Genomic DNA, 45,329 nt, shown 5'->3' with positions numbered 1-45,329 from the left:
CGTCGGTGAGCCGTTATCTAGGCCCCCAAACCCAACCTGTCAAACACTTTCTTCCAACAAAATCTGAAAATCCGACGGGCCGCCCCGCGGGAAAACCCCCGGGAAACCGGGCATTTAGGCCACAGGGGCAATCTTCTGTCCCCGTCGCCGACGTTCCGGCACCTTTCCTGTCGGCAAGCGCGCCCGCGATGTAGTTTATTGTGCCCTTGTGACGAACCGCGTCCCTCCCGGACCGCCCCCCAGCATCACGACGGCCCTTGTCCACGCTCGTTACCGGACCCGACTGGATCATTCCGACCAAGCTCGCCCCGCCCCACCAGCTCGTCGATCTGGTGGACCGTGCCGGGCTGGTGGGCCGCCTGGAGGAGGGGCGGTCGGCCCGGCTCCAGCTCGTCGTCGGGGCCGCCGGAAGCGGCAAGACAACTCTGCTGGGCCAATGGCAGCGTCAGCTCGCCCGCGCCGGCATCCCCTGCGGCTGGCTCTCCCTGGACGAGGACGACGGCGACCCCACCCATCTCATCTCCTATATCGTGCTGAGTCTGGCCCGCGCCGGCGTGCCGCTGGGCCAGCTCGCGCGGCTGGCCCAGCAGGGGCTGGTGGACATGCCGTGCAAGGCGGCGCTCAGCGCCCTGGTGAATCAGATCGCCGGGCATGGCGGGCCCGTCGTGCTGATCCTGGATGATTTCCACCGGGCCGAATCGCGGGAGGTCGGCGCCCTGCTGGGCGGCCTGCTGCCCTTCCTGCCGGCCAACCTGTCCCTGGTCATCAGCGGCCGTGACCGGCCGAAGCTGCCGCTGGCCGGACTGAAGGCCATGGGGCAGGTGCGGGAGCTGACGGCCGGCGACCTGCGCTTCTCCGCCCAGGAGGCGCGGCATGTTCTGCATGACCTGCTGCCGGACGCCGACATCTCCGCCCTGACGAAGCGGACGGAGGGCTGGGCCGTGGCCATCCAGCTCGCCCGCATCTGGCTGGAGGCGGGCAGCGGCCGCGCCCGCCTGCTGGACCGCTTCTGCGGCAGCACCCGCGACGTGGCCGACTATCTGGCGGAGCAGGTGCTGGCCGACCTGCCGGAGGATCTGCGCCAGTTCCTGATGCAGACCTCCATCCTGGAGCGGGTCAACGCCGATCTGGCCGAGGCCGTCACCGGCCGCGGCGGCGCCCGCGCCCGTCTGGCCCGTCTCTCCCGCCTGGACAGCCTGCTGGTGCCGCTGGACGGCGAGAGCAGCGGCGGCTGGCTGCGCTACCACCACCTGCTCCAGGACTATCTGCGCGACGTGCTGGCCCGGGACCATGCGGCCTTGCTGCCGGACCTGCATGCCCGCGCCTCGCGCTGGTTCGAGGCGCGCGGCTTTCTGACCGAGGCCGTCCGCCACGCCCGTCTGGGCGGCGATCTGGCGAGCGCCGCCCGGCTGGTCGAATCGGCGGGCGGCTGGTCGCTGATCCTGTCGGGCGGCATCGGCCTGTTGCGCAACCTGTTGCAGAACTTCCCCGCCGAGAGCTTCCTGCGTCACCCGCGGCTGGGAATCAGCCGGGTCTACCTGCACATCAAGGACGGCGAACTGGCCCAGGCCCGCCGGCTGCTGCACCGCATCCCCGGCGCCGACCGGCCGCTGGAGCTGATCCAGGAGCAGCCCGCCTTCGCCCGCGACGCCCTGATCATCGGCAGCCTGCTGGCCGGCTACGAGGATGCCGCCCCCACGGCCGACGGGCTGGTCGCCCTGCGCCGGGTCATCGACGGGATGCCCGAGGACGACCAGATCGGCAGCGGCGCCCTGCGCACGGTGGAGGCGGTACAGCTTCTGCATCTGGGCGATCTTGCCGGGGTTGAACGGGCCGGCCGGCGGGCGCTGCGCCACATGAGTGCGGCCAACTCCGTCCTCGGGCTCGCCTACTGCCTGTTCCACCTGGGCCAGAGCGCCCTGTACCGCGGCCTGCGGCGGGAGGCGGAGGCGACCTACCGCGAGGCCATGGCCATCGCCGCCGACAATTTCGGCGCCGACAGCGGCCTGAAGGCCGTGGCCGCCGTGCTGCTGGCGGAGGTGCTGCACGAGGCCGGGCGCGGCGACGAGGCCCGGGCGCTGATCGGCCCCGCCCTGGCCCAGATCGAGACGGCGGACGGCTGGCTGGACATCTATGCGTCGGGCTACCGGGTGGCCGCGGCCCTCCAGCTCGCCCAGGGCGAGCACGACGGGGCCCTGGCCGTGCTCGCCCGCGGAGAGCGCACGGCCGCCGAACGGGGGCTGGCGCGGCTGGGCCGGCTGATCGCCTGCGAGCGCGCCCGCGTGCTGACCGCCATGGGGGAGACGGCCTGGGCCCGCGACGCCCTGGCACCGCTCCTGGCGGAACTGCCGCTGATGCGCGCCTCCCCGGCGGCCTGGCGGGAGCACCACGCCTTCCTGACGGTCCAGGCCCGGCTGCTGCTGGCGGAGGGGCACCCGTGCGCGGCGCTGGAGGCGGCCGGCGAGGCCGCGGAGCGGGCGCGGGAGGCCGGCATGACGGTCCACCGGATCCAGGCGCTCATCCTGCGGGCCGAAGCCGCCGCCCGGCTGGCGCTGGAAAGCGGCGGATCGCCCGCCGCCGATCCGGTGGGAGATCTGGCCCAGGCTCTTACCCTGGCGGCCCCGGAAGGGCTGCGGCAGGTCTTTCTGGAGCGTGGCGAACGGCTGGCGCCGCTGCTGCGGGACTGCCTGCGCCGCAGCCGGGAGATCGGGCTGGACAGTCTGGCCCGCGCCTTCGCGGAGGAACTGGAGCGCACCCTGGCGCGGCCCCGCGACGAAGCCGACACGCTGAGCCCGCGCGAACGGGCCGTGGTCATCGAGCTGTGCCGGGGCGCCTCCAACAAGGAGATCGCCCGGGCCCTCGCCATGACCGAGAACACGGTGAAGTTCCACCTGAAGAACATCTTCGGAAAGCTGGGCGTGGACCGGCGGGCCGCCGCCATCATCACCGCCCGCCGCCTGCTCGGCCTGACCTGACAGCCCCCTTCCGATCTCGCGGAAAAGCTCCCCGCCCGAGGATGCCGGAACCCCCGGCGCGGCCGGGAGCGGCCGCCCTTCGCCACCACCTACCCGGACGGGTAGGGTGGGGTCGGGGCCGCCCCGCCCGACCCCACCCGAATACGGTCCGAATCCACCCGCCGGCCTTTTTGACAAGTCGGTGACGGTCCCGAAGACTTCGATCCATGGTCGCCAGGAATCGCGGCCACGGTTCCAGGTAATCCGGCCCCCGCGGCCGGCGGGAGGGCAGATGCGCATCGGCGTCGATGTCGGCGGAACCAATACGGACGCAGTCCTGATGGACGGGCGCCGGGTGGTCGCCACCTACAAGTCACCCACGACGGCCGATGTCGGCAGCGGCATCGTCGCCGCCATCCGCGCCGTGCTGGACGCTTCCGGCCTGGGGCCGGAGAGCATCAAGGCGGTGATGATCGGGACGACCCATTTCACCAACGCCTTCGTCGAGCGCAAGCGGCTGCTGCCCGTCGGCATCATCCGGATCGCCCTGCCGGCCGGCAAGGGCCTGCCGCCCCTGATGGACTGGCCCGAGGACCTGAAGGCCGGCGTCGGCGGCGATGTCGCCCTGGTCGGCGGCGGCCGTGAGTTCGACGGCCGCCCGATCGCGCCCCTGGACGAGGCGGCGGTGGCCGAGGCCGCCCGGCGCTTCCGGGCGAAGGGGCTGACGGCGGTCGCCATCAGCTCGATCTTCGCCCCCGTCAGCCCGGACATGGAGGAGCGCGCCGCTGCCATCGTGCGCGAGCAGCATCCCGATGCGCTCATCACCCTGTCCGGCAGCATCGGCCGGATCGGCATGCTGGAACGCGAGAACGCCACCATCATGAATGCCAGCCTGGCCGAGATGGCGCGGCATGTGGTGGCGTCCTTCCATGCCGCCCTGGCCGAGCTGAAGCTGGACTGCCCGTTCTTCGTCAGCCAGAACGACGGCACCCTGATGAATGCGGAGACGGTGGCGCGCTTCCCCGTCCTCACCTTCGCGTCGGGCCCCACCAACAGCATGCGCGGCGCCGCCTACCTGTCGGGCCTGACGGACGCGCTGGTCATCGACATCGGCGGCACGACCAGCGATGTCGGCATGCTGGTCAAGGGCTTCCCCCGCGAATCCTCGGTCGCCGTGGACATCGGCGGCGTCCGCACGAATTTCCGGATGCCGGACATCCTCTCCATCGGCCTGGGCGGCGGCAGCCACGTCCGCCCGGAGCAGGGGCCGGTGGATGGCTCGGGAGAGGTCAGCGTCCGGGTCGGGCCGGACAGTGTCGGCTACCGCCTGCCGCAGGAGGCCCGCGTCTTCGGCGGCGAGGTCCTGACCACCTCCGACATCGCGGTCGCGGCCGGCCTTGCCCGCATGGGCGATCCGTCGCGCGTCGCCGGGCTGGACCGCAGGCTGGTCACGGCGGCCCAGGCCGAGATCCGGCGCCTGCTGTCCGGCGCCATCGACCGCATGAAGACCAGCGCCACCGACCTGCCGGTCGTGCTGGTCGGCGGCGGCGCCATCCTGGTGGACGGGACGCTGCCCGGGGCCGCCCGGATCGTGCGGCCGGAGAACGGCGGCGTCGCCAACGCCATCGGCGCCGCCATCGCGCAGATCGGGGGCGAGGTCGACCGGGTCTACTCCTACCAGGAGCTGGGGCGCGAGGCGGCCATCGCCAAGGCCAAGGAGGAAGCTGCGGCCATCGCCATCCGCGCCGGGGCCGCCCCCGGCAGCATCGACATCCGTGACCTGGAGGAGGTGCCGCTGGCCTACCTGCCGGGCGGGGCCGTGCGCATCCGCGCCAAGGCCGTCGGCGACATGGCCGGCATCTGAAGGAAGGGCAGAGCCATGACGATCGAGCTGAGCATCCCCGCCCTTCACGACATCGCCCGCGGCGCCGCCTTCCTGGGCACCGGCGGCGGCGGCGACCCCTATATCGGACGGCTGCTGGCGCAGCACGCGCTGGAGCGGCACGGGGCGCCGCCCGTGGTGGCGCTCCAGGACCTGCCGGACGACGCCAATCTCTACACCATCGCCATCATGGGGGCGCCCACGGTGATGGTGGAGAAGCTGGTCGGCGGCGACGAGGTCGGGCTGGCGGTGAAGGCGCTGGAGCAGCACACCGGCCGGCCCGCCACCGCCATCCTGCCGGTGGAGATGGGCGGCATCAATTCGCTGCTGCCGGTCAAGCTGGCGGCCGAGCGGGGCCTGCCCGTCGTGGACGCCGACGGGATGGGCCGCGCCTTCCCCGAACTCCAGATGGTCACCTTCAACGTCATGGGCATCCCGGCGACGCCCATGGTGCTGGCCAACGAACACGGCGAGTACAACGTCATCAGCGCCCGCGACGCCAAGTCGGCCGAGGACATGGCCCGGCTGATGGTGATCCACATGGGCGGCGGCGTGGCGCTGTCCTGCTATCCCATGAGCGGGGCGGAGGCGAAGCGGGCCGCCATCCCCGGCACCCTGTCGCTGGCGCTGGGCATCGGGCAGGCCATCGCGGCCGGGCGGCGCGCCGGCGACCCGTTCGAGGCGCTGCTGGGCTACCTGCGCGGCACCGACTACTACCGGCACTGCGCGGTGCTGTTCGACGGCAAGATCGTGGATCTGGTGCGGGAGACGACCCGCGGCTTCTCCATCGGCCGGTGCAGCATCGCCGCCGACGGCGCCGCCGGCGCGGACATGGAGATCCTCTTCCAGAACGAGAACCTGGTGGCGCGGCGTGGCGGCCGGACGGTGGCCATCGTGCCCGACCTCGTCACCATCCTCGACCGTGAGACGGCGGAACCGATCACGACCGAGTCGCTGAAGTACGGGCAGCGGGTCCGGGTGATCGGGGCGAGCGTGCCCCCGATCATGCGCTCGCCCGCCGCCCTGGCCTGCTTCGGACCCCGCAGCTTCGGGATCGAAGAGGATTTCCAACCAATAGAAGACCTCATCTGAGGCGAAGCGGAGGCTCCATTGCGCACGTCCCCACAGCTCACGTCCCGCCTGCTCACGACGACCACCCTGACGGCACTTCTCGCCGGGCTGACAGCGGCACCCGCCGCGGCCCAGTCCGGCCTTGCCATCGAGGAGATCGTCGTCACCGCCCAGAAGCGCGAGGAGCGGTTGCAGGACGTGCCCGTCTCGGTGACCGCCTTCTCCGCCGACGCGATCGAGGATGCGGGCGTGCGCACGCCGCAGGACTTCATCGCGCTGACGCCGAACATCGGGATCGTGCAGAGCTTCACGGTCGGCAACAGCTTCGTCACGGTCCGCGGCATCTCCCAGATCAACAACAGCGATCCCTCGGTCGCCGTCGTGGTGGACGGGGTGCCGCAGGCGAACCAGAAGCAGCTCACCCAGCAGCTCTTCGACATCGAGCGGATCGAGGTGTTGAAGGGCCCGCAGGGCGCGCTCTACGGCCGCAACTCCATCGGCGGCGCCATCAACATCATCACCCGGCAGCCCGGCAACGACTTCGAGGGCTACACCGAGGCGGGCTATGCCGAGGGTAACACCCGTACCCTGTCGGCCGCGGCCGGCGGGGCGATCGTCGCCGACAAGCTGTTCTTCCGGGCCGCCGGCTCCTATGCCGACAGTGACGGCCAGATCACGAACGGGTTCCTGGACGAGAAGGCCGACTTCTACGAGGACAAGACGGGCCGCGCCCAGTTGCGCTGGATCGCCAGCGACAGCGTCACGGTCGATCTGCGCGGCTCGATCTCCAACACCGAGGGCGGCGCCGTCCTCTACAGCCAGTTCCCGACCCTGGGCTTCTCCAACAACGAGAACGTCAAGCCGGACGAGAACCTGCTGGGCCGCAGCGAGCGCGACATGGGCGATCTCAGCCTGAAGCTCGACTGGGACTTCGGCGCGGCGACGCTGACCTCGATCAGCGCCTACAGCAAGGTCAAGGAGAACTACCGCGGCGACCTGGACTTCTCCCGCGTGCAGTCGATCGGCCAGGGCCAGGACCTGGAGGTCGAGATGTGGAGCCAGGAACTGCGCCTGACCTCGCCCGACGACCAGCCGCTGCGCTGGATCGGCGGCGCCTACATCCTGCAGACCGACCGTGACCTGCGGACCACGGTCTTCCTGGACACCAACAGCACGCTCGCCGGCCTGCAACCGCTGTTCATCTTCGGCGACGAATCCAACGACAACCTGGCCTATGCCTTCTTCGGCCAGGCCTCCTACGACGTGACCGACCGCTTCGAACTGTCCGGCGCGCTGCGCTACGACAGCGACGAGCGCGAGCAGACCGACCTGCTGCGCAACAACGCGGTGCGTTCCAAGACCTTCAGCGAGTGGCAGCCCAAGGTCACGGCCAAGTACGAATGGACGCCGTCGCTGATGACCTACGCCACCTTCTCGACCGGGTTCCGCTCCGGCGGGTACAACGCGCCCACGGTCAACCCCAGCATCTTCCAGAAGGAAGTCAGCACGAACTACGAGGTGGGGTTCAAGTCGCAGCTCCTGGACAACCGCCTGGTCCTGAACGGTGCCGCCTTCCACACGAAGCTGGACGATGCACAGATCTTCCGGGTCGATCTGACGGCCGGTGCCCAGATCATCGACAACGTCAAGGATGCCGAGCTGACGGGCTTCGAGCTTGAGTTCCAGGCCCGGCTGGCAGAGGGCTGGGACGCCTTCGGCGGCGTCGGCGTGACCGACAGCGAGATCAAGGATTTCGACGGGACCCGCGCCTACCGCGGCAACCAGCTCCCGAACAACACCAAGGCGAAGATCAACGGCGGAACGCAGTACAGCTTCCCCATCACCGACGCGCTGTCCGGTCTGCTGCGCGCCGACATCGAGTATCGCGGCAAGCAGTACTTCCACGCCGACAACATCGACTACCGCGATCCGGTGACCCTGGTGAACCTGCGCGCCGGGCTGGAGACCGAGCGCTGGTCGCTGACGGCCTATGTGAAGAACCTGACCAACAAGCAGTTCTTCACGGAATATGCCGACGGCTTCTGGTCCGGCTCGGCCACCGGCCAGGATCTGGGCCAGCTCTCCCCGCCGCGGCAGGTCGGCGTGACCGGCCGCGTCCGGTTCTGAGGCCGCGCTGGAACCCGGACAAGCGCACCCGTCCCGGCGGCTGTCATGGCCGCCGGGCCCCTTTTCCGCTTCCGCAAGGACACATGATGCGCGTCGCGACCGATGTCGGCGGGACCTTCACCGATCTGGTGCTGTGCCGGGAGGACGCTCACGGCGCCATCACCGGCGTCTCCACGGTGAAGGTCGATACCACGCCTCCGGACTTCGAACGGGGGGTGCTGGAGGCCATGCGCACGGCCGACGTGGCGATGGACGGGCTGGGCCTGTTCGTCCACGGCACGACGGTGGTCATCAACGCCCTGACCGAGCGCAAGGGCGTCGTCACCGGGCTGATCACGACGGAGGGCTTCCGCGACGTGCTGGAGATCGGGCGGTCGAACCGGCCCGACCTGTTCAACTTCGCCTTCCGCAAGCCGGTGCCGTTCGTGCCGCGGCACCTGCGCCGGGAAGTCCCCGAGCGGCTGGACGTGAAGGGCCGGGTCGTGCGGGAGCTGGACCTGTCCGGGCTGCCCGCCATCCTGGACGACTTCCGCGCCGCGGGCGTGGAGGCCGTCGCGGTCTGCCTGCTGCACGCCTACCGCAACCCGGCGCACGAAGCCGCGGTGGCGGCGGAGATCGCGCGGCTGTGGCCGGAGGTGACCGTCACCGCGTCGCACGCCGTCACGCGGGAATGGCGCGAGTACGAGCGGACCAGCACGGCCGTGCTGTCCGCCTATGTGAAGCCCGCCGCCGGCCGCTACCTGGACAGGCTGCGGCAGCGGCTGGAGGATGACGGCTTCCGCGGCCGCGCCTATGTGATGCAGTCGAACGGCGGCATCGCCACCCTGGCCGCGGCCCGCGCCAATCCCATCGCCATGGTCGAGTCCGGCCCGGTCGGCGGCATGCTGGCCGCGGCGGCGCTCGGCCGCCTGATCGGGGAGCCCGACGTCATCGCGCTGGACATCGGCGGGACGACGGCGAAATGCACCCTGATCCAGGGCGGCGAGCCGCGCATCACCACCGACTACTGGATCGAGCAGACGCCCCGGACCCCCGGCTACGCCATCAAGACGCCGGTCATCGACATCGTGGAGATCGGCAACGGCGGCGGCAGCATCGCCTGGGTCGATGCCGGCGGTGCGCTGCATGTCGGGCCGAAGAGCGCCGGCTCCAGCCCCGGCCCCGTCGCCTATGGCCGCGGCGGCACCGAGCCGACGACGACAGACGCCAACCTGCTGACCGGCCGGATCAATCCCGGGCGCTTCGCCGGCGGGGCCATCGTCCCCGACCTGCCGGCCGTGGAGGCCGCCTTCACCCGCGTCGGCGCGGCCTTCGGTGCCGATGCGGTCGCCACGGCCCGCGGCGTCATCCGCATCGCCAACGCCAACATGGTGAACGCGCTGAAGCTGGTCTCGCTGAACCGTGGCCACGACCCGCGCGACTTCGCCCTGGTCGCCTTCGGCGGCGGCGGCGCCATGCACGCGGCCCAGCTTGCGGCCGAGCTTGCCATTCCCCGCGTCGTGATCCCGGTCCATGCCGCCGTCTTCTCGGCCCTGGGCATGCTGATGTCGGACCTGCGGCGGGACTACATCCGCACCCGCATCCTGCGCCTGGACACCGCCCCGCCCGCCGAGCTGGAGACCCTGTTCGACGAGCTGGCGGCGGAGGCCGGCGCGGATTTCGGGGACGACGGGTTCGCCCCGGAGACGGTGCTGCTGACCTGCCATGTGGATGCCCGCTACCTGGGGCAGGAGCATACGGTGAAGGTGCCGGTGCCCGCCGGCCCGCTGGACGCGGCCGCCATCGCCGATCTGGTCGAGGCGTTCCACGCCGCGCACCGCCGGGCCTACACCTTCGCGCTGGACGCACCGGTGGAGGTCGTGAACGCGCATCTGGTCGGCGTCGGCCAGATCGCCAAGCTGGCCCTGCCGCCCCGCGCCGTCACCGGCCGCGCGGTGGAGACGGCCCGCACCGGCACCCGCCGGGTGGATTACGACGTGGACGGCATCCACGATGCCGCCGTCTACGACCGCGATGCGCTGGAGCCGGGGATGACCCTGGCCGGTCCGGCGCTGGTGGAGGAAGGCGCCACCGTCGCCGTCGTCCCCCCCGGCTGGAGCGTCAGCGTGGACGCTTACGGCAATCTCATCCTCGACCGCCGGGCCGGCGGCGCCCCGGAAAGGTGACCCCATGCAGCCCGCGGACAGCTTCACCCGTGAGGTGATCAAGAACGCCCTCGTCGCCATCGGCGACGAGATGTTCACGGCGCTCAAGCGCACCAGCATGAGCCCGATCATCTACGAGACGCTCGACTATGCCATCGGCATCACCGACGCCGCCGGCCGCCTGATCGCCCAGGGCAACGGCGTGCCTCTGTTCATCGGCACCCTGGATGCCGCCGTGCGCTCCGTGCAGGAGAAGTTCGCCGGCCCCGGCCGCATCAGTCCCGGCGACGTCTTCATCACCAACGACCCCTATGGCGGCGGCGGCACGCACCTGTCCGACGTGACGCTGGTGCGCCCCATCTTCCATGAGGGCACGCTGCTGGCCTGGGCCGCCAACAAGGCGCACTGGACGGAGGTCGGCGGCAAGGACGCCGGCAGCTTCAGCCCGAACACGACGGAGATCTACCAGGAGGGCTTGCAGTTCCCCGCCGTCCGCCTGTTCGACCAGGGCCGCATCAACGAGGCGCTGGTGGACATGATCCGCGCCAATGTGCGCCTGCCGGACATGACCCTGGGCGACATGTGGGCCGGGGCCGCCGCGCTTCAGCTTGGCGAGCGGCGCTTCCTGGATCTGGTGGCCAAGTACGGCACGGCCGGCGTGGCCGACGCGGTGGAGCACCTGCTGGACCATGGCGAGGCGATGATCCGGCAGGAGCTGGCGCGGCTGCCCAAGGGCACCTTCACGGCGGAGGACATGGTCGACGATGACGGGCTGGGCAACGGCCCCTTCCCGGTCCGCGTCGCCATCACCATCACCGACAGCGAGTTCATCGCCGACTTCACGGGCAGCGCCGCCCAGGCGCCAGGCCCCATCAACAACACCCGCGCCGGCCTGCTGTCGGCCGTGCGCGCCGTGTTCAAGGCCCTGACCAACCCGGCGATCCCGGCGACCGAGGGCGTGTTCCGGCCGCTGAAGGTGATCTGCCCCGACGGCACCGTGATGACGGCCAGCCGCCCGGCCCCCGTCTCCATCTACTACGAAACGATGATCTCGGCCGCCGATGTGATGTGGAAGGCGCTCGCCCCGCACATGCCCGACCGGCTGCCGGCGGGGCATTACGGGTCGGTCTGCGCCACCGTGATCGCCGGCCGGCACCCCGACAGCGGCGATTTCTTCCTGCTGGTGGAGCCCCTGGCCGGCGGCTGGGGGGCCGCCTGCGACGGTGACGGCCAGCAGGGCCAATTCTGCGTCGGCAACGGGGAGACCTACAACATCCCGGTGGAGGTGACGGAGGCCCGCTACGGCGTGCGCGTCGAGCGCTTCGGCTTCCACACCGAGGATGGCGGCGCCGGCCGCTTCCGCGGCGGCAAGGGGTTGCAGCTCGAATACCGGGTGCTGGGCGACGGCGCCTTCATGTCCACGACCTTCGGCCGCTACCGGCACCGCCCCTGGGCCATGCAGGGCGGCCAGGAGGGCTCGCCCAACTTCGCCGAAGTGGTAAGGGGCGACGGTGAGGTCGTCCGCTTCAGCAAGACGGCACGCCTGCCGCTGGCAAAGGGCGATCTGGTGCGGCTGGTCACCGGCACCGGCGGTGGCTGGGGCGACCCGCGGGAGCGGGACCCGGCGCGCGTCGCGGCGGACCTGCGCGACGGCTATCTGACGCCCGCCCAGGCGGCGCGGGATTATGGCCATGCCAGCGGCCAGACCGGCGGCCAGTGAGGAGAGACGGACATGCGGACCTTCGCCATCGCCGACCCGGTGGACGGGGCGCTGACGCGGGAGCTGGGAGTGCTGGACCTGCCCGGCGGCGGGCGCCTGCGCATCGGCACGGCCCTGCTGCCGGCCGGAGCGCGGATTCCCGACACGGGCGCCTCCCTGCACGCCGGGCATGAGCTGTCCGTCATCCTGTCCGGCCGGGCGGAGACGGAAAGCGGCGGCGAGGCCGCCGTCATCGGCGGCGGCATGGTCAGCGTCATCCCGGCGGGGGAGCCTCATGTCGCCGTCGTGCAGGAGGAGATGCGGCTTGTCTATTTCATGCTGGAACCGGCAAGCTGAGACGCCATGGACCAGCGGGCGGACATCGTCGTCATCGGGGCCGGGATCGCCGGGCTGTCGGCCGCAGCCTTTCTGGCGCCGCGGCGGCGCGTCCTGGTGCTGGAGGCGGAGGCGCAGCCCGGCTACCACGCCTCCGGGCGCACCGCAGCCCTGTTCGCCGAAGCCTACGGCAACGCCCCCGTCCGGGCCCTGACCCGCGCCAGCCGGCCCTTCTTCGAGGCACCCCCGGCGGGGTTCTGCGACCAGCCCCTGCTGCATCCGCGCGGCACCCTGTTCATCGCCACGCACGACCAGGCGGAGAGCCTGGCCGCCACCGCCGCGGAGATCGGCCCCACCCTGCGCCACCTTGACCCCGCCCAGGCGGTGGCGCTGGTGCCGCGGCTGCGGCGCGAGCGGCTGCTGGGCGCACTGCACGATCCGACCGCCGCCGACATCGACGCGCACGCCCTGATGCAGGGCTTCGTCCGCATGATCCGGGAGGCCGGCGGCGCCGTCCTGACCGGCCGCGCGGCCGACGCGATCGAGCGCACGCCGGACGGCTGGCGCATCCGGACGGGCGGGGAGACGGTCGCGGCCGACCTCCTGGTCGATGCCGCCGGCGCCTGGGGCGACCGTGTCGCCACCCTGGCCGGCATCGCCCCCGTGGGGCTGGAGCCGAAGCGGCGCACCGCCTTCCTGTTCGATCCGCCGGCCGGGCTGGACACCGCCGGCTGGCCGATGGTGATGGACGTGGACGAGAGCTTCTACGTGAAGCCGGAGAGCGGCCGCCTGCTCGGCTCCCCTGCGGACGAAAGCCCGTCCGATCCCTGCGACGCCCAGCCGGACGATTATGACATCGCCGTCGCCGCCGAGCGCATCCAGGAGGCGCTGGACCTGGAGTTCCGGACGCTGAAGGCGAAGTGGGCGGGGCTGCGCACCTTCGCGCCCGACCGCACCCCCGTCGCGGGCTTCGACCCGGGGGAGGACCGCTTCTTCTGGCTGGTCGGACAGGGCGGCTACGGGATGCAGACCGCCCCGGCGCTGGGACGGCTGGCCGCCGGGCTGATCCTGGACGGCACCCTGCCGCAGGACTGCCGGGACGAGGGCGTCACGGCCGCGGACCTCGCCCCCGGACGCTTCGGGGGACGCTGATGGCCGGAACCGGGGAGGGGCCGATGCCACGGGACATGACGGGCAGGCCGCGGATCGTCTGGGACAACCATGCCTGCATGCCGCTACGCAGGGATGCCAGCTTCCTGCCACAGCTCCAGCGCCTGCGCGAGAGCGGCTTCACCATGGTCAGCCTGAATGTCGGGATGGACCAGACCCCGGCGACCGAGATCATGGAGACGGCGGCCTTCTTCCGCGACTGGATCGAGGCACGCCCGGACGAGTACTGCCTGGCCGGCAGCACCGAGGACGTGGTGGACGCCGCCGCCACTGGCCGGCTGGGCGTCGCCTTCGACATCGAAGGGGCGGGCTCGCTCGCCGTCCGCCCGGAATTCGCGGAGATCTACCGCTCCCTGGGCGTGCGCTGGATCAGTCTGGTCTACAACCGGACCACGGGCATCGGCGGCGGCTGCCATGACGACGATCCCGGCCTGACCGCGGCCGGCGCCCGTGCCGTGCAGGCCATCCAGGAGGCCGGCATGGTCGTCTGCCTGAGCCATACCGGCTGGCGCACCGCGCGCGACGTGCTGGAGCGCGCCGACCGGCCGGTGATCTTCTCCCACTCCAACCCGCACGCGCTGAAGGCGCACGGGCGCAACATCGGCGACGATCTGATCCGGGCCTGTGCCGCCACGGGCGGGGTGGTCGGCATCAACGGCGTGGACCTGTTCCTGGGCGGGGAGCCGACGCCGGAGCGGATCGCCGCCCATGTCGCCTATGTCGCCGATCTGGTCGGGCCGCAGCATGTCGGTCTGGCCCTGGACTACGCGTTCGACCAGGAGGAGCTGCGCGCCTGGCTGCACCGGCACCGGGACCGCTGGTCGCCCGAGCTTGGCTACCGGCCGGACATCGCCATCGCACCGCCCGAAAGCCTGGGCGGCATCGTCGAGGCGCTGACCCGGCTGGGCTTCGCAGCGCCCGAGCTGGACATGGTCCTGGGCGGCAACTGGCTGCGCGTGGCCCGGCGCTGCTGGAACGCCTGAGCCCGTCGGGCGCAACCGCTCCACCTGACCCGTGCCGTCCGACCGCACCGCGCGCGGTATCGGCCCCGTGACCTTTTCCGCGACCTGCTGTCCCTGCCCCGACGGGGCGCGTTGCCGCGCTGGATCGCCCGGCGGCATCCGTGTATCGATGGCGCCGTTCCAGGTGCCCGGATGCCTTCGGGAGAATCGGGAAGGCAGTGGAAGTCTGCCACGCGCCCAGCGCTGTGAAGGGGACCTTCCGGACGGATGCCACTGGCCCCGCGGGCCGGGAAGGTGTCCGGAAGGGCTGAGCCTGAGTCAGAAGACCGGCCTGGAACGTCCTGGGAAGCCGCCGTGGACGGGCGGTGACCCATGCTTGCCCATGCAGGGGAAACCATGGAAGCCAACCCGTATCAGGCCGACGCAGACTTCACCGCCGCCGAGCGCGACAGCGTCTACAAGTGCATCTTCAAGCGGCGCGACGTGCGCGGCCAGTTCCTGCCCGATCCGATCCCGGACGAGGTGCTGGGGCGCATCCTGAAGGCCGCCCACCATGCGCCGTCCGTCGGCTTCATGCAGCCCTGGGACTTCATCGTCGTGCGCGACCCGGACGTGAAGCTGAAGGTGCGCGACGCCTTCCAGACCGCGAACGCCGAAGCGGCCGACATGTTCGAGGGCGACCGGCAGGAGACCTACCGCCGGCTGAAGCTGGAGGGCATCGTCGAGGCGCCGGTGGGCATCTGCGTCACCTGCGACCGCGAGCGCACCGGCCCGGTCGTGGTCGGCCGCACGCACCAGCGCGAGATGGACCTCTACAGCGCCGTCTGCGCCGTGCAGAATCTCTGGCTGGCCGCGCGGGCGGAGAATGTCGGCGTGGGCTGGGTCAGCATCCTGCGCCATGCCGACCTGCGTGAGGCGTTGGGCATCCCGGCCTCGATCCAGACCATCGCCTATCTCTGCGTCGGCTATGTCTCGCACTTCTTCCAGAACCCGGAGCTGGAAGCGGCGGGCTGGCTGCCCCGCACGCCGCTGCGCGACGTGGTCTGGTTCGACCGCTGGCACGGCCGCACGGGCGAGGAAGCGCTCCTGAAGCAGCTCGGGTGATCCGGCGCCGGTGCCGCCTTAGCGGGCGGCACCGTCCACCAGCCAGGGGTACCGCCTACAGAAAAAGGAAGCCCAGGGAGATGACGACGCCCGAGAGCAGCAGGATGACGAGGCAGTAGCCCATCACATCCTTGGCCCGCAGCCCCGCGATGGCCAGGGCCGGCAGGGCCCAGAAGGGCTGGATCATGTTGGTCCAGGCATCGCCCCAGGCGACCGCCATGGCCGTGCGCGGCACGTCCGCCTGAAGCTCCAGGGCGGCGGGCAGCATCACCTGGGACTGCACCGCCCACTGGCCGCCGCCCGACGGGATCAGGATGTTCAGCAGCCCCGCGCTCCAGAAGGTGAAGAGCGGCAGGGTCTGGGCCGTCGAGATCGAGACGAACCAGGCCGAGAGATCGCGCGCCAGCCCCGATCCCACCATCATGCCCATGATCCCGGCATAGAAGGGGAACTGGATGATGATGCCGGCAGCGCCCTTCACCGCTTCCTCCAGGCTGCGCAGGAAGCGGTAGGGCGTGCCGTGCAGGAGGATTCCCAGCATCAGGAATCCGAAATTGACGATGTTGAGGTTCAGGCCGCCGCCCTGGCCCCAGACATGGACGGCGAGATAGGCAAGACCGAGTCCCCCGATCGCCAGTGCCAGCAGCCGGCTGTGCTCCAGATGCTCGGCCGGCCGCTCCGCCACGGCCCCGGTCGCGGGCGTCGGGTCGGTCAGCCTGTCCGGGTCCACGAAGACCGGGCGTGCCCCATGCCCCAGCATCAGCCGGTTGGCGAGGGGGATCAGCACGAACAGGGCCAGGACGATGGTCAGGTTGAAGCCGGCGAAGATCGTCTCGCTGGTCGGCACGACGCCGATCATCTTCTCCGTGAAATGGCCAGGTGTGGCGATGACCAGGGGCACCGACCCCGAAAGGCCGCCGTGCCAGACGACGAAGCCGCTGTAGGCGGAAGCGATCAGCAGCGGGTAATCGACCCGCACCCGGCGGGCGAGCTGGCGGGCGAACAGGGCCCCGATCACCAGCCCGAACCCCCAGTTCACCCAGCTTGCGACCAGGGAGACGACCGTGACCAGCACGACCGCCTGACCCGGGCTCCGCGCCAGCGTGGCCAGCGCCCCGAGCAGGCGGGCGAAGACGGGCGTGCTGGCGAGCACGAAGCCGGTGACCAGCACCAGAAGCATCTGCATGCTGAATTCCAGCAACTGCCAGAAGCCCTTGCCCCAGTGCTCCACCATCGCCAGGGGGGACTGGCCCTCGACGGCGATGCCCAGGACGAACACCAGAATCGTCAGCAGCAGCACCAGGACATAGGGATCGGGAAGGAAGCGTTCGGTCAGGCGGGTCGAGGCCAGCGTCAACGGTCGGAACATGCTTTCTCCTCAGTGATGGCCAGCGGCGGCGGGAAATCCCGCCCGTGGCCATCCTTCTACCAGCAGTGACGCCCGGTTCTACCCGTAATGACGCCCGGCCGGTCGCTTCGTTCCCGCCATCGCGGCGATGCGCCCCCGGCACCGGGCGATACCCCGTTTGCACGGCGCCTCCGATCTGGTCATATCGGCACTTCCGTTCCGCCTTCCCGGACAGATCCGATGCGCCGTGCCCTGCCCCTGCTGCTGCTCCTCTCCCTGCTGACGACGGGATGCGCGGCGCTGCCGGAGCGGGGACCGACGCAACCGTCAACCATGGACATGGAGGCGGTGTTCGACGCGGCCCGGACGGACGCGGCGCAGCTCACCCGGTTCCTCACGGCCCTGCCGAAGGGGGCCGACCTGCACAGCCATCTGAGCGGTGCGGTCTATGCCGAGAGCTTCGTCACCTGGGCGCAGCAGGACGGGCTGTGCTTCGACCGCGCGGCCCGCGCCATCCTGCCGCCGCCCTGCCGCCCGGCCGACGGGGTGCCGGCGGTGGCGGATCACGCCAAGGCGCCCGGCGGCCATGGCGAGATGCTGAACGCGCTGTCGATCCGCGGCACCGGCACCGGCATGGTGGACGGGCGCGACCAGTTCTTCTCCACCTTCGGCCGGTTCGGTGCCGTCTCCGCCGTCCGCACGGGTGACATGCTGGCGGAGGTGGCCCGCATCGCGGCGGACGAGCACATCCTGCATCTGGAGGAGATGCTGTCCCTGCGCTCGGCCGACCTGCGCGCCCTGGCCGCCACCCTGCGCTGGTCGGACGATCTGGACGCCCAGCTCTCCGCCGTGCGCGGCCCGGCCCTGGACGCGGCGGTCACGGCGGCCCGGGCCGATCTGGACCGGCACGAGGCGCGCCAGCGGGCGGTGCTGGGCTGCGGCCCGGACGGGAGCGGGCCGGCCGCCTGCGCCGTCGGCATCCGCTACATCCTCCAGGCGAACCGGAGCGGCACCCCGGCCGAGGTCTTCGTCCAGGCGGTGTTCGCCGCGACCCTGGCGGGGGCCGATCCCCGCGTGGTCGGGCTCAACCTCGTGGCGCCGGAGGACGGGCCGTCGGCCCTGCGCGACTTCGACGCGCAGATGCGGGTGCTGGGCTTCGTCACGGCCCGTTTCCCGCACCTGAACCTCGCCCTGCACGCCGGTGAGCTGACCCCGGTGCTGGCGCCGCCGGCCGCCCTGCGCGACCACATCACGAAATCCGTCGCCGTGGCCGGGGCAGACCGGATCGGCCATGGCGCCGCCATCGCCTATGAGACGGACGCCGCCGCGACATTGGACCGGATGGCGCGGGAGCGCATCCCGGTCGAGGTGCTGCTGACCAGCAACGAGCAGATCCTGCACCTGGACCGCGACACCCACCCGTTCCGGCTCTACCGCGCCCATGGCGTACCGCTGGTGCTCGCCACCGACGACCAGGGCGTCTCCCGCTCGACGCTGGCGCTGGAGTACGTGAAGGCCGTGCGCTGGTTCGGGCTGGACTACGCGACCGTGAAGCGGCTGTCGCGGGACAGCCTGCGCTACAGCTTCCTGCCCGGCGACGACCTCTGGGCCGATGCGGAGACGACCCGGATCGTCCCCGCCTGCGCGGGCGACGGTCCCGGCATCCCCTCCCCCGGCCCGGCCTGCGCCGGGTTCCTGGCCGGCAGCGAGAAAGCCCGGACCCAGTGGCGGCTGGAGGCGGCGCTTGCCGCCTTCGAGGCAGCCGAGCTGGCCCGTCACAGATAGGGTATCCGCCGCCGGGCGGAGTCGGGGCATGACGCCGGGCGGGAACGCCCGCAGCGTCATCGCGCTTGGGCGCCTCGCGCAGACTGCCCCTTCCGAAAGGGCGGGGATGCGCCGGACAGGCGCCCCGCAGCCTATGTATTCACGCACATGATATGCCCGCCTTCCTATGACGGTCGGGTGAATAAATCACCCACGCAATCAACCGCTAAACAAATCATACTGCTTTATAGTGGGTAAGTTGTTGCAAGTTTTCAACACGCGCCAGATCTTGGCGCCCTTTCTCTTTCGCGACATTCCGAATCCGAAGTTCCCGATGCTAGCTCGCGGGAATGGCCTGCCCGGCATCGCCTGCGCTGACGGGGGGCGGCAACCGTCACCCGGCGCGGCCGGGTGGCCCGCGACAACGAACGGCAGGCCGCAACGGCCGCCGGAACAGGGAACCGGGAATGAGCAGACTGACAGGGAACCATCGGGCGCGCCGGGTGCCCGGAACGCTCCGTGCCTCCATGCTGGCCGGGGCCGCACTGGGAACGCTGGCGACCGTCCTTCCGGCCGCGGCGCAGACCCCGCAGGGTCAGGTCGAGGAGATCATCGTCACCGGCTCGCGCATCCGCCAGGGCAACCTGACCAGCACGAGCCCGGTGACGGTCATCGGCAGCGAGGAGTTCGACTTCCAGGGCACGACGCGGGTCGAGGACCTGGTCAACAACCTGCCGCAGGCCTTCGCCGACCAGGGCGGCAACGTCTCCAACGGGTCCACCGGCACGGCGACGGTGGACCTGCGCAACCTGGGCCCGACCCGCACCCTGGTGCTGGTGGACGGCAAGCGGCTGCCCGCCGGCACGCCGGGCGGCACGGACGCCAGTTCCGCCCCCGACCTGAACCAGATCCCGGCCGCCCTGGTGGAGCGGGTCGAGGTGGTGACGGGTGGCGCCTCCGCGGTCTACGGCTCCGACGCGGTGGCCGGTGTCGTCAACTTCATCATGCAGGACGATTTCGAGGGCGCCCGGGTGGACGCCCAGTACAGCTTCTTCCAGCACAAGAACGACAACCGTCTGGCCGATGTCGTCCGTGCCGCCAACTACGAGCTGCCCAAGGACGATGTCACGGACGGCTTCACCCGCGACATCACCGGCGTGCTGGGCATGAACTCGGCCAACGGCAAGGGCAACATCACGATCTACGCCGGCTACCGCGAGATCGACCCCGTCGTGCAGTCCAAGCGCGACTACAGCTCCTGCGCCCTGGGCACCAACGACGACGGCTCCGGCTATGTCTGCGCCGGGTCCGCCACCACCTATCCCGGCTACTTCGTCGTCGGCGGCGACCAGGAGCTGACGCTCGATCAGGCCACCGGCGGCTTCCGCCCGTTCGACCTGTCGACCGACCTCTACAATTTCGGGCCGCTGAACTACTACCAGCGTCCGGACGAACGCTATACGGCGGGCGCCTTCGGCCGCTACGAGTTCAATGAGACGGTCGAGGTCTATTCCACCTTCATGTTCCATGACGACCGGACGGTGGCCCAGATCGCGCCCAGCGGCCTGTTCGTCGGCAGCTTCACCACCCCCTGTTCGAACCCCTTCCTGTCGCCGCAGCAGGCGGCGACCCTCTGCACCGCGCAGGGGCTCGGCCCCGACGACACGGCCGAACTGCTGATCGGCCGGCGCAATGTCGAGGGCGGCGGGCGCCAGGACGATCTGCGCCACACCTCCTACCGCTTCGTCGGCGGCTTCCGCGGCGACTTCACGGAGGGGTGGAGCTATGACGCCTCCTACCAGTACGGCACGGTGGTGTTCGCCGAGAACTATCTGAACGACTTCTCCATCGCCCGCAGCCAGCGGGCCCTGGATGTCGTGACCGACCCCGAGACCGGCCAGCCCGCCTGCCGCTCCTTCGTGGACGGCACGGACCCGGCCTGCCGGCCGTACAACCTGTTCCAGATCGGCGGCGTCACGCAGGAGGCCCTGGACTATCTCCAGACCCCCGGCTTCCAGGAAGGCGAGACGGTGCAGGAGGTGCTGACCGCTTCGGTCTCCGGCGATCTGGGCCAGTACGGGGTCCGGAGCCCGCTGGCGACGGACGGCATCGCCATCGCCCTGGGGGCGGAGTACCGGCGCGAGGAGCTGGAGCTGCGCACCGATGCCGCCTTCACCACCGGCGATCTGGCCGGCCAGGGCGGCCCCACGATCAGCGTGGACGGCGCCTTCGACGTGCGCGAGCTGTTCGGGGAGCTGCGCATCCCGCTGGTCCAGGACAAGCCTTTCGTGGAGCAGCTCAGCCTGGACCTGGGCTATCGCTGGTCCGACTACAGCACCTCGGGCACGACCAACACCTACAAGGTGGCGGGCGACTGGTCGCCGACGGCGGACATCCGCCTGCGCGCCAGCTACAACCGGGCCGTCCGGGCGCCCAATGTGCGCGAGCTGTTCGCGGCACAGGGCGTCGGCCTGTTCGACCTGTCCGAGGACCCCTGCTCCGGCGCCACGCCGACCTTCACCCTGGAGCAGTGCGCGAACACCGGCGTGACGCCGGAGCAGTACGGCCGCATCCTCAACAACCCGGCCGGGCAGTTCAACCAGCTTGCCGGCGGCAACACGGAACTGGACCCGGAGAAGTCCGACACCATCGCGCTGGGGGCCGTCTTCACGCCCGGCTTCCTGGCGAACTTCAGCGTCGCCCTGGACTATTTCCGCATCAAGCTGGAGGACCAGATCGGCACGGTGCCGCCGACCCTGGCGCTGGACCAGTGCGGCCGAACGGGCGATCCGTATTTCTGCGGCTTCATCCAGCGCGGCGCGGGCGGCAGCCTGTGGACCGACCCCGAGGGCTACATCGAGGCGTTCAACCTGAACCTCGGCACGCTGGAGACCTCCGGCATCGACCTCGAAGTGGCCTACCGGATGGATCTGGCCGACCTGGGCCTGCCCGACCGGGGTGGCCTGTCCTTCACCTTCATCGGCACCTGGCTCGACAAATTCGAGAGCAAGCCGGTGCCGGTGCTGGATGTCGAGTACGACTGCGCCGGCTATTACGGCCCGACCTGCGAGGTGCCCCTGCCGGAGTGGCGCCACAAGGCGCGCGTCACCTGGTCGGCGCCGTTCGGGCTGGACGTGTCGCTGAGCTGGCGGCACATCGCCAAGGTCAACCTGGACCTCTCGTCCGACGATCCCGATCTGAGCGGCAACTTCGCCGCGATCGACGAGACGCTGGACAGCCAGGACTACTTCGATCTGGCGGCCAACTGGGAGTTCTACGAGGGCTTCACCCTCAATGCCGGCGTCAACAACCTGTTCGACAACGACCCGCCGGTCAGCTCCGAGGTCGGCACCGGCTTCGGCAACGGCAACACCTATCCCCAGGTCTACGACGCCCTGGGACGTTATGTCTTCGTCGGCCTGACGGCGCAGTTCTGACGCCGCAGGCCGGTCCCGACTGACGCGAAGCACCGGGAGCGGGACGCCCCCCGTCCCCGCTCCCGGCCCCACGCGGGCTTTCCGACGACAGTTCTCCGACGGGAGTGACCATGCGCCCTGTCCGCATCGCCGCCCTCCTCCTCCCCCTGCTGACGTCCGCGGGGGCCGCCGCGGACACGCTGGAGCGTGTCATGGCCTGCCGCACGGTCACGGCCCCCGCCGCGCGGCTGGCCTGCTTCGACGCCGCCACTGCGGCCGCGGCACCCCCAGCCACCGCGGCTCCGCCCGCGGTCGGATCGGAGCAGCTCATCCTGACCCCACCCGAGGGCGCGCCCGACCGGCTGCGCGCCGTCATCACCGACCTGCGCCGCGACCAGGACGGGCGCTGGCTGTTCACCCTGGACAACGGCCAGGTCTGGCTGCAACGGGAGGACGACCCGCTGCGCATCGGCATCGGCGAGACGGTGACCGTCAGGCCGGGGGCGTTCGGGTCCTACAGCATGGTGCCGGACAGCCGCCCGACCCGGATCAAGGTGCGGCGGGTGCAGTAGCGCCCTGACCATCCCCGGTCCAGAAATCCAGGGTCACGGAAAAGCGGGCGCCGCCGCCCGGGGCATGGCCGGCCTCCAGCCGGTGACCGAGCGCATCGCAGAGCCGGCGGCTGATGGCAAGACCCAGCCCCTGCCCGCTTTCCGGGCGGGTCCCGTGCTGATAGTCGGTCACCAGATGCGGCAGGGTCGCGGGGTCGATCCCGGGGCCGGTGTCCAGGACGTCGATGCGCAGGCGACCGCCGCGGCGGCGGCAGCCGAGCAGTACCCGGCCCGCCGGCGTGAACCGGATCGCATTGGACAGCAGATTGTCCAGGATGCGCTCCAGCAGCCGCGGATCCGACAGCACCGCGGAGCGGACGGGAACGACGACCAGATCCAGCCCCCGGGCCGCCGCGGCGACACGGTGCCGCTCCGCCACCCGGAGCAGCAGGTGCCCCAGGTCCACCGCCACCGCCTCGACCCGCCCCGCGCTGGCCCGGCCGAGGTCCAGGAACGTGGCACACAGGTCCCGTGCCGACGCCAGCGCCGCCTGCATTCCGTCCAGCGGCTCCCGGAAGCGCGGGTCGCCGCCGGCGCGCATGTCGAGCACGCCGGCCAGCAGGGTCAGAGCGTTCAGCGGCTGTTGCAGGTCGTGCGCGGAGGCTGCCAGCAGCCATTCCCGGAATCGGAGATCGGCGAGCGGGACCGCAGGGGACGCCTGCACCTCCCGCTCCACGGCGATGTAGCCACGGCTGCCGTCGGGATGCGTCAGCGGGGCTGCGATGATCTCGCAGAGATAGGGCTCGCCACCGCGGCGGTAGTTGAGCACCGTCGCCCGGGCCGGCCGGCCGGCCCGCAGCGCCTCATTGAAACCGGCGAAGGCCCGCGGGTCGGTTCCTGGGCCCTTCAGGATGACGGGCGTGCGCCCGACGGCATCACCGGCGTCGTAACCGGTCAGGCGGGAGAAGGCGGGATTGACATAGAGGATCGTCGGCCCCGGCGGGTCCAGCATCGCATCGGTGACCAGAACCGCCTCGTCCAGAGCCTCCCACAGGGGCTGGACCAGGGCCGCGGGCAGCGGTGACGGTGCAGTCGACTCGGGGGTCACGGATTCGGGCCTCCGGGGGGAATGCCGGCCAACCGGACAGCCGGCGTGGCCGGCCGGGAAGACCAGGGAAGAACCGGGAAAAGGTCCGAACCCCGGCCGATGAAAGAACCGCCTCTTCCAATCACAGGGAAACCGGAATGTCCGGCAAGGAAATGGACAATACCTTGGGCCACGGTCGCTGTCACATCGACAAAATCGGGACCGCGCCGCACGGGCGGGCGGCACACTGTCCCACCGGGACTTTCAGCGGGTCACGGAGGCACCTCTTGGGAGCGCCATGGACGTCGCCTCAGGTTGCAGACCATCCGACCGGTCGGGAATTGATCCACGACAACGCGGTCGAATTTCCGTGGCCATAGGCTATCGCCCTGATTTAACTGAAATCCTCCCCCCCCTTCACCGCAGCGCAGGTCCCCCCGATGCGCATCGCCCCCCTTCTCGCCATCCTGTCGGTCGCCGCCCTTGCCGGTGGCGGTTACATTTACTGGAGCAGTAACCACGCGTCCCGCGTACCGGACGGCTTCGCCAGTTCGAACGGCCGCATCGAGGTCGAACGCATCGACATCACGGCCAAATATGCCGGCCGCGTGGCCGAGATCCTGGTCCGCGAAGGCGACGACGTGCCCAAGGGCGCCGTTGTCGCCCGGCTGGACGACAATGAAACCCGCGCCCGCCTGCTGGCCGCCCGCGCCTCCGTGCGCCGGGCCGAGGAGGCCGTCGTCAAGGCCCAGGCGGAACAGAGGATCCGCGAGGCCGAATTCGACCTGTCCAAGGTGGAACTCCGCCGGGCCGTGGAACTGGAGCGCCGCTCCGCCGGTCCGGTGATGGACGTGGACCGTCGCAAGGCCGCGAACGCCGTGGCCGAGGCCACGGTGAAGGGCGCCCAGGCCACCGTTGCAGACGCCGAGGCCGCCAAGCAGGCCGCGGAGGCCGAGGTGGCACAGATCGAGGCCGTGCTGGCGGAACTGACCCTGGCCGCCCCCGTCGCCGGCCGCGTCGAATACAAGCTTGTGCAGCCGGGCGAGGTGGTGCCGGCCGGCGGCCGGCTGGCAACGCTGCTAGACCTGACGGACGTCTTCATGACCGTCTTCCTGCCGACGCGGCAGGCCGGGCAGCTCGCGCTCGGGTCGGAGGCACGGATCGTTCTGGACGCGCTGCCCGATTACGTCTTCCCCGCCACCGTCACCTTCGTCGCCGCGGAGGCGCAGTTCACCCCGAAATCCGTCGAAACGGCGGAGGAGCGGGAGAAGCTGATGTACCGGGTCAAGCTGTCCGGCGACCCGGCCCTGCTGGCGACCTTCCGCCGCTATGTCCGGGCCGGACTGACGGGGCAGGCCTATGTCCGCCTTGATCCGACCGCCGCCTGGCCGGAGTCCCTGGCGCCGAGGCTCCCCGATGCCCTCCACTGACCCGGCGGTCGTCGTCACCGGGGTCGGGCACCGCTACGGTGCCAAGGCCGCCCTGATCGACGTCTCCCTGACCGTTCCCGCCGGCGGCACCGTCGCGGTGATCGGTCCCGACGGGGTGGGCAAATCCACCCTTCTCGGCCTGATCGCCGGCGTGAAGAAGCTGCAGACCGGCCGCGTGCAGGTGCTGGGCGGCGACATGGCCTCATCCGCGCACCGCAACAGCGCCGCCCCCCGCATCGCCTACATGCCGCAGGGCCTGGGCCGGAACCTCTACCCCACGCTGTCGGTGGCGGAGAACATCGACTTCTTCGGCCGGCTGTTCGGCCTGTCGGCCGAGGAGCGGCGCCAGCGCGTCGGCCGGCTGCTGCGGGCGACGGGCCTGGACCCCTTCCCCGACCGGCCGGCCGGCAAGCTGTCGGGCGGCATGAAACAGAAGCTCTCGCTCTGCTGCTCGCTGGTCCACGATCCGGACCTGCTGATCCTGGACGAGCCGACGACGGGCGTCGATCCGCTGTCGCGCCGCCAGTTCTGGTCCCTGATCGCCTCCATCCGCGCCGACCGGCCGGGCATGACGGTGATCGTCGCCACCGCCTACATGGAAGAGGCGGCGCTGTTCGACCGGCTGGTCGCCATGGATGCCGGTCGCATCCTGGCGGCCGGCACGACGGCGGAAGTCCTGGCCGGGGTCGGGGCTGCGACACCGGAAGAGGCCTACCGCGCCCTGCTGGACCCCGCGGGCGGAAGCCATCCGGCCCTGGTCATGCCGCCCCGGCGGGAGGTCGAGGGTCCCCCCGCCATCCGGGCCGAGAACCTGACCCGCCGGTTCGGGAGCTTCACGGCCGTGGACCGGGTCAGCTTCAGCATCGGCCGGGGCGAAATCTTCGGCTTCCTGGGCTCCAACGGCTGCGGCAAGACCACCACCATGAAGATGCTGGCCGGATTGCTGCCGGCCAGTTCCGGATCGGCCGAACTGCTGGGCCGCCCGGTCACCGCGGGCGGCATCGAGACGCGGCTGCGCGTCGGCTACATGTCGCAGGCCTTCTCCCTCTACGAGGAGCTGTCGGTCCGCGACAACCTGATGCTGCATGCCCGCCTGTACCGTATCCCGGAAGCCGAGGTGGCGGCCCGGACCGAGCGGGCGCTTGACGGGTTCGGCCTGCGCGACGCAGCCGACACGGAACCCGCATCGCTGCCGCTGGGCATCCGCCAGCGGTTGCAGCTCGCCGCCGCCTGCCTGCACGATCCCGAAGTCCTGATCCTGGACGAACCGACCTCGGGCGTGGACCCCGCCGCCCGCGACATGTTCTGGCAGCTTCTGGGCGGGCTGTCGCGCGAGCGGGCGGTGACGATCTTCGTTTCCACCCACTTCATGAACGAGGCAGAGCGCTGCGACCGCATCTCGCTGATGCATGCCGGCCGGGTGCTGGCCGTCGGCACGCCGGCGGAGCTGGCCCGGGGCCATGCCGGTCTTGAGGACGCCTTCATCGCCCAGCTCGAAGCGGCGGGCGGCGGCGATCCCGGCGCAGCGGCGGCCCCCGCCGATACACCCCAGGGCGCTGGCGCTGATACCGGGACGGGTTCCGGGGCCGGCCGGAGACAGGCGGAGGCGAACCCGGAATCGCTCATCGTCTCGGCCGGCCGTGTCTGGGCCTTCGCCCGGCGCGAGATGGTGGAGGTGCTACGCGACCGCATCCGTCTGGCCTTCGCGCTGCTGGGGCCGCTGCTGCTGCTGGTCACCTTGGGCTATGGCATCAGCTTCGACGTGGAGGACCTGTCCTACGCCGTGTTCGACCGCGACCAGAGCCTGGAAAGCCGGCGTCTGGTGGAAGAATTTGCGGGCTCGCGCTATTTTTCCGAGCGATCACCGATCCGGAGCGACGCGGAGATCGACCGCCGCCTGCGCTCGGGCGAACTGAAACTGGTCGTGTCGATCCCGCCGGGATTCGGGCGCGACCTGCTGAGCGGACACGGTCCTGAACTGGCGGTCTTCCTGGACGGGGCGATGCCGTTCCGGGCAGAGACGGCGCGTGGCTATGTCCAGGGCATCGCGCTGCAATACGCCAACAGGCTGCTGTCCACGGAGGCGTCCGTACCAGCCCAGAGCCTCCCGGCGCCGAAGGTCGAACCCCGCTTCCGCTACAACCAGGATTTCCGCAGTGCCGCCGCCATCCTGCCCGGCTGCATCATGGTGCTGATGATCCTGATCCCGTCCATGCTGACGGCGGTCGGCGTCGTGCGGGAGCGGGAGATCGGGTCGATCAACAACCTTTACGCTTCACCCGCCAGCGTGGGCGAGTTCCTGCTGGGCAAGCAGATTCCCTACATCGTCATCGGCTTCACCAGCTTCCTGACCCTGGTCCTGCTGGCGGATCTGCTGTTCGACGTGCCGGTGCGGGGCTCGCTGCCGGCGCTGCTGCTGGGGGGGCTGCTCTATGTCGGGGCGGCAACGGGGCTGGGGCTTGTCGTCTCCACCTTCGCCCGGACCCAGGTCGCGGCCATGGCGGCCGCAGCGATCCTGACCACGGTGCCGTCCATCAACTTCTCGGGCTTCCTCTATCCCGCCGCCACCGTCGAGGGGGCGGGGCACTGGATCGGCCTGGGATTCCCGGCCCTCTGGTTCCAGAACGTCAGCCTGGGGACCTTCGCCAAGATCCGGCCGTTCGAGGCGTTCCACCTGGACTTCCTCGTGCTGTTCGGGTTCTGCGCGGGCTTCCTGATCGTGGCCAGCCTGATGCTGGCGAAGCAGGAGCGCTGAACCATGCGGCAATGGCTGAAGAACGTCTTCCGCCTGGGCGCCAAGGAACTGGCCAGCTTCATGGCCGACAAGGTGCTGCTGGGCCTGATCATCTATTGCTTCACCCTCTCCATCTACGAGGTGGCGACGGGGGTGGAGACGGGGGTGAAGAACGCCACCGTCGCCATCGTCGACAACGACCATTCCATCCTGTCGAGCCGTATCGCCCAGGGCCTGCTGCCGCCGGAGTTCGGCCGCACGGTCCTGATGGACCGGTCGCAGGTGGACGCGGCGATGGATGCCGGGGAGGTCACCTTCTCCCTGGATCTGCCGTCACGGCTGGAGGCCGACCTGCTGCGCCGGCACGAACCGATCGTGCAGCTCAACATCGACGCCACCGCCATGACCCAGGCGGGCCTGGGCTCCGTCTATGTGCAGTCGATCATCCAGCGGGAGACGGCGGCCCTGCTGACGCCGGCGCTGGAGACCGCCCAACCCATCACGCTGGTCACCCGGGCGCTGTTCAATCCGAACCTGGAGTCGATGTGGTTCCAGTCGGTGATGGAGGTGATCCGGAGCGTGACGATCCTGTCCATCCTGCTGGTGGGGGCCGCCGTGATCCGCGAGCGGGAGCACGGTACGATCGAGCACCTGCTGGTGATGCCGGTCACCGCCAGCGAGATCGCGGCGGCGAAGATCTGGGCCAACGGTCTGGTCATCCTGCTGGCCGTCGGGCTGTCCCTCCTGCTGGTGGTGCAGATAATGCTGGACGTGCCGATCCACGGGTCCATTCCACTCTTCCTGGGCGGGACGGCCCTCTATCTGTTCGCCACCACCTCGCTGGGCATCCTGCTGGCGACCGTCACCCGGTCGATGCCGCAGTTCGGTCTGCTGGCAATCCCCGTGTTCCTGGTCCTTGATCTGCTGTCCGGCTCGACCACCCCGGTGGAGAGCATGCCGGACGGGCTTCAGACCGTGCTCCAGGCCTCTCCCACAGTCCACTTCGTGAAGCTGGCGCAGTCGATCCTGTTCCGTGGCGCCGGGGTCGAAACCGTGTGGCCGCAGATGCTGCTGCTCGCGGGGCTCGGCTTCGTCTTCCTGATGGTCGCCCTGTCCCAGTTCCGCAGCATGCTGGCACGCAGCCAGTAGCGGTCCCTCAGCCGCGCCGGGCGGCCCGTTCGATATCCGCGGGGTCCCAGATGGCCCCGCGGCGGCGACGGGGCCTGCGCCCCTGGCGTCGGGTGCCGTCGCCCGGGGCGGCGGCCGTCCCCCCGTCCGCCTCCTCCGGCGGGCCGGCCGGTTCGCTCTCCTGGTCCAGCAGGGAGCCGTCCACGCTCCGCCCCTCCGCAAGCGCCTTCGCAAGCCCGACGATGGCATGGCGCACGCCGGCGGGAATGCGACGGCTGGCCGACAGCAGGTTCAGGCTTTCGCGGTCCAGGGCGGTGTCGCGGGTTCCGATCGGCGTCGCCCCCAGACCTTCGAGCAGATCGGCCGGGGTAGTGTCCAACGCATTGGCAAGCTTGAGAAGAGTTGGAACCGCCACCCGGTTGGACCCGCGCTCATACTTCTGGACCTGTTGAAAGGTCAGCCCTACCCTTCGGCCCAATTCCTGTTGGGTCATCCCCAAGAGACCGCGCCGGGCCCGTACCCTCTCCCCTAGGGCGGCGGAAACGGCCGCGTCTTCTTCGCTCTGCCGCGGCCCGCGCCGCCCGCGGTTTCCCTTTTCCACCATGGTCTCACCACTGGTCGGCTATTGTTGGGAAAGTATATAACGCGAAAAGCCTCCGAAGAAAACACGCGTGTATTCGAGTCCGGATTCGCCGGCTGCGCGAAACCGGAGGGGGCCGGCGCGGAAGGCGACCGCGGGCCATGCTCCGGTTCGGGCGCATTACCCCGTTGAAATTAATGCCTTGGCGGCGGCGCCCGCCGGGACGAATCCCGCCCTGCCCCGTTGAACCTCGCAAGCAGAGTAGAAAAAGCACCCGCCGGGCACCGGACCGGCCGGGCCGCAAGGGAGGACCAGGCATGCCAGACGGGAGTCGGCCGCGGCGGGGACCGTGCAGGTCCGCACCACCCCCTGGTGACCGGGGCCACCGGATAGGAGGCCGCCGATGACGGCAACCACACCCGGTAGCCTGACCGGGGCCGAAAGCCGGAACCGGGTCGGGGGCGAAACCGTCGGCCGCCTGGAACAGCGCCGCCGCCGCGCGGCCCTGCTGTTCCTGCTGCCGACCGTCGTGGCACTGCTGCTGGTCGCGGGCTGGCCGCTGCTGCGCACGGTCTATCTGGGCTTCACCGATGCCCGCCTGGGCGGCACGGAAGAAGCGGCTTTCATCGGTTTCACCAATTTCGGCTACCTGCTGACCGATCCGGCCTGGTGGCAGGCCACCTGGGTCACGCTGAAATTCGCCTCCGCCTCGGTGGTGCTGGAGACACTGCTGGGCATGGTCATCGCCCTGGTGCTCAATGCACACTTGCCGGGTCGCGGCCTGATGCGGGCCGCCGTGCTGGTGCCCTGGGCCATTCCGACCGTCATCAGCGCCCAGATGTGGGGCTGGATGTACCACGACCTCTACGGCGTGGTGAACACGCTGCTGGTCGGGATCGGGATCCTCGACGCCCCGGTGGCCTGGATGGCCGATCCCGACACGGCGCTCTGGGCCATGGTGGCGGTGGATGTCTGGAAGACGACGCCCTTCATGGCGTTGCTGATCCTGGCGGCGTTGCAGACCCTGCCGACCGAGATCTACGAGGCCGCACGGGTGGACGGGGTACATCCGGTGCGGGTCTTCTTCCGGGTGACGCTGCCGCTGATCCGGCCGGCCCTGATGGTCGCCATCATCTTCCGCGCCCTGGACGCCCTGCGCATGTTTGATCTGGCCTATGTGCTGGCCGGCGGCAATCCCGCCACGGCGACGCTGTCCGTCTATGCCCGGCAGAATCTGGTGGACTTCCAGGACGTGGGCTATGGCTCGGCCGCATCCACCCTGCTGGTGCTGCTGATCCTGCTGATCACCATCATCCTGTTGACGGTCGGCCGCGTGCGGCTGGCCGCCGACACCCGCTGAGGGGGACCGGCCATGCGCGTGAAACGGCAGATCGGACAGGTCCTCTTCTACGTCCTCGTGGCGGTCCTGCTCGTCTACACCCTGTTCCCGTTCTACTGGGCCATCGTCTCGTCCCTGCGCAGCGGGCAGGCCCTGTTCAGCACGGACCTGATCCCCACGGACCCGGTCTGGGAGAACTACGCCGCCGTCTTCCGCGAGCAGCCCTTCGCCCGCAACATCCTGAACTCGGTGATCGTGGCCGTTTCGGTGGTGACGCTGTCGCTGCTGCTGTCGCTGACGGCCGCCTATTCGCTGGGCCGGGTGCGCTTCCGCGGCCGCGGCTTCCTGCTGATGGTGGTGCTGGCCGTCAGCATGTTCCCCCAGGTCGCCGTGCTGTCGGGTCTGTTCGAGCTGATCCGGATCATGGGTCTCTACAACTCCCTGACCAGCCTGATCCTGTCCTATCTGATCTTCACCCTGCCCTTCACGGTCTGGGTGCTGACGACCTTCATGCGGGAACTGCCCAAGGAGCTGGAGGAGGCCGCCCTGGTGGACGGCGCCAGCCCGTGGGTCATCCTGACCCGCGTGTTCCTGCCCCTGATGTGGCCGGCCATGGTGACCACGGGGCTGCTGGCCTTCATCGCCGCCTGGAACGAGTTCCTGTTCGCCCTGACCTTCACCCTGTCGAACGAGATGCGGACCGTCCCCGTGGCGATCGCGCTGATCACCGGGGCCAGCCAGTACGAGCTGCCCTGGGGCCGGGTGATGGCGGCGAGCGTCATCGTCACCGTGCCGCTGATCGTGCTGGTGCTGATCTTCCAGCGCCGGATCGTCGCCGGCCTCACGGCCGGCGCGGTCAAGGGCTGACCCCGCTTCGGCGGCCCGGGAAACGGACAAGGGAACGAGCAAGAGGGAGGATGCCATGGCTGCGGTCGAACTCCGCGACGTGGAGAAGCGGTTCGGCAAGGTCCAAGTGATCCGCGGTGTCGATCTGTCGATCGAGAGCGGTGAGTTCATCGTCTTCGTCGGCCCGTCGGGCTGCGGGAAGTCCACCCTGCTGCGGCTGGTGGCGGGCCTGGAGGAACCGACGGGCGGCGAGGTCATGATCGGGGGCAAGGTCGTGAACCACCGGCCGCCATCGGACCGGGGCATCGCCATGGTGTTCCAGTCCTATGCGCTCTACCCGCATATGACCGCCTACGAGAACCTGGCCTTCGGGCTGAAGCTGGCGCGCACCGGCAAGGGGGAGATCGACGCGGCGGTGAAGGAAGCGGCGCGCCTGCTCCAGATCGAACCGCTGCTCGACCGCAAGCCGCGCGAGCTGTCCGGCGGGCAGCGCCAGCGCGTCGCCATCGGCCGGGCGCTGGTCCGGCACCCCCAGGTGTTCCTGTTCGACGAGCCGCTGTCGAACCTGGACGCCGCGCTGCGGGTGCAGACCCGGCTGGAGATCGCCCGGCTGCACAAGGAACTGAAAGCGACGATGATCTATGTGACGCACGACCAGGTCGAGGCGATGACCCTGGCCGACCGCATCGTCGTGCTGAATGCCGGCCGGGTCGAACAGGTGGGCTCGCCGCTGGACCTGTACGAGCGTCCGGCCAACCGTTTCGTCGCCGGGTTCATCGGCTCGCCCTCCATGAACTTCCTGAAGGTCGCGCTGGCCGGATTGCAGCCCGACGGCATCGCCGTCACCCTGCCCGGCGGGGCCACGGCGGTCATCCCCGTGATCCCGGAAGGGATGGAGACTCCCGGCGCCGACCTCACCCTCGGCGTCCGGCCCGAGCATCTGACGCTGGGAGAGCCGGAGGCCGGCGTGCCGTCCGCCAGTGTTCCGGGCAGGGCCGTGCTGGTGGAACAGCTCGGCGAGAGCGGGATCGTGCATGTCCGCCTTGCCGATGGCAGCACGCTCGCCGTGCGCCAGCCGGGCACGGTGATGATCGGGCTGGACAGCCCGGTCCAGGTGGTGCTGCCCTTGCACCGGCTGCACCTGTTCGATGCCGACGGGGCTGCCTTCCGCCGCCAGCGTGACCCGGCACCGCATCGGGCGGAAGCGGCGCCGGGGTCCACCGCCAGCTCCGCCGCCTGACCACTCCCTGTCCGCGGGCTTCTGGGGCGATGTTTCTTCGACCGGTCGCTCCGACGGCCGACACCGAGGATCCTGCGCACATGGACAGCCTGACACCGCCCAAGACCGTTGCGACGGTGCCGGGATCGGACGAGGCCGCGGAAATGGTCCGCCGGGCCGGACGCGCCCGCTGGGCCGTCTTCCTGGTCTTCTTCGTCAACGGCTTCGTCTTCGCCAACTGGGTCCCGCGGGTCGCGGAGGTGCGGACGGCGCTGGGCGCCTCCGAAGGGGAGATGGGGCTGGCGCTGCTGGGAATCGCCGCCGGCGCCGTCGTCGCCATGCCGCTGGCGGGCTGGGCCGCCGGGCGCTGGGGCACGCGGCCGCTCTGCCTGGGGGCGACCGCCCTGCTGGGACTGGTTCTGCCGCTCGCCGGGCTGGCGACCAGCCTGCCGACCCTGGCGGCGGCGCTGGTCCTGTTCGGTGCGGTCAGCGGCACGCTGGACGTCGCCATGAACGTACAAGGGGCGGAGGTGGAGCGCCGCCTGGGCCGGCCGGTCTTCGCCGGTTTCCACGGCGGCTTCAGCCTGGGCGGGTTGGCCGGTGCCGGGACGGCCGCGCTCCTGGCCGGGTCGGGCGCGGACCCGGCGACGCAGTTCCTGCTGATCGGTCCGGCCGCCAGCCTCGTCGGCGTGCTGGCCGCCGGGCGGATGCTGCGGCGGGCCGCGGCCGGCGGCCATGCCGGCTTCCACCTGACGGCCCTGCGCGGACTGGGCGGGCTGTCGGCCATCGCCCTGATCTGCCTGCTGGCCGAGGGGGCGGTGGCGGACTGGAGTGCCATCCTGCTGGCAGACTGGCGTGCTGCCGGGCCGGAGGCGGCGGGGGCCGCCTTCGCCCTGTTCTCCGCCACCATGGCCGCGGGACGGCTGACGGGAGATCGCCTGATCGCCCGGGCCGGGGCGCGGGCCGTGCTGACGGGCGGCGGATTGCTGGCCGCCGGCGGTCTGGCGCTGGCCGTCGCCGTGCCGTCCGCGACGGCCACGGTGCTGGGCTTCGGCATCGTCGGCGCCGGCCTGTCCTGCATCTTTCCGTTGACGCTGCTGCTGGCGGCCCGGGCGGCCGGCGCCTCCGCCGGGCTGGCCATCGCCGCGGTCTCGACCGTGGGCTACGGCGCCTTTCTGGGCGGCCCGCCGAGCCTGGGCTTTCTGGCGGAGGCGGTCACCCTGCCCTGGGCCCTGGCGGCCGTGGCGGTGCTGCTGGCGCTGGTCCCGCTGCTGGGCGCCCGCCTGCCCCGGCACGCAACAACCTGAGTCCCCGGCCGTTCCATGACGGCGGGCGGGCGGAGCCCGGCTCCGCCGGAACCACGAACCGTCACGGGAGGAAACGGACCATGGGACTGAAGAGCCTGATCCTGGCGGCCGCCGCGACCGCGGCGCTGGCCACGGCGAAAGCGGCGGTGGCGGCGACCGTCACCATTTCCTGCGGCGCGCTGGGGGCGGAGCTGCAACTCTGCCAGCAGGGGGCCGAGGCCTGGGCGGAGAAGACCGGCAACCAGGTCAAGGTCGTCTCCACGCCCAGCTCCGCCACCGAGCGGCTGGCGCTCTACCAGCAGATGCTGGCGGCCCGCTCGGGCGACATCGACGTCTATCAGATCGACGTGATCTGGCCCGGCGTGCTGGCGCAGCATTTCGAGGATCTGTCCGGCGCCGTCGACAAGGCGACGCTGGCGAAGCACTTCCCCAGCATCGTCGAGAACAACACGGTGGGCGGCAAGCTGGTCGGCATGCCCTGGTTCACCGATGTGGGTCTGCTCTACTACCGCACGGACCTCTTGGAGAAGTACGGCCGACCGGTGCCGACCACCTGGGCGGAGCTGGAGGAAACGGCCCGGGTGATCGTCGAGGGCGAGCAGAAGGACGGCAACCCGCGGCTCCAGGGTTTCGTCTTCCAGGGCAAGGCCTATGAGGGCCTGACCTGCAACGCGCTGGAGTGGATCGACAGCCACGGCGGCGGCGGCATCGTCTCCGGCGACGGCGAGATCACGGTCGCCAACCCGCAGGCGGTCGAGGCCATCCGGCAGGCCGCCGGCTGGATCGGCACGGTCACCCCGCAGGGGTCCCTGAACTACGGCGAGGAGGAGGCCCGCAGCGTCTTCCAGTCGGGCGACGCCGTGTTCATGCGCAACTGGCCCTATGCCTGGTCGCTGGCCCAGGGCCCGGACAGCCCCGTCAAGGACAAGGTCGCCGTCGCCGCCCTGCCGAAGGGCGACGACCAGGGCAAGCACTCCGGCACGCTGGGCGGCTGGCAGCTCGCAGTGTCGCGCTACTCGGCGAACAAGGAGGCGGCGATGGATCTCGTGCGCTATCTGGCGGGCGAAGAGGAGCAGAAGCGCCGCGCCATGGAGGGGTCGTTCCTGCCCACCATCCAGTCGCTCTACCAGGACGAGGAGACGCTGAAGGCGGTGCCGATCATGCGCGAGCTGGTCGACTCGCTGAAGAACGCCGTGGCCCGGCCGGCGACCGTGACCGGGGACCGCTACAACCAGGTCTCCACCGAGTTCTTCACGGCGGTCCACTCCGTCCTGACCGGCCAGCGACAGGCGGACGCGGCGATGGAGGACCTGCAACGCCGCCTGGACCGGCTGAGCCGGGGCGGACGCTGGTAAGTCGGCTCCCTGCGGACCCGCGGCCCGGGTCCGCAGCCCCGGGGGCGAAGGCCGGGCCGCGAGAAAGGAGATGCCCGGCCCGCCCGGATTGGCTATCTAGACCGGCAGGAAATCAGCTTCGCATCGGTTTGGAGCCAAGGATGGGTTTGCTTGCCAAGTACCCGGGCCGGGCCTGGGCGGTCGCGCCGGCCGTGCTGGTCGCGGCCTTCGCCGGGACGGCGACGGCGCAGAGCCTGGATGCCTGCCGTCAGATGCAGGACCCGCAGGCGCGTCTCGCCTGCTATGACCGGCTGGGTCCGGCGACGGCGCTGCCACCGACCGACAGTCCTCACGTCGGTGGCTCCCGCCCCGTCGCCCCGTCAGCCGGAACCCATGCAGCGCCGCCGGTCGTTACGACGCCGGAACAGAAATTCGGTGCCGAGAACGTGCGCCAGCCGGCCGCCGCCGCCGCGCCGCGGCCGCAGGAGATCGAGGCGCTGACCGCCCAGGTCGCGTCGGTGCGTCAGGCCGGCATGGGCCGCATCGCGGTGACCCTCTCCAACGGCCAGGTCTGGCGCCAGACTGAGACGGTGCGCCTGGATCTTTCCGCAGGCGATACGGTCACGATCGAGCGCGGGGCGCTGGGCAGCTACAACCTGCTGACCGGCCGCACCTCCCGCCTCTACAAGGTGGAGCGCACGCAGTAGCGGAACACCGGACGCCGGCCTCGACTCCGCCGGAAGCGTCCCAGGAACAGTCTCGCGCGACATCATGAAAAGGGCGGTCGGCCATGGGGCCGGCCGCCCTTTTTCGTGCCCGCCCCGCGCGTGCCCCCCCTGCGCGGACCCGAAGACCGCCCTCCTCCGGCACAAAAGGAAAGGGGCGGCGACATCGCTGCCGCCGCCCCCGTGATCCGCGGGGTCGCCCCCTGGATCCGCCTTCCGGATCAGAAGGTGACCTTCACACCGGCGTAGAAGAACCGGCCGATCGCATCGTAGGTACCGGACGCCGTCTCGGTGCCGGTCTCGTTGCCCGGCAGGTTCGAGAGGATCGGAGCCGGCTTCTTGTCGAAGACGTTGTCCGCACCGGCGTACAGCTCGAAGTTCTCCGTCGCCGCGTAGCGGATCTGGACGTCGTGGTAGAACCAGTTGCCGACGCCGACATTGCCCGGCCACTCCATGGACGCCAGGAACTGGTTGTCCAGGTAGGAGTTGCCGATCCAGGTCGTGGTCCAGGCCACCGACAGGTTGTCCAGACCGTAGATCAGGTTCAGGGCAGCCTTGTCGCGGGGCGTCCCGATCTCACCGTTGAAGCTGTCCTTCTCCGCACCCTCCAGCGGGATCACGTAGCCCTTGAAGACGTGCGTGTAGGCCAGACGGGAGTTGAGCTGACCGGCGAGGCCGATATCCTCGAGGTCCAGGCGGTGATTCAGCGTGATATCCAGACCGCTGGTGGCCAGGCTGCCGGCGTTGGCGATCGGCTGATCGACCTCGTCGATCGCGCCGGCGCTGTTGACGCCGAAGGCCTGATAACGGCGGATCAGCTTGCAGTATTCCTGATCGTTCGTCCGGTAGCACTGGTCGAGGATGAACTGGCGCGGAATGGCCGTGATCGCATCCTCGATCTTCACGTTGAAGTAATCGACTGTCATCGAGAAGGCGGACAGCGCCTCGATGGTCGGGGTGATCACCGCACCGATGGTCCAGGACTTGCCCTTTTCCTCGGAGAGGTCGGGGTTGCCCAGGTCGAAGCCGCTGATGCCCTGCACGTCAGACTGGGTGAAGGTCACCTTGCCGTTCGTCGCGATGTTGGACAGCACGCCCGGATCGCGGCGGCAGTTCTCGCCGATCACGCCGCCACCGGTGGCACCGATGCCATCGCAGGGATCGATCAGGCCGGTCGGGTAGTTCTGGCTCGGCGGCGAATACAGCTCGCTGATGTTCGGGGCGCGGACCGACTGGGCGCGGATCACGCGGAAGCGGATGTCGTCGATCGGCTGCCACTCGCCACCGACGTTCCAGCTCGTCGTCGTGCCGACGGTGGAGTAGTCGGAGAAGCGGACCGCGCCACGCAGGTTGAGCTGCTTGGCGAAGGGCAGGTCGGCCAGGATCGGCACGTTCGTCTCGGCATAGCCTTCGAACACGTCGAAGTCGCCGCGGGTGGCCGGGATGGCGTTACCGGCGTTCAGGCCCGACTGCTGCAAGGCGTCGAACTCGGAGCGGCTCCGCTCGGCGCGGTACTCGGTGCCGAGAGCCACGCCCAGCGCACCGGCCGGCAGATCGACGACATCGCCGGTGACGTTCAGGCCGGCAATGGTCTGCTGCGTGAAGGTGGAGAGCATGCCCGGCGCGGCGATGTACTTGGCCGCCTCGGGGCTGATGGAGCCGAAGCCGAACAGATTGATCGGATGGCAACCCTGGGCGCGGGCATCGGCGTCGCGGCAGATCAGCTCGGTGCGGTTGCCGTTGCTGTTGACGTCATTGACGTCAACGACGGCATCCAGCGCCTGGCGGAAGCTCTGCACGTTGACCTGGCCGTTGGAGACCTGGCTCTCGCTGGTCTTGCCGTAGCCGAGGTAGGTCTCGTAGCGCCAACCCTCGACCATCGGAATGTCGCCGTCGGCACCGACCAGGAAACGGTAGGTGTCGCGGTCGGCGGTGTTGCCGCGGTTGCCGACCTCGCGCAGGCGGCGGGTGAAGACCAGATCCTTCAGGCCGTCGCCGTTGGTGTCGGTCGCCGCGTCGTAGAGCGCGGTCGGCACCAGCGGGTTGCGCGACCCGTCGGCATTCTGGATGTTCCAGACGGTGGCCGGGAAGATGTCGTCGGACGCCAGACCGAACGGCTCCATCTCCGTCTTCGTCTGGGTGCCGGCGTAGGTGCCTTCCATGAAGAAGCGAAGGTTGTCGTTCACCTCATAGTCGCCCTGCGTGGCGAAGAGGTAACGCTCCGTCGGGATGGCGATGGTGCGGTAGTCGGACCGGTTGAAACCGTCGGCCGCGCGGGTCGCGGTGCCGTTGGTCGAGAACCCGGAGATCAGGTTGTTGTTCTTGTCGTAGGTGAAGCTGCGTCCGCCGGCGGTGAAGCGGCCCTGCGGTGCGTAGCTGGAGTAGTACGGGCGGGAGGGGGTGAAGGCGTGGCTCGGGTCGCCGTCCAGGGCGCCCAGCGAGCTCTGGTCCACCGCGGCGAAGTCGCGGTTGCGCGAGAACACCGCACCCTGGTTGCTGTAGCCCAGGAAGCCGACGATGTTGCCGCGGTTGTCGCCGAAGTTGCCGCCCATCATCAGGCTGACGTCCTTCTCGATGCCATCCCCTTCCTCGGAGATGCCATAGCGGGCGTCGGCCTCGATGCCTTCGAAGTCCTGCTTGTAGATGATGTTCACGACACCGGCGACGGCGTCGGAGCCGTAGACGGCCGAAGCGCCGCCCGTCAGCACTTCGACGCGGTCGATGAACTGGGTCGGGATGGTGTTCAGGTCGACGGCGGCGCTGCCCGGGATGCCGGAGACGAAGCGACGGCCGTTGACCAGGACCAGGGTGCGGTCGACGCCCAGATTGCGCAGGTCGATCGTGGCGGCGCCGGCGCTGGAAGTCTGGAAGTTGGAGTTCGTGCGCGAGATCGACGGGGCGCCGAAGGTCGGGTTCTTCAGGAGCACGTCCTGGAGGGTGGCCGACGCAGCGATGTCGATGTCCTCACCGCCGACGACCTGGAGCGGGGACGGGGAGTTCAGGTTGCTGCTGGCGATGCGGGAACCGGTGATGACGATTTCTTCGACCTGGCCCTGCTGGGCGGCGGCCGGCATGGCGGTAACGAGGACGCCGATCGCAGCGCCGGCCATCAGGCCGCGCCTGATCGCAGTTTCTCTGAGGTCCATGAGTGCCATTTCCCTTCGTTCTCTGGAGCAAACCAACGGGCGGCGGAACGGGCCGCGCTGCCATGACGGTGGGCGCACCGTTCGACCAGCCTCCGCGCACCACCGGGGGCAGATGGCTAGCAAGCGTGGGGAAATGCTCCAACCTTCGGAGTGTCGCGGCTTCACTATTTCGTAACATGTGTGGCACGAAGGGCTCAGTTTTCCGGCAATGTAGACGAGTTATTGCCTTATCGAGAGCCGCAATCGACCGGTTGTTTCTTGCTATCATATGTATGTATCGAAAAGATATTCTGCTTCGTGGGTCCATTTACGCCAGCCACCCGGGCCCGGTTCGCTTCCTCGTGGCGGGCCGGGTTCCTGATGCCCTTATCACCAGCGACTCCCGTCCCGACCGGTGCCGCGCCTGCCGTTTCGCACTTGCGGTAAGCTCGACACCCTTTGTATTCTTCCGGATATAGCGGTTCGGAAGATGCGGTGGCCGTGGCCCCGCAACCGGACCAGCCGGGCAGACGGCGGAACAGGGTGACGCGATGCAAGGACCGGGCAGGACCGCGACGACGCTGAGGACCGGGGAAGTGGCCGTGGAGGCCCCGGCGGCGACGGATGCCACGCTCTACTTCATCGGCCGCATCCACACCCCCTGGACCCGCCCGGAGGAGTGTCCCCGGCAGGGCCGGGACGACGGCCCGGTCTGCCGTATCGAGGTGTTCGAGCCCTGGGTCGCCGCCCTGGACGGGCTGGAGCGGTATGGCGAGATCGAGGTGCTGTACTGGCTGGACCGCTCGGCACGCACCCTGGTCCGCCAGAGCCCGCGCGACGACGGCCAGACCCGCGGCACCTTCGCCCTGCGCTCCCCGCTGCGCCCGAACCCGATCGGCACGCAGATCGTGACTCTGCTGCGGATCGAAGGGCCGGTGCTGCATGTGCGCGGTCTGGACTGCGTGGACGGCACGCCGCTGCTGGATCTGAAGCCCGACCGCCGGATCTTCACCCCCCTCGCCCCGCCCACGCCCGGCGACGCGCCCGGCGGCGGGGTCCCGCCCCGTTCCTGACCGCTGGCCGGGGCGGATGGGCCGGCCCCGGCGCAGTCCTGCCCGCTGGAGACGCCGCCGCCATGCCGATCCCCGTCCGTCCCCGTCTTGCGCTTCTGCTCGCCACCACCGTTCTGACGGCCACCGCGCTGACGGCCGCCCCTCCCGCGGGCGCGCAGGACCGTCAGACACAGGACAGGAACCGGGGATCGGCGGCCTTCGAACTGGGTGAGATCGTCATCGTCGGCCGGCGCAGCGAGCGGCTCGCCATCGGCGGCACCAGCCTGTCCGACGCCGCCATCTACCGCTTCAACCGGCCGACCCTGGACGAAGCGGCGAGTCTCGTGCCCGGCGTCACCGCGTCCAACTCCGGCGGCTCGCGCAACGAACGCCTGATCTCCGTGCGCGGCTTCGACCGCTTCCAGGTGCCGCTCTCGATCGATGGCATCCGGGTCTATCTGCCGGCGGACAACCGCCTGGATTTCGGGCGCTTCCTGACGGCCGACGTGGCCGAGGTGCAGATCGCCAAGGGTTACGCCTCGGTGCTGGACGGGCCGGGCGGGATGGGCGGGGCCATCAATCTGGTGACGCGCCGGCCGACCGAGGAGATCGAGCTGGAGGCGAGCGCCACCGTCACGCTCGACCGCGACACCGACTTCGCCGGCAAGACCCTGTTCGGGCTGGCCGGCACCCGCCAGCAGGGCTGGTACGCCCAGGTCTCCGCCGCCCGCAACGACCGCGACCACTATACCCTGCCCAAGGATTTCACGCCGACCGCGACGGAGGATGGCGGTCGCCGCAACCGCTCGGAGACGGAGGACTGGCGGGTCAACGCCAAGGTCGGGCTGACCCCGAACGACACCGACGAGTACAGCCTGAGCTACACCCGCCAGGAGGGATCGAAGAACGCGCCGCTGCACGTCACCGACCCCGCCTCCATCCAGCGCTACTGGCGCTGGCCGTACTGGGACCTGGACAGCCTGTACTTCCTCTCCAGCACCCGGATCGGGACCGGAACGACCCTGAAGACGCGGGCCTATTACAACGGGTTCGACAACCTGTTGCAGGCCTTCGACGATGCCGCCCAGACGCGGCAGACGCTGGGGCGTGCGTTCGACAGCTACTATGACGACGAGGCCTACGGCGGATCGCTGGAACTGACGCTGCCGGTCGCCGACCGCGACACCCTGGCCGCCGCCGTCCATTACCGCCGCGACCGGCACGGCGAATGGCAGACCAGCTTCAGCCCGTCGCGCTTCACCGAGCCGGAGCAGGTCTCGACGGAGGAGACCTGGTCTGTCGCGCTGGAGAACCGCCTGTCCCTGACCCCGACCCTGCTGCTGACGGCGGGCCTCGGCTACGACTGGCGCGACCTGAAGCGGGCGGAGGACTGGGCGGGCGGGGCGACCGGCAGCCCCGTGATCTATCCGACCCGCGACAGCGACGCCTGGAACTGGCAGGCCGCGCTGTCGCAGTCGCTGGGCGACGACGCCGAACTCCATGCCCGTCTGTCGTCGCGCACCCGTTTCCCCACCCTGTTCGAGCGCTTCAGCTCCCGCTTCGGCGGTGCCACCTCGAACCCGGACCTGAAGCCCGAGCGGGCCACCAACATCGATCTCGGCGGCTCCTGGACGACGGGGGCGCTCTCCGTCGAGGCGGCAGTCTTCTACAACGACGTGGACGACTACGTCGTCTCCGTCCCCTTCATCTACAACGGCCAGTCCGTCACCCAGAGCCGCAATGTCGGCTCGGGCGAGTTCTACGGGGCGGAACTGTCGCTGGCGGTGGAACTGGCGCAGACGCTGACCGTGGGCGGAAATTACGCGCTGGTGAAGCGCCACATCGACGATCCGACCAACGCCGCCCTGAAACCCACCGGGGTGCCGACGCACACCGTCTTCCTCTATGCCGACTGGACGCCGCTGCCCGATCTCCGGCTGACGCCGACGGTCGAGGTGGCGGGCGAGCGCTGGACCGCCACGACCGACGGGCGGCTCTACTACCGCACGGGCGCCCATACCCTGGTCGGGCTGCGGGCCGACTACAGCCTGACCGACACGGTGGAGGTCGGCGCCGGCGTGCGCAACCTGTTCGACCGCAGCTACCAGCTCACGGACGGTTTCCCGGAGGCCGGTCGCTCCTTCTATCTCAGCGCCCGGGCCCGGCTGTGACCGCCGGTTCCGCCGCTCCCCTGCCCTTCCCCTGCCTCTGCCCCTTCCCCTGCCCTTCCCCGTCCGATCCGGAGGTCCCGTGATGCGCCGCTTCCTCCTGCGCTGCGCCCTGACCCTGCTCATCGCCATCGGACCGGCCGCCGGGACGGCGCTCGCGGCCGGTCCGCGGAGCTTCCAGGACGATACCGGCCGGACGGTGCCGGTGCCCGACCGGGTGGATCGGGTCTTCGTCGCCGGCGGCCCGGCGGCGATCCTGCTCTACACCCTGGCGCCGGAGCGGATGCTGGGCTGGCCACGGGAGAATGCCGAGGAGGTCAAGGCGGCCCTGGCCGCCCCCTATGCCACCCTGCCGGCCACGGGCCAGTTGACCGGCCGCGCGGCCACCGCCAGCCCGGAGGCGGTGGTGGCGCTGGCCCCGGATCTGATCCTCGATTCCGGGTCCACCGGCGCCACCTATGCCGATCTGGCCGAGCGGGTGCAGCGCCAGACCGGCATTCCCTATGTCGTCCTGACGGGGGACTTCGCGGCGACGCCGGCCACCTACCGCCGGCTGGGCACGCTGCTGGGCCTGGAGGCGCGCGCCGGAAATCTTGCCGGCTGGGCCGAGGCCATGATCGCGGAGATCGACCGCCGGCTGGCCGCCCTGCCGCCGGAGCGGCGGGTGCGGGTCTATTACGGCCGCGGGCCCGACGGGCTGGAGACGGGGCTCGCCGGGTCGATCAACACGGAGGTGCTGGAACGGGTGGGGGCGGTGAACGTGGCCGTCTCCGCCGGGGCCGGCGGGCTGGCCCAGGTGTCGCTGGAGCAGGTGCTGGCCTGGGACCCGGACGCCATCGTCACCACGGACGCCCGCTTCTACGATCTGGCCCGGCACGATCCGCGCTGGGCCGGGCTGCGGGCGGTGCGCGAGGGCCGGGTGCATCTGGCCCCCCGGCTGCCCTTTCCCTGGGTGGATTTCCCGCCGGGCGTGAACCGGCTGATCGGGGCGCGCTGGCTGGTCTCCGTGCTCTACCCCGAGCTCTTCCCGGAAGACATCCGTCCGGTCGTCCGCGACTTCTTCGAGCGCTTCTACCATCGCAGCCTGAGCGATGACGAACTGGCCACGCTGCTGACCCCGCCCGGCGGTGACGGGGCGGGGCGGTGACGGCCGAGACCCGGCCGACGGTGTCCCCGCCCCTGCCCTGGCGGCGCTGGCTGCCCGCGGTCGCCGTATGCGGGGCAGTGCTGCTGGCCTTCGCCGTCGGCCAGTACCCGGTGGGGCCGGGCGAGCTTCTGGCCGCACTGCGGGCGCGCCTGACGGGCGGGGAGAGCGGCCTTTCTCCCGCCGTGGAGACGGTGATCTGGCAGATACGGTTGCCGCGGGTGGTGGCCGCCCTGGCCGTGGGGGCCGCCCTGGCCGCCGCCGGCGGGGCATACCAGTCGCTGTTCCGCAATCCCCTGGTCAGCCCGGACCTGCTGGGTGTGTCCGCCGGGGCCAGCCTGGGCGCCATCCTGGGCATCGTGCTGGCGCAGCCGGTGCTGGTCATCCAGGCGCTGGCCTTCGCCGGCGGGCTGGCCGCCGTGGCGCTGGTCTATCTGATCGGGTCCGCGCTGCGCGGGCACGATCCCGTGCTGCAACTGGTGCTGACGGGGATCGCCGTCGGAGCCATGCTGAGCGCCGCCATCAGCCTGCTGAAGGTGCTGGCCGATCCCTACGACCAGCTTCCTGCCATCACCTACTGGCTGCTTGGCAGCCTGGCAGCGGTCGGGCCTGATGACATGCTGGCATTACTGCCTGCCTGCCTGCTGGGACTGCTGCCGCTGTGGCTGTTCCGCTGGCGGATGAACCTGCTGACCCTGGGGGAAGAGGAAGCGAAGGCGCTGGGCCTGGAGACGCGGCGGCTGCGCCTGCTGTTCATCGCCGGGGCGACGCTGATGACGGCCGCCAGCGTCGCCGTCGCCGGACTGGTCGGCTGGGTCGGGCTGCTGGTGCCGCATGTGGCCCGGATGCTGGTGGGGCCGGACTTCACGCGGCTGCTGCCGGCGTCGCTGCTGCTGGGGGCGGGCTTCCTGCTGGTGCTGGACACGCTGGCCCGCACCGTGGCGGCGGTGGAGGTGCCACTGGGCATCCTGACCGCCTGCCTGGGGGCGCCCTTCTTCCTCTGGCTGATGGCCCTGGGGCGGCGGGGCTGGACATGATCCTGCTGGAAACCCGCGCCCTGGCCTTCGGCTATCCGGGCCGCACCGTCGGCGCCGGGGTCGAGCTGTCGCTGGCGGCCGGGGAGGTGCTCTGCCTGCTGGGTCCCAACGGCAGCGGCAAGACCACCCTGTTCAAGACGCTGCTGGGCCTGCTGCCGGCCCGGTCCGGACGGGTGCTGCTGCACGGCGACGACATCGCCCGGCTGGCGCGCGACGAGATCGCCCGCCGCGTGGCCCTGGTGCCGCAGCACGCCACCGCCGGCTTCCCCTTCACTGTCGCGGAGCTGGTGCTGATGGGCCGCGCGCCGCACATCGGCCCCTTCCGCACGCCCGGCCCGGCCGATCATGCGGCCGCGGCGGAGGCCATCGGCCTGATGGGCATCGGCCATCTGGCCGGACGGCCCTGCACCCGCCTGTCGGGTGGCGAGCGGCAACTGGCGCTGATCGCGCGGGCGCTGGCGCAGGGAGCGCCGCTGCTGGTGCTGGACGAGCCCACCTCCAGCCTGGATTTCGGCAACCAGGTCCGGGTGCTGGAACGAATCCGCG

General features: G+C 70.4%; 31 protein-coding genes and 1 riboswitch (1 of these 32 only partly in view). Of the genes, 27 read left to right on the top strand and 4 right to left on the bottom strand.

All coding sequences use genetic code 11. The features are described 5' to 3' along the window. Positions 1-257 precede the first annotated feature (257 nt). The 10 genes from ACFQPS_RS17955 (at position 258) to bluB (ending at position 15,449) form a co-directional block, all read left to right on the top strand. Complete coding sequence (locus tag ACFQPS_RS17955; RefSeq protein ID WP_377360595.1) at positions 258-2,975, top strand: winged helix-turn-helix domain-containing protein; 2,718 nt, start codon at positions 258-260, stop codon at positions 2,973-2,975. A gap of 271 nt (positions 2,976-3,246) precedes the next feature. Beyond that, entirely contained in the window at positions 3,247-4,818 is a 1,572-nt protein-coding gene (locus ACFQPS_RS17950; RefSeq protein WP_377360594.1) for a hydantoinase/oxoprolinase N-terminal domain-containing protein, read from the top strand. A gap of 15 nt (positions 4,819-4,833) precedes the next feature. Further along, the gene (locus ACFQPS_RS17945; RefSeq protein ID WP_377360593.1) at positions 4,834-5,928 is read left to right on the top strand and encodes a DUF917 domain-containing protein; all 1,095 of its coding nucleotides are present in this window, start codon (positions 4,834-4,836) and stop codon (positions 5,926-5,928) included. A gap of 18 nt (positions 5,929-5,946) precedes the next feature. Further along, positions 5,947-8,034: a TonB-dependent receptor gene (locus ACFQPS_RS17940; RefSeq protein ID WP_377360592.1), complete on the top strand. Its 2,088-nt coding sequence runs from the start codon at positions 5,947-5,949 to the stop codon at positions 8,032-8,034. 86 nt (positions 8,035-8,120) lie between these two features. Then, on the top strand, positions 8,121-10,199 hold the full coding sequence (locus ACFQPS_RS17935) for a hydantoinase/oxoprolinase family protein (protein WP_377360591.1): 2,079 nt from the start codon (positions 8,121-8,123) through the stop codon (positions 10,197-10,199). 4 nt (positions 10,200-10,203) lie between these two features. Continuing rightward, on the top strand, positions 10,204-11,898 hold the full coding sequence (locus ACFQPS_RS17930) for a hydantoinase B/oxoprolinase family protein (RefSeq protein WP_377360590.1): 1,695 nt from the start codon (positions 10,204-10,206) through the stop codon (positions 11,896-11,898). 12 nt (positions 11,899-11,910) lie between these two features. Next, positions 11,911-12,234: a cupin domain-containing protein gene (locus ACFQPS_RS17925; RefSeq protein ID WP_377360589.1), complete on the top strand. Its 324-nt coding sequence runs from the start codon at positions 11,911-11,913 to the stop codon at positions 12,232-12,234. Between the two features lie 6 nt (positions 12,235-12,240). Next, positions 12,241-13,365, top strand: a complete 1,125-nt coding sequence (locus tag ACFQPS_RS17920; protein ID WP_377360588.1) for an NAD(P)/FAD-dependent oxidoreductase — start codon at positions 12,241-12,243, stop codon at positions 13,363-13,365. A gap of 23 nt (positions 13,366-13,388) precedes the next feature. Then, positions 13,389-14,366, top strand: coding sequence for a dipeptidase (locus tag ACFQPS_RS17915; RefSeq protein WP_377360587.1), 978 nt, complete (start codon positions 13,389-13,391; stop codon positions 14,364-14,366). A 144-nt stretch (positions 14,367-14,510) separates the two neighbouring features. Continuing rightward, positions 14,511-14,694: riboswitch (cobalamin riboswitch) on the top strand. A 47-nt stretch (positions 14,695-14,741) separates the two neighbouring features. Next, entirely contained in the window at positions 14,742-15,449 is a 708-nt protein-coding gene (gene bluB / locus ACFQPS_RS17910) for a 5,6-dimethylbenzimidazole synthase (RefSeq protein WP_377360586.1), read from the top strand. Between the two features lie 55 nt (positions 15,450-15,504). Here bluB and ACFQPS_RS17905 read toward each other — a convergent pair whose 3' ends face one another. Continuing rightward, positions 15,505-16,818 carry a short-chain fatty acid transporter gene (locus tag ACFQPS_RS17905; protein WP_377360585.1) on the bottom strand — a complete coding sequence of 438 codons (1,314 nt, stop codon included), beginning with the start codon at positions 16,816-16,818 and terminating at the stop codon, positions 15,505-15,507. A gap of 219 nt (positions 16,819-17,037) precedes the next feature. Between ACFQPS_RS17905 and ACFQPS_RS17900 the strand changes: the two genes are divergently transcribed. The 3 genes from ACFQPS_RS17900 to ACFQPS_RS17890 all read left to right on the top strand — a co-directional run bounded on the left by ACFQPS_RS17900 (position 17,038) and on the right by ACFQPS_RS17890 (position 22,549). Continuing rightward, entirely contained in the window at positions 17,038-18,582 is a 1,545-nt protein-coding gene (locus ACFQPS_RS17900; protein ID WP_377360584.1) for an adenosine deaminase family protein, read from the top strand. Between the two features lie 446 nt (positions 18,583-19,028). Further along, entirely contained in the window at positions 19,029-21,998 is a 2,970-nt protein-coding gene (locus ACFQPS_RS17895) for a TonB-dependent receptor plug domain-containing protein (protein ID WP_377360583.1), read from the top strand. 110 nt (positions 21,999-22,108) lie between these two features. After that, the gene (locus ACFQPS_RS17890; protein ID WP_377360582.1) at positions 22,109-22,549 is read left to right on the top strand and encodes a hypothetical protein; all 441 of its coding nucleotides are present in this window, start codon (positions 22,109-22,111) and stop codon (positions 22,547-22,549) included. Here ACFQPS_RS17890 and ACFQPS_RS17885 read toward each other — a convergent pair. Further along, positions 22,527-23,636 carry a PAS domain-containing sensor histidine kinase gene (locus ACFQPS_RS17885; protein ID WP_377360581.1) on the bottom strand — a complete coding sequence of 370 codons (1,110 nt, stop codon included), beginning with the start codon at positions 23,634-23,636 and terminating at the stop codon, positions 22,527-22,529. The genes ACFQPS_RS17890 and ACFQPS_RS17885 overlap by 23 nt on opposite strands. Before the next feature lie 419 nt (positions 23,637-24,055). Here ACFQPS_RS17885 and ACFQPS_RS17880 point away from each other — a divergent pair, with 419 nt between their 5' ends. Genes ACFQPS_RS17880 through ACFQPS_RS17870 form a run of 3 tightly spaced genes read left to right on the top strand, consistent with a single transcriptional unit; the run spans position 24,056 to position 28,928 of the window. After that, complete coding sequence (locus tag ACFQPS_RS17880) at positions 24,056-25,045, top strand: HlyD family secretion protein (RefSeq protein ID WP_377360580.1); 990 nt, start codon at positions 24,056-24,058, stop codon at positions 25,043-25,045. Further along, on the top strand, positions 25,032-27,800 hold the full coding sequence (rbbA, locus tag ACFQPS_RS17875) for a ribosome-associated ATPase/putative transporter RbbA (protein WP_377360579.1): 2,769 nt from the start codon (positions 25,032-25,034) through the stop codon (positions 27,798-27,800). The genes ACFQPS_RS17880 and rbbA overlap by 14 nt, the downstream gene beginning before the upstream one ends. Positions 27,801-27,803: 3 nt before the next feature. Continuing rightward, positions 27,804-28,928 (top strand): ABC transporter permease, encoded by a 1,125-nt coding sequence (locus ACFQPS_RS17870; protein ID WP_377360578.1) that lies wholly within the window; start codon positions 27,804-27,806, stop codon positions 28,926-28,928. A 7-nt stretch (positions 28,929-28,935) separates the two neighbouring features. Here the strand turns inward: ACFQPS_RS17870 and ACFQPS_RS17865 are convergent, their stop codons facing one another. Next, complete coding sequence (locus tag ACFQPS_RS17865; RefSeq protein ID WP_377360577.1) at positions 28,936-29,511, bottom strand: helix-turn-helix domain-containing protein; 576 nt, start codon at positions 29,509-29,511, stop codon at positions 28,936-28,938. A 379-nt stretch (positions 29,512-29,890) separates the two neighbouring features. Here ACFQPS_RS17865 and ACFQPS_RS17860 point away from each other — a divergent pair, with 379 nt between their 5' ends. The 6 genes from ACFQPS_RS17860 to ACFQPS_RS17835 all read left to right on the top strand — a co-directional run bounded on the left by ACFQPS_RS17860 (position 29,891) and on the right by ACFQPS_RS17835 (position 36,239). Next, complete coding sequence (locus ACFQPS_RS17860) at positions 29,891-30,847, top strand: carbohydrate ABC transporter permease (RefSeq protein ID WP_377360576.1); 957 nt, start codon at positions 29,891-29,893, stop codon at positions 30,845-30,847. A 12-nt stretch (positions 30,848-30,859) separates the two neighbouring features. Next, positions 30,860-31,693 (top strand): carbohydrate ABC transporter permease, encoded by an 834-nt coding sequence (locus ACFQPS_RS17855; RefSeq protein WP_377360575.1) that lies wholly within the window; start codon positions 30,860-30,862, stop codon positions 31,691-31,693. A 55-nt stretch (positions 31,694-31,748) separates the two neighbouring features. Further along, a complete protein-coding gene (locus ACFQPS_RS17850) occupies positions 31,749-32,912 on the top strand; it encodes an ABC transporter ATP-binding protein (protein WP_377360574.1) in 1,164 nt (387 codons plus the stop codon). An 80-nt stretch (positions 32,913-32,992) separates the two neighbouring features. Then, positions 32,993-34,198: an MFS transporter gene (locus tag ACFQPS_RS17845; RefSeq protein WP_377360573.1), complete on the top strand. Its 1,206-nt coding sequence runs from the start codon at positions 32,993-32,995 to the stop codon at positions 34,196-34,198. A gap of 80 nt (positions 34,199-34,278) precedes the next feature. After that, entirely contained in the window at positions 34,279-35,553 is a 1,275-nt protein-coding gene (locus ACFQPS_RS17840) for an ABC transporter substrate-binding protein (RefSeq protein WP_377360572.1), read from the top strand. A 140-nt stretch (positions 35,554-35,693) separates the two neighbouring features. After that, positions 35,694-36,239 (top strand): hypothetical protein, encoded by a 546-nt coding sequence (locus ACFQPS_RS17835; protein WP_377360571.1) that lies wholly within the window; start codon positions 35,694-35,696, stop codon positions 36,237-36,239. Between the two features lie 239 nt (positions 36,240-36,478). Here the strand turns inward: ACFQPS_RS17835 and ACFQPS_RS17830 are convergent, their stop codons facing one another. Then, on the bottom strand, positions 36,479-39,403 hold the full coding sequence (locus tag ACFQPS_RS17830) for a TonB-dependent receptor domain-containing protein (RefSeq protein WP_377360570.1): 2,925 nt from the start codon (positions 39,401-39,403) through the stop codon (positions 36,479-36,481). A gap of 575 nt (positions 39,404-39,978) precedes the next feature. Between ACFQPS_RS17830 and tsaA the strand changes: the two genes are divergently transcribed. The 5 genes from tsaA to ACFQPS_RS17805 all read left to right on the top strand — a co-directional run. After that, positions 39,979-40,455 carry a tRNA (N6-threonylcarbamoyladenosine(37)-N6)-methyltransferase TrmO gene (gene tsaA, locus ACFQPS_RS17825; protein ID WP_377360569.1) on the top strand — a complete coding sequence of 159 codons (477 nt, stop codon included), beginning with the start codon at positions 39,979-39,981 and terminating at the stop codon, positions 40,453-40,455. Positions 40,456-40,517: 62 nt separating this feature from the next. After that, a complete protein-coding gene (locus ACFQPS_RS17820; protein ID WP_377360568.1) occupies positions 40,518-42,605 on the top strand; it encodes a TonB-dependent receptor plug domain-containing protein in 2,088 nt (695 codons plus the stop codon). Between the two features lie 82 nt (positions 42,606-42,687). Continuing rightward, entirely contained in the window at positions 42,688-43,749 is a 1,062-nt protein-coding gene (locus tag ACFQPS_RS17815) for an iron ABC transporter substrate-binding protein (protein ID WP_377360567.1), read from the top strand. Further along, on the top strand, positions 43,746-44,783 hold the full coding sequence (locus ACFQPS_RS17810) for a FecCD family ABC transporter permease (RefSeq protein WP_377360566.1): 1,038 nt from the start codon (positions 43,746-43,748) through the stop codon (positions 44,781-44,783). The genes ACFQPS_RS17815 and ACFQPS_RS17810 overlap by 4 nt, the downstream gene beginning before the upstream one ends. Beyond that, positions 44,780-45,329, top strand: the 5' portion of a protein-coding gene (locus ACFQPS_RS17805) for an ABC transporter ATP-binding protein (RefSeq protein ID WP_377360565.1). The gene runs 224 nt beyond the window's last position; the window shows 550 of its 774 coding nt (coding positions 1-550); the start codon lies at positions 44,780-44,782; the stop codon falls past the right edge of the window. Before ACFQPS_RS17810 ends, ACFQPS_RS17805 begins: the two co-directional genes overlap by 4 nt.

The organism is Rhodocista pekingensis, assembly GCF_042665545.1.
Taxonomy (GTDB): domain Bacteria; phylum Pseudomonadota; class Alphaproteobacteria; order Azospirillales; family Azospirillaceae; genus Rhodocista; species Rhodocista pekingensis.
This window is presented reverse-complemented; position numbering and strand designations above follow the sequence as displayed.

Coding starts and splice junctions, on each gene's coding strand:
- ACFQPS_RS17950 (WP_377360594.1), top strand. CDS start 3,247: ATGCGCATCGGCGTCGATGTCGGCGGAACCAATACGGACGCAGTCCTG.
- ACFQPS_RS17945 (WP_377360593.1), top strand. CDS start 4,834: ATGACGATCGAGCTGAGCATCCCCGCCCTTCACGACATCGCCCGCGGC.
- ACFQPS_RS17935 (WP_377360591.1), top strand. CDS start 8,121: ATGCGCGTCGCGACCGATGTCGGCGGGACCTTCACCGATCTGGTGCTG.
- ACFQPS_RS17930 (WP_377360590.1), top strand. CDS start 10,204: ATGCAGCCCGCGGACAGCTTCACCCGTGAGGTGATCAAGAACGCCCTC.
- ACFQPS_RS17925 (WP_377360589.1), top strand. CDS start 11,911: ATGCGGACCTTCGCCATCGCCGACCCGGTGGACGGGGCGCTGACGCGG.
- ACFQPS_RS17920 (WP_377360588.1), top strand. CDS start 12,241: ATGGACCAGCGGGCGGACATCGTCGTCATCGGGGCCGGGATCGCCGGG.
- ACFQPS_RS17915 (WP_377360587.1), top strand. CDS start 13,389: ATGCCACGGGACATGACGGGCAGGCCGCGGATCGTCTGGGACAACCAT.
- bluB (WP_377360586.1), top strand. CDS start 14,742: ATGGAAGCCAACCCGTATCAGGCCGACGCAGACTTCACCGCCGCCGAG.
- ACFQPS_RS17905 (WP_377360585.1), bottom strand. CDS start 16,818: ATGTTCCGACCGTTGACGCTGGCCTCGACCCGCCTGACCGAACGCTTC.
- ACFQPS_RS17900 (WP_377360584.1), top strand. CDS start 17,038: ATGCGCCGTGCCCTGCCCCTGCTGCTGCTCCTCTCCCTGCTGACGACG.
- ACFQPS_RS17895 (WP_377360583.1), top strand. CDS start 19,029: ATGAGCAGACTGACAGGGAACCATCGGGCGCGCCGGGTGCCCGGAACG.
- ACFQPS_RS17890 (WP_377360582.1), top strand. CDS start 22,109: ATGCGCCCTGTCCGCATCGCCGCCCTCCTCCTCCCCCTGCTGACGTCC.
- ACFQPS_RS17880 (WP_377360580.1), top strand. CDS start 24,056: ATGCGCATCGCCCCCCTTCTCGCCATCCTGTCGGTCGCCGCCCTTGCC.
- rbbA (WP_377360579.1), top strand. CDS start 25,032: ATGCCCTCCACTGACCCGGCGGTCGTCGTCACCGGGGTCGGGCACCGC.
- ACFQPS_RS17870 (WP_377360578.1), top strand. CDS start 27,804: ATGCGGCAATGGCTGAAGAACGTCTTCCGCCTGGGCGCCAAGGAACTG.
- ACFQPS_RS17865 (WP_377360577.1), bottom strand. CDS start 29,511: ATGGTGGAAAAGGGAAACCGCGGGCGGCGCGGGCCGCGGCAGAGCGAA.
- ACFQPS_RS17860 (WP_377360576.1), top strand. CDS start 29,891: ATGACGGCAACCACACCCGGTAGCCTGACCGGGGCCGAAAGCCGGAAC.
- ACFQPS_RS17855 (WP_377360575.1), top strand. CDS start 30,860: ATGCGCGTGAAACGGCAGATCGGACAGGTCCTCTTCTACGTCCTCGTG.
- ACFQPS_RS17850 (WP_377360574.1), top strand. CDS start 31,749: ATGGCTGCGGTCGAACTCCGCGACGTGGAGAAGCGGTTCGGCAAGGTC.
- ACFQPS_RS17845 (WP_377360573.1), top strand. CDS start 32,993: ATGGACAGCCTGACACCGCCCAAGACCGTTGCGACGGTGCCGGGATCG.
- ACFQPS_RS17840 (WP_377360572.1), top strand. CDS start 34,279: ATGGGACTGAAGAGCCTGATCCTGGCGGCCGCCGCGACCGCGGCGCTG.
- ACFQPS_RS17835 (WP_377360571.1), top strand. CDS start 35,694: ATGGGTTTGCTTGCCAAGTACCCGGGCCGGGCCTGGGCGGTCGCGCCG.
- ACFQPS_RS17830 (WP_377360570.1), bottom strand. CDS start 39,403: ATGGACCTCAGAGAAACTGCGATCAGGCGCGGCCTGATGGCCGGCGCT.
- ACFQPS_RS17820 (WP_377360568.1), top strand. CDS start 40,518: ATGCCGATCCCCGTCCGTCCCCGTCTTGCGCTTCTGCTCGCCACCACC.
- ACFQPS_RS17815 (WP_377360567.1), top strand. CDS start 42,688: ATGCGCCGCTTCCTCCTGCGCTGCGCCCTGACCCTGCTCATCGCCATC.